Below are 57,671 nucleotides of genomic sequence, written 5' to 3' on the forward strand. Positions count from 1 at the left end.
ACGTTCACCATCACGACAAAAAAAAGACCGCACAATGAATCGATAATCTCGATTCATTGTGCGGATACTTCTTGGGCTAAAATACGTTTGTTCTACCTCTTACTTGCAGCTGATTATGAACACGCCCTTTTACGGATTTGTATTCATGCAGCTTCCATTTATACAAAACTCTTCAAACACAGGGCTCTTTACATTCTCCATTAACAATGGGGTTGCAACATGCTGGAAATTAGAATGATGAATTGTTAGGTTTGTAACGGGAGAACGTTCATAGGCTCGAATCCATAAGCCGTATTTCCCTCCATTACTTTGCAAATTCTTATGAAGACTTTTTTACATAGAGCTTATAAGGTTACTAAGACGAATAGCTATCTTTAATGCTATAATTAGCGTCGGATGCGAAAGAAAAAAGTATCACTACTAGCATTTAAATCATACATAGCCGCTCCACCTTGTTTTCGTATCATTTAAAATAAAGGAATTTTAAAGAGAAAAGTGAATAGTATAAACATGCACTTTATTTACTATCTCTTTTTAATTTTCATATATTCATTGCTTTTAAAGGAGAGGATATCATGCCAGGAGCCACAAGCATGGTCGTAATCGGGATTACTGCCTTAATTGTATTTGGACCAAGTAAATTGCCGGACATAGGACGAGCATTTGGACATTCCCTGCGAGAATTTAAAAATGCAGCAGAAGGAATTATACAAGATGACGACAAAAAAACTCCAGAGGATACCACTAAAGATAAAGAGGAAAAAGCCTAATTTTTATTTAAATGAAAGTTATACAGACTAAAAAAGCCCACTTTTAACGTGCAGTGGGTTTCTTTTTTGATGTATGATAGTAAAAAATAGTAAAGAAAGAGGGTAACTTTTTGTTTAAATCGAAACTGCATTTTTGGACATTAGAACTATTAATGATTGCTTTACTGATTTACATTTGTAAACATATTTCGTTTGTTTTTCTACCAATCGGTGTGTTTATCTCCACTTTGTTTTTTCCTATTCTTGTAGCTGGTTTTCTTTTCTTTTTATTCGAACCAATTGTGTCATTTCTCACAAGAAAAAAAGTGCCAAAAACACTGGCCATTTTACTATTATACGTTGTTTTTATCGGCGTAATTGCTTCTATTGTGGGCGGTGTGGGACCTACCTTATCTAAACAATTAACTGATTTGGCTAAGAATATTCCGTCTTACATTGTAGAAACGAGAGAGTACATAAATGATTTATCTAACTCAAGATGGTTTAACTGGCTGGTTGAACAAAAATATGTGTCGCTCGATCATATTGAAGAGTCACTTTTAAACTACGCGTCTACTTTACCTACGAATCTCACAAACAGTATTTCATCTGTTTTAAGCGTCGTAACAAATATTACACTTACGGTTGTAACCGTTCCTTTCATTCTTTTTTATATGCTCAAAGACAGCCATAAACTTCGTAAAAATACGCTGCGTATGGTTCCTGCTTCTTACCAAAAAGAAACGTTGCGTACAATGAAAGAAACAACAAATACGCTAGCTACTTATATTCAAGGCCAAATGCTCGTTTGTTTGTTTGTCGGTATTAGTACATTCATTGGTTACCTCATCATTGGGTTGCCTTATGCATTAATACTCGCACTAATAGGAGCCCTTACTAATATTATCCCGTACGTCGGCCCCTTTATTGGCGTAGCACCCGCTTTAATCGTAGGTTTATTATACTCTCCTACAAAAGCGATATTAGTAATTATCGTCGTCGTAATCGTTCAACAGCTAGATGGGAACATTATTTCTCCGCTGGTAATTGGAAAGAAATTAAACACTCATCCTTTAACGATTATTATTTTATTGCTTGTTGCGGGTAATATTGCAGGAATACTCGGAATGATCTTAGCGATTCCGGCTTATGCTGTAACAAAAACAATTGTGATAAATATTGTAAGAATGATTCAATTCAGAAACAAATCTATCAAGTTATAAAATGCAAAGGCAATACAATAAAAGGACCTTCTCTTGAAGGTCCTTTTATCATTCCATAGGTTCAGCATTCACACACCATAAGATGATTTCCATCTGGATCTTTAAATATAAACCAGTGATCGTGTTCAATTCCTGTCGTTAGCTCTACTTTTTTCTGTTTCATATACTCATAAGCTTCTTTGATATCGTTTGTATTCAAATGAAAAGCCGGTGTTTTAAAAAGCGTATTTTTTGAATAAGTTTTGCTATCTAATACAATTCCTGTTCCATTCATAGGTATCACATATAAATGATCATATAAAATGTCTCCATCTGCCGGCAAACCTAGCACGTCACAATACCAGTCTCGTGCTTTTTGTATATCTTCTACAGGAATAAAAATCGTGCCTACTTCATTTAATATAGGGTTCATTTATGACCTCCAGGGTATGTTTAGTAGTTTTAGAAAGTATTCTCTTTTAACCGCTGATATCCTTTTATGTTAAATTGCTTGCTATTCATCCAGTAAACTCCGCAGCAGAATTAGCAGTCTTGCGAACAGAGTTATCCTTCTTACATAAGGTACACAGCAAATGTATATACTTCATGACCAAATTTGGATTACGAAAAAAGAAAATAAGAAAATCTCCCCCTTCGCCCCCTTTGCACGTGTATAATGAAAAATAGACTATAGATAGTAGCCGTCTTTTGTTTGTGGCATCGAACTTTCGTGCATTACAATAGATTTAAAGCTACTATCCAACTAAGAATTAAAATGACTAACTTAAGATTAAGGAGGTTAGATGTGTATGGATTATTCATCTTTACTCATACGCGAAGTCATTGATAGAGTATCTAAATTACGCCTCTTATCTGTTTATAACGAAAGTATAAAAGGTGATTTAGAGAGCACCATCCTCCCTCTTTATCAGCAGCACTTTGAAAATAAAGATGTAAACGAAGCGTTGAGGATTTTAAAAAAAGACTTTCTCAATCGTACGAAACGCAGGTGGTTAGATGCTGCTATACGCGACTATGAGCAAAAAAAGCCCAAGAAGAATAAAGAGCTGATTGGGGAATACAGAGCGCTAACAGCTTATTATAAAACAAACGGAAAAGAACTCTTTTGCAAACAGTTTGAAAACATACCGTCTCCGGAAGAAGTCATTAATAAACGAATTGATATCCTACGTGAATGGAGTCAAGAAGATAGCTTCTTCTTAACTGATTATCCTTATATTCATCAAAAAACCAAAACGCAGCGAGAAAAAGCAATCCATACGGATATATCTATTATTATTGGGCTGACTATACTGGACCCTAGCTTCCAAAACGGAAACCATAGTATTATTGAAAGCCCGTTTTCAACTGTAGAGAACCCTTTTTTCTCTAACTCAAGAGCAAAGCTTCTCGTTGAGCAACCCCTATTAGAGAAAGAAGGAAAAGAATATTTCTTAAGTACTTATAACTCTGAAGACGGGACAGATTACGAATTGTTAATAGAAAAAGAATACGCTGAAGAAAATGGAAATAAAATTAGTGATTTAGATCGGTTTGATTATAAAGTGTTTTTAGAGATCATGAGCCAACGCGACGAGTTGTTCGCTACACAAAAAATCATTAATGTAAAGATTGGTGACCTTGTGAAAGCACTTTATAAAACAGACAGTAAGCGCAACTATCAGATGATAGAAGAAAGAATTACAAAAATGAAGCACTACAGCATGTCAAAAGTACAGCATAATAAGACAATTGCCTATGGTATTTTTGACTTTGTGGATATTACTACGATGCCAAACGGAACGCGAATTGCTGAAATTCACGTCAATGAAGTGATATATAGAGACTATATTCAACGCCAAACCGTGCGTATTTACAAAAATAAAGTAGAAAAATTAAGTTTAGACGCCGCTTACCATTTGCTATTCGTTATGCAAAAAGAGCGTCTCATTTGCTATGAAACAAAATCTTCATACAATGTCACAAGAGATTATTTATATTTTTCGACAAGAGTCCGCTTTCGAAAAAGACGCAAAAAAGAAAACCTTGTCGAAATTGAAACAGCCTTAGATGAGCTAGTCGAACAAAAACTAGCTGTCCAATCTTATAAAAGAGTGGGCCAAGTGTTTCAGATTACCTTTATTCCTGTGGGAGAAAGTGAAGTAAAAGACTTATTAGCCGGTGATTACGAATATGCTCCCCTTTCTATCTATCAAAACGTAACAAGTTCTATAGGCTAAAAGAAGAATGCTCTTATGATCTTTATAAGAGCATTCTTTTTATCTGCCTACCATTAGTTACTGCATTTTTTGCTCCACATTTCCGTGCAAAAGTGTTTTTTTGCTCCAATTCTCCATATAAACATACTATTTCCCCTGCTGATATAGTTATTAAACTTCACCTTCCCTATCATTTTGTGAACTTTTTGTGTCTGAAAGAAGTGTTATAACTAATTTTTGCTCCAGGTTCCCGTGCAAAAGTGTCGTTTTTCTTTCTATACTGCATTTACTATAAGTTTGGCTCCAATCTTCCGTGCAAATATGCCACTTTTACATAATTTTTCTTGAGACAGCGACTTTCCCCCTTCGTTTTCTGCGTTTTTTGCTCCAAATCTCCGTGCAAAAGTGTTTTTTGCTCCAGATTTCCGTGCAAACATGCCACTTTTTTAAAAAAGCGCGATTTTTTCTGCAAATGTTCATTTATTCTTTGTAAAAATGTGAACTTTCTGTGTCTAAAAAAGGGCATTTTTTTGTTTTATGTCCCTATTTTCCGTGCAAATGTGTCACTTTGTTGCCCAAATCTTTATTTTTATCATTTTTGCTCCTATTCTCCGTGCAAATATGTCATTTTTACATCAAAATTTTTTTTGAATTTGTCACATTACGTGTATTTCATCCGTCATAATACGACATTTGTCTTAAGAATGCTGTTTTATCAACGTTTATGAAATGTAACGCTATTTTTGCTCCACATCTCCGTGCAAATATGTCACCTTGTAAATAGATGTCTCGTCCCTTGGTATCACTAGTCTTTTTAAAAAATGCACCATTTTTCCGTGCAAATATGTCATTTTACAGCCTATATGACTGTGTCTATACTGTAAAAGATGACGTATATAGTTTTGGAAAGGAGGTAACTACATGAGTATACAAAAGCTGGCACTAAAACGGCACACTCTGATAGCAAACAAGCTGCTGATTGTCATGAGTGGTTTAAATAGAGAGACGAAACGAGACAACAGCTATTACTATGAAAAACATTCATTTGGTCTAGCAAAAAACTTTGTAGACATAAAGTGGACGGGTTCTCTGATGAAGCAAATTTTAGCTTACGTAGCCAAATGTAACAGCCAAGGTCATATTTCAATTATTTCTGAGCAAGAACTGGCTAATACAATCCAATGTTCCGTTCGGACCGTTCAAAATAATAATAAGCTTTTAGAAGACTATGACATCATTCGCTGGGATCGTTTATGGGGAGACTATATTCAAGTTTCTTTAAACAACTATTTAGAGGATTTTTTAGATTTACATATAAAAGAAGCTGCTGATGCTCAAAACATATCATATACTCCGGAAATGCTTGATAAAGATCACAATACATATACTTCAAAAGGTGGTTACACTTCTGTTTCGATGGAAGTGATTTATCAATTGCTGGCTATCAAAAATATTAACATGCTGCGCCTGGCTTTACGTGCTTTGTATGTATACGAATCTGATGTAAACGTAAAGAAAGATTCAGAAGCCCTTTTATCTTACACTGAGGTAAAACACATTCTTCCAAAATACATTGGCTATAAAGCTGCTATTAAAGAAATGGCTAGTAAATTGAGTACAATTTTCCGTATCGATATACTAGAAAAAGATGATTGTGTCAAAACATTATTAGAAGAAAAGCAGCCAAGAAAATCAATTATTGAAAAAATCAAGGATGGTTTTATTTTAAGCTTTAATTTAACTGGTGCTCATGATAGTAAAAAACAAAAAGAAATCGAAAAGATCCGTGGAGAGCATGCATTTGCTCAGTTTAAGAATTTCTTTAAATCTTTTGGTCATTATTCAATTAAAAAAGAAGATATTCATTCCATTGTACATGAGTTTGGTTTAGATATAATCGAAAAATCATTAACGTCCGTTCAGCGTTACTTACAACAAACTTACATAGAAGAAAGTATGGATGCATTTCGCCCTCTTGTGCATGAAATGGAGTCAAACTTCTTTACGTATATCCGCAAAATTGCCAACGGGTATTATCAGGCAAAAATTAACGCTCTATAATACTCTTTTTTGTTATGCCTTTTTTTACTCACCTCTACTTTATTTCCCTCCTATTCTTTCTTTCTCTTTAACTTACTAAAATATATTTGTCTATTAACTATAATAAATCTCTTTAAATGATAATGATTTTCATTTTCGTGAAAAAAATCAACTAAATGAACAAAAAATACAATAAATAAACGTTATTTTCCGATCGATTGCGTAGAAAATATGGCCGTTATAAAAAAATCCTATATTTTTTCGTGAAAATTCTTGTTGTTAACTGCATTTTTTTTGATTCCTTAATACCCCTTAAACTCAGTCAGCAGAAGGCTTTTACCAATATAATTTTTAACAATGTTTATAATCTCTTTAATTTCTTTTTAATCTCTTATAAATGTATAGTAATTTCTTTAAAATAAAGAGCAGCGAATAAATAGCATTTTTTATACAGGGAGACATTGAGCTCCTATACAAATTTTAATCCTAAGCTGGTTTAGTTTAATGACTAGTAAATATAAAAACAGGATTAACAGCTTTTTTTCTCTTCAAATAAAACACACACAAAACCTGGAGATCTGTATTGTGTGTGTTTTATTCAGTAGAGCTATATAGGTTAAGAACTTTTTACATATTTTATGGCAGGTTGTTTCATTAGTTGGAGTTTAAATGATCTCTATCTACCGCTTCCGGCGGTGTTTCCATCCAGCCGTTTTCCATCATAATAGATGCAGCATCATATACAAACCTTGAGATATTTGTCATTGATTTTCCATATAACAGCGCCAAATCATGCCTTCCATTGACGGCTACTGAATTTCCAAAAGCTCTCATTTTCATTGAGAACATATCCATTTTGTGAAACAGCATCAATTTATCCGAAAATGGTGAAAAAGTAGAAGTAGTGACTAAATGATCAAGAAAAGATGGCGCTGGTAAATTAGCTCGGTGAAGCTTTTCGATATAGCGTTCTACCGCATTATTTGTCAGATCTTCACCTTTTACAAATAATGCGCGGATTTTTTCACTTTTAACAACTTGACTAAATGCTAAGATTAAGGCTTTACTTGTCACATTATTCTCGATGTTATCGTACAAATGAGCAATTTCTAATGCATGCAAAGGTCGAACATCTCCTATAAACCCGCTTAAATAATGAGTGTTAGCCATGTTCACTTTTTCTGGTGCAGGAATAATTGGCGGCTTAATAATAAGTCCTTTATCCATTAAGATTGCTTTTATTTGCTCCATCAGTTCCATTGTAGCTTTCATACAATACGTTAAAAATGTCTTTACATCTTCTCTATACACTAGGGGCAGTGCGATACTGTAAATGCTTAGTCCCGCTTTAGCAGCATATTTTAAATAATACACGTAAAATTCATCTTCAAACAGCTTTGGAGCGCCTACGTTCACGTCTTCTTCCGTAAATCCATATGGAATTGGCACATTCTCTTTTGTGAAAATGTCTTTTACGGTACTTTGAAATTCTTCCGTTAGGCCTTTTGCATGCTGTAACAGGTTTTTTATATCGGGATCTTCAACGTGTTCAAGAAAATAACTTAAAATATACGAAGACATGCTGTTGCCCATATAGGTTGCCCAAAGTTTACCCATTTCGGGGGCTGTTAATTTCTCTTTCACGCTTGTTTTTTTTGAACCTATTTTAATTGGTTTGATTGTTTCCATCTATAATCTCCTAATTCAATTTGTTCTTAGGTTGGTCTTTTCTATTTTATCTATTCCTCCACTTTTGTCCTTTGTTTAACGAGTTAACATTATCAGGTGAGATATGCAGGTTTTCAGTGTTTTAATCTAAAGTCGCACCTATTCGCTGTTTGTTTCCGTGCTTAACCTGTACGTTGACCTTCACATTTATTGAGTCTTGTGTTAAAGGAATTGCCCCGTTGCTTTGAACAGCTTTCCATTTGCGCAGTTCTTTTTTGTAAAGAACATGAGAAAGCCTGTAAACATCGCTGTTTATACTTAAGCCTTGCGCGTACGTTTCAATAATTTGTTTCTTAATTTTCTGTTCAGCTTCTTTTTTTATAGTTGATAGTTTTTCGTCCTGCGGCATAACTAAAATCGTTGCTTTTGCCCGAACTTTTATATTAAATGTTAGATTACTACCTTTTATAACAGGTTCAATTTTTACTTTTTTCTTGTCTACCACAAGATCAATATCGGAATGATCAGGCAGCCTTACCCGTAAACCAGCTCGTACAAATTCATCGCTTATCCATCTGAGCCCTTTGATTTTATTCTCAGAAAAAACTCCTTTTAATTCAGATGATGTAATAGCCACTGCTCCGTTTACTTGAATAGCTGTTTCTCTTTTTTGATCCGTTGTTAAATGTTCTTTAGTCTCAACTAAAGGAATGTTTACTTCATGACTTGGTTCGTTAAGATGGATAATGAGCTCTCTTAAATCAACTGGTGGAATAAATGAGTTTTGCTTAAAAATCACTTTAGGATCGCTCAAGCGTGAAAGAGCGTTAGATACTTCGAACATAGGGGTAGCTAACAACGTTTTTTTCAAAGGGCTTTTTGTAGCATACATCCAGATGTTGTATCTCGTTTCCCGATAACGATCTAAAAAATCCACCGCAGATTTGACAGCGCCATGCTTTAACGCATCGTCCGTTAAAACAAGGAAAGCTAAGTGCCCAAAAAAGATTCTGCGCTGGGAAATTTGATAATACCTAAAAATAGCTTCATCAATGGTTTTTCCTGTTGCATAGCCAACTTCTACTTTGACTTGACCAGCGCCAGCACCGCTTGCCTCGGATTTTGCCAGTAAACTTAAATTGATTGTCTGCAGATAGAGAACGTAACGATTATCTTTAAAATCTACCCCCATTCCCTGTGCGTATACCATTTGTTCCGGTTCATTCGTATCCCAGCACCCCGAAAGAAACAATAAAAAAGAGCTCATAACAAGTATAAGTAAGTTCCTTATGGTTCTTTTCACTAACTTCCTCCTTCTTCGCGGGTGGAATCGCTTGGGTTAAGCATACTAGCTCTTGTAGCTTTTTTACTTTCGGGCAGGCGGAAGAGAGATTTTAAAATGTTTTTCGCGTCTAGTCGGGTTGCTAATTCGAAATATGGCACACCAAACGTCCGAATGTTTGTAATATAAATCATGACTAAAAAGATGGAAATAAAAAAGCCAAAAAAACCTAAAATGCTGACACAGATAATACTAAAAAAGCGGATTAGTGAAATGGTTCCTATCAGGGACTGATTTGCTAGCGTAAACGTAGCAATCGTAGAGCCTGCAATAACAACAAGCATGGCGGGACTTGTTAAACCGGCTCTAATGGCTGCATCACCGATAATAAGCCCTCCGATTACACTGAGGGTCTGCCCGACAGAAGTCGGGAGTCTAAACCCTGCCTCTCGAAACAATTCAAATAAAAGAAGCATTAATATTGCCTCAAGAGAGGTAGGAAACGGGACACCTCTTCTTGCTTCAACAATCGTAGCTAATAAGCTGAGCGGAAGCTGATTTTGATGAAAAGCCGTCATTGCAACCCAAAAACTAGGCAAAAAAGCAGCGATAGAAAGCCCGAAGATTCGAAGAATACGCTCAAAAGAGCTGTATAAATATGTATTTTCTTTATCCTCAGATCCTTTTAATAAGTAAAAAAGGTTAATGGGTGTAACATACGCATATGAAGTTCCATCAATTAATATAATGAACCGGCCATTTAAGAGAGATTGAACCGCAAAATCAGGTCTCCCTGTATAAGCGTGGCGAGGAAAAAAACTATACGGATTTTTATTAATGAGCTCTTCTAGCTGTGTTCCGCTGAAAATACCGTCTATATCGATATTCCCTAACTTCTCCATAATCTCGTCAAGTATCTTCTTGTCCGCTACGTCTTCCATGTATAAAATGCTTACTTTTGTTTTTGTTCGTTTTCCAATCTCTAAAGATTTTGTTAACAAGGAAACCGATTTAAGACGCTTACGAATTAAAGCAATATTCACAGGTAAGTCTTCAATAAAATTATCTCTAGGACCCAATATGGTTACTTCATTTTTCGTTTCTTCTGGACTTCTTTGAGGACGGTCAGAAATATCGATAGACACAACAGCGTGTGGTAATCCAAAATCAATGAATAATTTCCCAGAAAAAATTTCTGAAACTGCCTGTTCTTCATTTTGAACGATAGAAACTGAGGGAAGGTTTAATAATTTTATGATCTTGTCTCCTTCTACTTCCCCCTCTAGCTTAGCGCAGCATTCCTCTAATCTTTTAGGGATCATTCCATATAGCATTTCCGTACTCACTAAACCGGTACAATAAATCATAAGCACTCGTTTGTTATAAAAATAAACGGTCTCGAAGTTAATATCGCCGCATTTTCCAAATAAATCTCTTAACGTACGCTCATTGATGATCTGAGAACGAGAAGAACTTTCTTTTAAAAGACTTTCGCTCTCTTGTTTTTTAGAGCTGTAGTCTTTTTGCTTCTTAAAAAATTCCACTTTTACCCCTCCTTGTTTTATGAGAAATTAGAAAGACTATGACTACTAAGAAAAGAGAAAAAGCAACAAACAGCCAGAAAGTAGCCGGTATGATTGTAAAAAATAAAAGATTTGAAAAAGTAAAGTCTGTTATAGGAACCAGCGTGCATACAGTGATAACCACTAAAATGAGTAAAAGAAACCTTTTGTGGCCTTTTTGAAACGGAACTAATTCTTTCATAATAAAAAGAAAGGTCGAAATGCGGATGAAGGTACCCGACAGCCACTGATAAATAGATAAAAAGTCGATATGCTCTATAAACTTTCCAAGTGATGCAATTCCCCATTCTTCATAGGGGGGGAAACGTTGCTTAGAGGCTTCTACAGGACCAAATTCAGTAATTGCCCCAATAAGAGGCCCAATCGTAAGGCCTGTTAAGAGAATTCCTGCCACCGCTAAATGCTTATAGCGTATAGGCTGCGGTACTTTGTGCTGCAAGAAAAGCAGCAGCAGCAGCTCTACCATCCCTGATCCTTGAAATACAATACTTTTAATAACCGGAAAATAGCCATTTTCTAAAACAGGCTGCAATAAAGAATAATCTTTAAATTGAAAGTTTGTAAAAGAAACAAAAAAACCTAATAGTACAATAAAAAATAAAAGAAACACGTTTACAATACTAATCGTTCTCATGCTCGTAGCGGCAAGTAAGCAACAGGTAAAACCAAATAATAAAACGAGTATAATTAAAGGTGTTCGCTGAAGAAAAATAATATTGATCCACGTAATCGTCTCTCGTAAGGTGGCAATTTCCATAATGGTCAAATAAGCGATTATAAGAAAAATAACAACGTTGGTAAATGACTTATTCATATGTTTTTTCATCCATTGAAAAAGATGTTCGCCGTTTGTTTTTTTATTTACATATACGAGTAAAGGAACCCATATGAGTGTTAAAAGACAAGTAAGAAGAACAGTGATCCAAGCATCGCGCCCTGCCGTTTTAATTAATGGAGATATAAGCATCACATGAGTTTTTAAGCCAATAAACGTCATCGAAAGAAGGATCAGCTGAAAAACAGAAATTGAGTCTGACTTATTCATGGTAACTACTCCTTCTCTCTGATAAATTTACTACTGGTAGCTTATCCTAAATTTCTCATAATATAATGGAGAATCATTATTCACAAAATAAAAAAGAGCTGTTTTATACGTGAAGTTTCTCACGGATAAAACAGCTCGGTCTGTTATTCACTTATTTTCACGAAGCCCTATTCTCTGCCCATTATTCAGCGCGTTCAATTACTAGTTAGCTGGACTTCTTTCTTATCTTCCTTTTCTTCTATTCCCGCTTCTTCTATATTCACAAAAGGTTGATCAGCAACGGTCACTAGGTCGCCGCCGCAAACGTGACGAACAACGGTTACGAGCTCTGGAAAATCGGGAAATTTTCCGTATAACGTTTTTAAAGGAAGTGCGCCTTTGCACACCTTACTGTTATGTGGTTCATACCCTTTGAGCGTGTCAAGCAATAATTGTTCTCCCTTTTCAGTCAGTTTGATGTAGGTATTTCTTTTATCATTTTCCCTTTTGGATAAATGAAGGCATCCTTGATTTTCTAATTTTTTCGAAAAATTAAATGCTGTAGAGATATGCATAGCGCCTAAGTTAGCTAACTCTGACATCGAGATTTCTCCCGTGTTGCTAGCCAAACATAAAATATGATGCTCATTTACATTCAGACCATAAGGTTTCACCCATTGCTCCCAATCATCTTCTGCAGCTCGCCAGATGGCTTTACTTACCTGCATTAATTTAAATCCAAACAATGATGCATCTTTTATTGTGTATTCATTTTCTTGTTTCGACATACTATCATTCCTTATTTGTAGGCTATTGTAAGTTAGTTTATTTTTAAAGCGTGTAAAAAACATTTTTATTTCATCTAATTTATCAGTATACCTACAAAATCAGACGAAAAAATACACGTGCAGTTTAATTTCTCAGCTTTATTCCACAATATCTCTGCAATTTTGAAGAAACGTCTACCAACTAAAAAGAGTTGCTTACCTTATTTTTATTTAAAAAAGTAATACATGTCTTTTTAATTACTAATAGGTGATGCAGATTCTAAGTGAGCAAATGCTTGTTCTAAGTCTGCAATTAAATCTTCCGTATCTTCAATTCCTACAGATATGCGAACCAGTCCTTCGGATATTCCAAGAGCTTTACGTTCTTCAAGCGTACATTCTACGTGACTAGTCGTTCTTGCCGGACCGTAAATCGTTTCAACTGCTCCTAAATTACCGGCTTTATTTGCATACGTTAACTTTGGCAGCAAAATTTTAATAGCTTCCATTTCTCCTTTTAACACAAAGCTTAATATTCCGCCAAAGCCTTTCATTTGTTTTTTGGCAATATGATGATAAGGGTGTGTTTCCAATCCAGGATAATAGACGGCTTCAACAGCTTCTTTCTTTTGAAGAAATTTAGCAATTTCCAAAGCACTTCGTTCTTGTTGACGTATACGCAGCTTTAACGTCTTCATTCCTCTTAAAATAAGATACGCTGACATAGGATCCATGGTCGCGCCATTGATCTCACGGTAGTGATACACATGCTGCATTAATTCTTTAGAGCCGCATACTACTCCGCCTAAGGCATCCGCATGTCCGCTTAAAAATTTTGTGGCACTGTGAATGACAAGATCTACTCCTAATTGAAGAGGGTTTTGGTTAATTGGTGTCGCAAACGTATTATCAATAATGACCACTGCCCCTACCGATTTTCCTGCTTTCGCTATTCTTTCAATATCAATAATTTTCATCGTAGGATTTGTAGGAGATTCTAAATACAGCACTTTACATCCTTTATTTACTTCCGCTTCAATTTCTTCATGATTCCCCGTATTACATAAGGTTACATCCACTCCAATGTTAGGAAGAAACTCAGTGAAGATTTTGTTTGTTCCCCCATATGTATCTTTTACCGATACGACTCGGTCTCCGGGTTTTAAAAACGTGTATAATGTGCTGCTAATAGCCGCCATGCCGGAGGAAAATGCGACCGACTCTTCTGCTTCTTCAAGTATCCTTACTTTTTCTTCAAAAGCTTTAACCGTAGGATTACTCATGCGATTATACGTATAGCCTGGTTTGTTTCCTAACGCAACTTCTTGCCATTCGTCTACATCATCATAATTGTAAGCTACGCTGAAGACGACGGGAACTTGAGTGGCATTGTAAGCAAGCGATTCTTTTTCTCCTGCCCATACCGCTTTTGTGCCGTCTTGTACATTTCTAAACTGTTTGTCTGTCATTCACTCATCACCTCTGGTTTTGTTAATTAGATATTGATTAAATTATATATTGTATACAATATACTGTATATAGTACAGAATAATCTGATAATAAAATATGCGTACATTCTTCATTAAATTTAAAAAAGATCGAGATATAACGAAATCAATTCAATCTAACGACGAACAAATAGGATACATGAGCTGAACGCTCGTGACAGGTCAGTTGGTTCCGTGCAAGACTTCGCTTTCCGAAGGCGGCCGCTGAGCCTTCTCGTCGCATACGCTCCTGTGGAGTCTCACCTGTTCCGCTTTTCCCGCAGGAGTTTTCGTCTTGCCCTCCAATCAACTGCTAGAAGGGTCTAAACAAATCGAACGTACGTTCACCCTAAAAAAAACGAACCACTAATCGAAAATCTTGATCAATGGTTCGTTTTTTACTTTTTCTAAATTTAAAACAGCTAGAAACTCTCAGCTTATAAATTGAATTTTTTTAATCTGTTATAAAATGTACTTCTTGGTATATCTAACAGCTTAGCAGCAAGCGACACATTTCCCTGCGTTTTACGTAAAGCATCCATCATCAAGTCTTTTTGAACTTTTTCACGAAATGTGAGTGCGGATAGGGACGTAAAATCGTTTTCTTCTATTTCTTGTGAAGTATCAGAGTGAGAGATGTTCCTCTGACCACCAAGATGTAAAGAACTCAAATAACTCAATATTGTCTCTTTTTCTGTGTCCGCGTTTAGTGAAATTTTCAAGCGTTCAAGTACATTAAATAATTCTCGAATGTTTCCCGGCCACTGGTAATCTATCAATTTATCTACTAGTTCCTTGGGGAAATTCATATTCCAATCATTCGTTTGACAAAAGTACCGCATAAGATGTGGAATATCTTCTTTTCTTTCCCGTAAAGGCGGAACATACACGGGGTACACGTGAAGCCGGTAGTATAAATCTTCTCGAAACTTCCTTTCATTGACAAGTTGGCGAAGATCTCGATGAGTAGCGGTAATAATCCGGATGTCTACCGGAATTTCCTGATTGCTTCCCACAGGCGTGACCTTGCGCTCTTGCAATACTCTTAACAAAGAAACTTGCATAGAATGAGGAAGTTCACCTATTTCATCAAGAAAAATCGTACCATGATTAGCCTGTTCAAACTTCCCTTGATATCCTTGACGCCGTGCTCCTGTAAAGGCTCCTTCCGCATAGCCGAATAATTCACTTTCCATAAGTTCCTTCGGAATGGCACCACAATTAAGAGCAATAAAAGGCCCGTTTTTACGCGAACTGTTTTCATGAATCGTTCTCGCCACTACTTCTTTTCCAGTACCTGTTTCCCCTAAAATATAGACCGTTGTATCCGTAGGAGCCGCCTGCTTTATTTCTTCTAATGTTCGCTGAAAGGATCGGCTTATGCCTGCTTCTCCTTTAAAACAAAATGATTGAGCAGAGATCTGTTTAGTTGTTTGGTTATGAGTCGTTTCTTCTGATAAGTAAACAATCTTTCCAATAGAATGACCGTGTCTTTTTGAAATTACAGGCACTTCCATTACTATACGAAATCCCTGTTTTACAATCGTATTCAACTGCAAGCCTGACCATTTTGGTATACATTCCCGAACGGTTTTACTTGCTCCTACAATCACTTCTTTGTAATTGCAAAGCAGCAAGAGCTGCTTGCTATCGACAAAATTCATAGAAGCATGAACCAAATCTATTTCGTCTTTGTGCATTCGAATGCTTAACTCCCGTTCGATTGTATACGCAATGGACGTAACCATTCCAAGCATATAAGGATGCGCTCTGTTTACGGGACAGGAAATATTAATAATCCCAATTAAATTTCCGTCGTCATTTCGAACAGGCGCCGCCGAACAGCTCCATTGATGCGAAGCAATCGAATAATGTTCTGTACCTGTTATCATAATGGGTTCTTCCGTTTGCAGAGCCGTCCCGATTGCATTTGTTCCTACTTCTTTTTCTGTCCAACAGGCACCTTCCACAAAATTAATTTTTCTTGCTTCATTCAGTGTAAGTCTATTTCCTGTAATAGATAAAATATAGCCTTCTGGGTCAATTAATAGAGCAACCATTCCTAAATCTGCCGCTGATTGTCTGATTCTTTCTAAGTGCGGCAACGCCGTTTCAAGAAATAAAGAGTTCATTTGTTTTCGAGAATGAAAATCTTCGTTTCTTAAAATCGATCTGCCTTTATCTAGGTAAGGGTTAACATCTGCGCTTTTACAGCGGTGCCACGATTTTACAATGATGTCATTTAACCTTGAAGATTCAAGTGCTCCTTCGTTTACAAAACGTTTCCATGTGTTTAAAGAAAGTGTGGATTCCATTTCTTACCTCTCCCCTATAAACTTAATTGAATATAGTAAATCAAGGCTTGTTACTATTATTATAAATCACAAAGAAAACGTTATCATTACCAAAGATAGATTCTTAAACTCACGTTATGTAAAAATTAATAGAAAAACTAGACGAGGATGCAGGAAAATCCCTCTCCCTCTTTCATGATTCCTTCATCCTCTAGTTTACCTTTTTGAATCATTCATTTTTACTTTTCATTCTTAAAGAGCTTAATAACTTGAGCACTTGTATAATCATGAGTGAACGGCCTGACCCGCTGAATGCAAAAGAGCTTCATGAATCGCTTCGGATAATGTAGGATGAGCAGCGATAAAGTCTTCCATTACATCCGTGGTCAACTCCCCGTGCAGCATGATAGTTCCTTGTCCAATTAATTCTGTAGCATGTGCACCTACAATGGAAAGCCCAATAATTTCATTAAACTGCGGTTCTACGATTACTTTCACTTTTCCAACAGAATCATTTGCAATCATCGCTTTGCCGTTTGCCGTAAACGAAAATTCTCCGATACGAACATCACCGTATTTTTCTCGGGCCTGTTTTTCTGTCAAACCGACACTTGCAATTTCAGGATGAGTATAGATGCAGCGTGGTACAGCTCGGTAATTCACGCTCTTATCTTTTCCGTATGCATGCAAAGCAGCAACTGTGCCTTCATGAAAGGCTACATGAGCAAGCTGAATTCCACCGACTACATCTCCACAAGCATAGATATTAGGTATATTCGTTTGCATATGCTCATTAACATCAATTCCTTGTTTTGAAAAATGTATGCCAAGCTTTTCTAAACCTAAACCTAGCACTCTAGGCTTTCTCCCAATTGAAATTAATGCATAGTCAGCCTGCAGTTCATGCAGTTCTTCTTTATGTTTAAATAGAGCCGTTTTATCTTCTGGCTGCATTTCTGTTAGCGAAGCGGATGTATAAATCGTTACGCCTTTTTTCTCTAACTCTTCCTGCAACATAAAGGCGATATCGGCGTCTTCACCAGAAAGCAGCTGATCTGCCGCTTCCACAATCGTTACTTTTGTTCCCAATTGACTGTAAATGCTTGCAAATTCACACCCAATTACCCCTCCTCCTACTATTAAAAGAGATGAAGGGATAGCAGGCAGCGACATCGCTTGTCCACTGTGAATGATCCACTTTCCATCAAACGGAGCAAACGGCAGGCTAGCAGGTTCTGAACCTACAGCAATAATAAACTGTTCAGCCTCTATTTCTTCTACTTGATTTTCATTTCGCACGGCTAGGCGATGATTTGTCAAAAAAGAAGCTTCTCCTTTCATGACTTTAATACTGTTCTTTTTCATCAAATAGCCAATTCCCCTGACCAAGTTTTTAACAATGGTTGTTTTATGATGCTGAACGCCATCCCAGTTAATTTTCACTTGTTCTAAAGGAAGAGTGATGCCGAATTGCTCAGCTTGCTTTATTTTCTCATAGGCTTCCGCGCTTGCTAATAATGACTTTGTTGGCATGCAGCCCTCATTTAAACATGTTCCACCTAAATCTTTTTGTTCGATTAACGTAACTTGTTTTCCTTGCCGGGCGGCAGTGATTGCCGCCACATATCCTGCAGGACCGCCGCCAATGACAACTAAAGGTTTCATGGAATGCACCACCTTTCTATAAGAGTAGTAAAATAGGTTGCTCTAAGTATTGTTTAATAGTTCCAAGGAAATTAGCTGCAGGTGCTCCGTCCAGTACGCGATGATCAAACGTCAGGCTTAAAGGCAGCACGTTTCTTCTTTGTAAATCGTCTCCTATATACATAGGTACATCTTCAGTAGCTCCCACACCAAGGATTCCTGTTTCAGGCGGGTTCAATACAGGTGTAAAATACTCTACTCCGTAAGCACCCAGATTAGTAATAGTGAATGTAGAACCTTGCATGCTATCAGTACTCAACTGACCTTGCCGAGCATCTGCTGCTCGTGTTTTAATCTCTGCAGCTAATTCAACTAACGGCATTTTTTCAGCATGTTGCACAACAGGAACAACTAGCCCATTCTCTAAAGCCACGGCCATTCCAAGATGAACATGATGATAGAGATGAATTTCGTTATCGATATACGCACTGTTCATTTGCTTGTGTTCTTGAAGTGAAAGAACAACAGCGCGAGCAATAAAATCAGTTAGAGAGATTTTCACCTTATGGCGTTGTTGAATCACTTCTTTAATTTCTCGTTGAAGAGACAGCAAATCCGTCACGTCAGCTTTCATATTAATCGTTAATTGAGCACTGTTTAGTAAGCTATTATGCATTCGGCCTGCAATGACTTTCCTCATCCCCGCTACTGGAAGCGTTTCTTTTTTTGTAGCTTTATCTATTTCAACTGGTGGATGACTTGTTTCTGAAGCTTTTTCTGTCAGCACTTTCTCTACATCCGCTTTTGTGATTCTTCCTTTTGGTCCCGTGCCTTTAATCATTTCAATGTCAAGGTTTTCAGATTCTGCTATTTTCCGTGCAATTGGTGAAATGCGCACAGTTTCTTTGCTCTTCTTTGATGAAACTGCGTTTGCTGGTGGCTCTTCTAAAGAGATAGTGGCGGCTACCTCGTTTTTAGGAGCCTGAAGCTCATTTGCTGAACTGCTTTGCTCAGTAAGCTGCTCGTTTGGATTTCCAACATAACAGATAATCGTTCCAGGAGGCACACCTACATCTTCTTGCACAAGGATATCAAGAATCACACCGTCCTGCGGCGCTTCAATTTCCATTTCTATTTTTTCAGAATTAATACTTGCAATCATATCTCCTTTTGAAACGGAGTCTCCCACTTTTTTATTCCATGTCGAAACGGTTCCTTCTTTCATTGCCATACCTAGTTTTGGCATTACAACCTCTGCAGCCATTTGCTTCCTCCTCCTTTCTCTTTACTTACACGCTTAGAAGCGATTTATCTCCTAGCAACTCCGATACAACTTCAATTACTTTTTGCGGTGTTGGCAGATAAATATCTTCTAATGGAGGTGAAAATGGTACAGGTGTATGTGGTGCTGTAATTCGTTTAATAGGTGCATCAAGCATATCAAATCCTTTATCAGCAACTAGCGCAGCAATATCTGTTGCGATGCTACATCTTGGGTTAGCTTCGTCAATAACAATTAATCGATTCGTTTTTTCTACAGAAGAAAGAATCGTCTCTTCGTCAAAAGGTGATAGACTTCGCGGATCGACTACTTCTACGTCAATTCCTTTGTGAGATAATTGATCTGCGGCTGTAAGTGCAGTATTTACTTGTTTGCCAATCGCTACAATAGTTAAATCTGTTCCTTCGCGTTTCACGTCTGCTTTTCCTAATGGAATCGTATAATAGCCTTCAGGAACCTCACCTTTCATGTTGTACAATGTTTTGTCTTCAAAAAAGATAACCGGATCATTGTCTTCAATTGCTGCTAATAATAAACCTTTTGCATCGTAAGGGGTAGAAGGCACCACTACTTTAATGCCAGGAATGCTAGTGAACAAAGCATACAAGCTCTGAGAATGCTGAGCCGCAGCTCTGAATCCAGCTCCATGAGTCGTTCGAATCGTGACGGGCACTTCTGCTTTTCCTCCGAACATGTATCTAAATTTTGCGCCTTGATTCAGCACTTGATCTAAGCAGCAGCCAATAAAGTCATTAAACATTAATTCTGCAACCGGTCTTAACCCCGTAGCTGCCGCTCCCATTGCAGCTCCTATATAAGCTGCTTCTGAAATAGGCGTATCAAGAATTCGTTCACGTCCAAATTCTTGTACAAGTCCCTTTGTCACTCCAAGGACACCGCCCCAAGCCTCATCATCTTGCAGGTGGTCAATTTCCGCTCCGCCAGCTACATCTTCTCCCAGCAGAATCACATTCTCATCTTTTCGCATCGCTAGTTTCATTGCTTCATTGATAGCTTCAGACATACTTAATTTTCTAGTCATTTTCTTTTCCCCCTTTAATTAGTAAGATACATAAACATCTGTTAATAGTTCGGAAGCATCAGGATAATCGCTTGTTTCTGCTAGCTCAACTGCGCGTTTTACTGCTTTTTCTACGTCACTTTCAATATCTCTAAGCTCTTTTTCTGTTACTACTTGTTCTGAAAGCAAATAGTTTTCAAAAAGAGCAATCGCATCTTTTTCCTGAAGGTGTTCTTTCTTTTCACTGCCTGATTTATACGTTTGTGCGTCGCCTTCGAAATGCCCGTAATTTCGATACGTTACACATTCAATTAACGTTGGGCCTTCCCCTCTGCGAGCTCGTTGAATCGCTTCAGCAGCTGCTTCATAAACTGCCATCACGTCTTTTCCATCCACTCGTACGCCTGGAATATTGTAAGATGCGGCACGGTCTGCAATCGTGCTGCAGCTTGAAGCATAAGAAAAGGGAGTTGCTTCTCCGTAGCCATTATTCTCAGCAACAAAAACAACCGGCAGTTTCCAAATGGCTGCTAAGTTAATTCCTTCATGAAACGTTCCTTCATTGCCCGCCCCGTCTCCAAAAAAGCAAACGCTTACATCTTTTGTCTTTTTATACTTAGCAGTTAAAGCAGAACCGCATGCAAGCGGAAATCCTCCTCCTACAATTCCATTTGCTCCTAAAATTCCTTTATCTAAATCCGCAATATGCATAGATCCACCTTTTCCTTTGCCTAACCCGGTTACCTTCCCAAATAGTTCAGCCATCATTCCATCTAAATCGCCGCCTTTAGCAATACAATGACCGTGTCCACGATGAGTGCTCGTAATACTGTCACTGTCATTAAGGTGAGCGCACATTCCAACCGCTATCGCTTCTTCACCTGCATACAGATGAACAAAACCAGGTAGTACCCCTTTTGCAAAAATTTGATGTACTTCATCTTCAAACTTTCGAATTTCTACCATTTTCTGATACATCCAGCTGGCTTTTTCTTTCGTAAGCTTTTCTGTTTTATTTTGAGCAGTTTTCATTATGGTAAGCCTCCTCATTTGATTATCAAACTTCACTTAATTACTCTTGCAAGTACCGTGCCAACATGAAAACCGCTTTATCTTAGCAATCCATTGTTTTATTTGTTCTCACAAAGTTAGACAAAATTGGACACTGTTCCAACTTTGTCTAACTTTGTCCGATATTAGAGGAATCAATTATGCAAACTGAATTTAAGGTGCATAATAAGCGTGTGGGTTGAAAATCACATGAATAATTAGCAAGAAAGCTTTTATGTAAATATGATATAATGCTGAAGGAATCGTCTGCATTTTGAAGAACACCAAAGCTTTTAAAGGAGGTTGGTTAAAGGAAAGCGGATTTTATAGAAGTTTTACCGTAAAGTTGGATGTAAATTAAACGATGAAAGATGAGGTGAAAACCTGGAAAACATCCAAAGTTTGCGTCATCTACACTTCGCGACGTCTAGATGACATATCGCCAGGTTACAGTTATGCACAATGCAATTCAACACATTACAAGTTTTCATGTATACGCAGCCATTATTATATTTATCATTACATATTTTCTGATTATGACTGAAAAGATCAATCGCGCTTCAGCAGCTCTTTTAGGTGCTATATTAATGATTTTGTTAGGTATTGTCGATTTTAATAATGCTATTACCGAACACATTCAGTGGGAAACAATTGTCCTGCTTATGGGTATGATGATTTTAGTCGGCATCACAAACAAAACAGGCGTGTTTCAATACGCAGCCATCAAGTCTGCTAAAATTGCTAAAGGTGATCCGGTTCGAATTCTAGTTATTTTATCGATTTTAACAGGCGTCGGATCAGCTTTTTTAGACAATGTGACAACCGTGTTATTAATTGTTCCGGTTACATTTTCGATTACTACTATTTTAAACATTAATCCTTTTCCGTTTCTTATATCAGAAGTGCTGTTTTCAAATATTGGAGGAACGGCAACTTTAATAGGCGACCCGCCTAATATCATGATTGGGGCAGCGAATCCTCACCTTGATTTTAATGCTTTTTTATTAAATTTAACTCCTGCAGTGCTGATTATCGGTGTTGTTACGCTGGGGATTCTTGTTCTTATCTATCGTAAAAAGTTAAAAGTAGAAGATAGTAAAAAGCAAGAGTTAATGAGTTTAAATGAAAAAGATTATATTCAAGATTCTGTTTTAATGAAAAAATCGTTAACTGTATTAGTATTAACGATTCTAGGTTTTACCCTGCATTCTGTTTTGCACATTGATGCGGCTATGGTAGCCATTACAGGTGCTGCTGTACTACTGGTAATTGGATTAAGAACTCATGATGAAGTAGAAAGCGCATTTGATTCTGTTGAATGGACAACCATTATTTTCTTTGCAGGTTTGTTTGTTCTTGTCGGAGGCTTAATCGATGTAGGCATTATTAAAAAGCTGGCTGCTGGCGCGTTGAACGTTACAGACGGCAATATCGCACTCTCAGCTTATCTCATTTTGTGGATTAGTGGCATTGCCTCAGCTGTTATTGATAACATTCCTTTTGTTGCTACAATGATTCCACTTATTCAAGATATGGCTCATGGAATGGGAATGAGCCCTGATTCTGCTCAAATCAATGTACTATGGTGGTCACTGGCTCTAGGAGCGTGTTTGGGAGGAAACGGTACGTTAATTGGAGCATCTGCCAACGTGATTGTAGCTGGCATGGCTGTAAAAAAAGGACATAAATTTTCGTTTATGGACTTTTTGAAAATTGGAGCTCCAATTATGCTTGTATCTCTTTTGATTTCAACGTTATATATCTTCCTTCGCTATCTTTTATTTCTGTAAGGGAGAGAGATTAAAATCTACACGATCAGTAAAAAAGACTTCTCAGCTGAGAAGTCTTTTTTGCTCTAGATATATGCGCTCAGGCAGCCCAGATGAAGTTGATAATAAAAGCGGCGCTAATGATGTACATAATCCAGTGGATTTCTTTCGCCTTGCCGGCTAACAATTTAACGAACGTATAAGATAAAAAACCTAGCGCTAAGCCTTCGCCGATACTAAACGTTAACGGCATCAAAATAATGGTACAAAAAGCAGGCACAGCATCTGTTATTTCGTCGAGAGGAATGTTTTTAATTTCTGTTAACATGAGAGCTCCAACCATAATTAAAATAGGCGCTGTAGCAAAAGCAGGAATAATGCTGATCAATGGAGTGAACAAAATACTGACTAAAAACAGCATGGCAACAACCAGTGCTTTAAGACCCGTTTTGCCTCCTTCTGCAATTCCCGCAGCGTTTTCTACATACGCGTTCATTGCGGTAGATCCCATAGCAGCACTGGCTACAGTCGCAAGAGAATCTGCCATAAGCGCTTTATCTAACCCTTTAATTTCTCCTTTTTCATCCATTAGTCCAGCTTTTTTAGATAATCCAATCATCGATCCTAAATTATCAAATAGCTCCACAAGCGTAAATGAAAAAATAATAGAGAAAAGACCGTAATGGAGAGCAGATTTAATATCCATTTGTAAAAAAGTTTCTGACATGCTTGGCATTGAAAACGACACAACGCTGCTGATGCTTTTAGGTGCTTCTACTATGCCCAGCGCCATCCCTGCAATTGATATCAGTAAAATACTAATCAAAGCAGCTCCTTTAATTTTTCGAGCAGTTAATACAGTTACCGCGATGAAACCTAATAAAGCAAGTAATGGGCCCGGTTTTGTGAGTTGTCCAAGCGCTACTAAATTTTCTTTGTTGCTTACAATAATTCCAGCTTGCTTAAAACCGATAAAAGCAATAAATAGACCGATTCCAACGGAAATAGCACTTTTTAAAATAGCGGGTATCCCTTCAATAATCTTCTTGCGTAAGCCTGTTATGGTTAAAATAAAAAATACAACCCCTGAAATAAATACGGCTCCTAAACCTGTTTGCCACGTTAACCCTTCACCCAATACCACTGTATACGTAAAAAAAGCGTTTAGCCCCATTCCTGGTGCAACTGCAATAGGCATGTTCGCCCACAATGCAAACAAAAGAGTTGCAAAAACAGTGGCAAAAATTGTTGCCGCAATTGCCGCTTCTTTTGGAATGCCTGCATCTGCTAAAATCGTCGGATTAACAAAGATAATATAGCTCATCGTCACAAAAGTCGTAATTCCCGCAAGAATTTCTGTTTTTACATCTGTTTTACGTTCTGTTAAATGAAACAGCTTATCTACCCATGAAGGATTAGGTGCTGATTTTTTTGTTAGTTCCATATGCTGAGTTTCCATTTTTTCATTCATCGCCACTTGCTTTTCACTCCTTTAATGATCGATTGAATTTTTTTAACTAGTTTTTACAGCCGCTTTATCAACAAGTGTATATTCAGTCATTTCCCCACTCCTTTTTTATGAAAATATGTATAAAAAGAGCCGTGAAAACAGAAGGAAACCCTTCTATCTTCACGGCTCTTTGCTTCTGTAAACAGAAGATAAGCATCCGTCTTTTACGTTTTTTGCAAAACAAACGATTTCATCCAACGTTTTGCCATTTATATAGAGAAGTTATTTAAAGCAAATAACCGTACAAGAATTCTCAGTAGCAGGATCATAATCTCTAAATAAAGAAGTGACCTGGATATCGAATAATAGCTCCACTTTTTGCTTTAGCATTTTTTTATATTTAGTCGACAAAGCCGCATCAAGAGACATCACTAATTCTTTATATTCTTCACTGAGGGCGTCTAGCGCTGGCATTCTTTTTGATTGAGCTAGTATAAGAATTTTATTATCAATAATATCTATTTTTTGAGTATTCACGCCTACATTAAAAATTTCTTGGCTAATTTGAGTATACAAAGTAGCTATCTTCTTTTTAGAGATCGGCTCCATATGCTTCACCTTTTTCATTGTTAAAAATGTAGTTTTATTATGTTGTTTTCACTTGATTAGCGTCTTTTGACCAGCTACCGATAAATTCAGGCTCATTATAGTCAAAGAAATTGGTTAAATTCTCATGGCGGTTATCAATAAAAAGCTGATTGGCGACTTCTGATACGAGCTTCGGTATCGCATATTTCAGCCCTGAAAGAGCGGAAGCAGAAATTCCACAGCTAATTAAAGCAGAATAATTAAAAGCAAAAAGGCCATATACCATTTTTTGACCTTCCCCATTGCGATTTGAAAAAGCAAAGCCATTACTAAGGTAAGGGTGGGCATCCAATACTGGATTGGCAATTTCATGCGGTGCTTTGTAATGATCGCTCCAGCGGGCGATGTGTTTTTCAACAAGACGTAATTCTGGACGAAGAGCCGGATCTGTTAGAAGGCCTGTGCTAATAATTAAATAGTCAAATGTAAAGACTCCCTGAGGAGTTGTTACAACTGCTTTGTCCTGTTTTCCCTCGACATCGAGCCACGGTGCATGTAGGTGCAAATGAAAACCTGGCCATGAGGAAGCGCGTCCAAATGTATCATTCGTAGGCGGCTGATTGTATTCGAAAAAATGAGCCATTACTTCATATTTTTCAGCATCTGACAGAGCATGAAAACGCTCAATCATTCCTGAAGCTTCCATTTGTCTGATTGGATTAATACGCGGAAGTTCTTTTCGTCGAACAAATACATGAGCTTCAGCAACTCCTTCGGAAAGTGCATAGTTGGCATTGTCAAACGCCGAAGCTCCTCCCCCTAAAACAGCTACTTTTTTGTTCTTCAACGTAGTAAAATCAATCGTTTGTGAAGTATGAGAATAAAGATGAGGCGGCAATTTTTCAGAAATCATAGGCGGGACATGCCACTCTCCTCCTCCTTGAATTCCTGTAGCTAGTATAACTTTACGTGCCATCAGTGTAGGACATGCAGCTCCATTTCCTTCAATATGCAAGCGATGAATACCTGTTTCCGTCGGCTCAATTAACGTTAATTTTATTTCATTTGCCACAGGAAGGTTAAGAATACTCCGGTACCAGCGTAAATAATTCATCCAGTCTCCTCTTGGAATTCTGTCAAGAGCTTCCCAGCCCTCTGAGTCAAATTGTGCTTCCCACCACGCTTGAAACGTAAGCGAAGGCATACCTAAATCGATAGATGTTAAGTTTTTGGGCGTTCTCAGCGTAATCATTCGTGCATACGTTTCCCACGGACCTTCTAAACCCGAACGGTTTTCATCAATAATAAGAATATTTGACACGCGTTCTCGCAGCAAGCCAAAAGCCGTTCCTAAACCGCTTTGACCTCCTCCAATAATGATTACATCGTATACGTGTCCACTTTTAGGGATAATTGGCTGTACTTCTGTTGGTTTCCTGAAAGAAAGGTAAGAAAGATCGGTTTCTACTCTTTTATTTAAAGCTTCTAAGCTCATCGTTATCTCTCCTTTCAATAAAGCTTCTCTATGATAAAAAGTTTATTTTTTTACCTAACATAAAATGATAGGTTTTATAACATCATTTGATTTATATTTATATTATCACTTTTGGAATATGATTGTATCTCCATTCTCTCTAAAGTTTTTTTTGCAAATTGTATAAAATCACTAATATAATTTTTTATATCTTATGTATGAAAGCATATTTACATTGTTTAAAAGGAAAAAACCATTACAAAGTTTAGTGAAGAAAGCTTTTCTGACATCAAATTCAAGGAAAACATGTGCGAGTTTGTGACAGTTATTTGTTAATTACGCTCTACTACTTGACTATCGTATTCATCAAATCTATAGTCATAATTAGTAACTCAACAAAGGGAGTCAACGTATGAGAAATTTATTTAAAATAACAGCTATATTTACAACGATTGTTATGTTTATTTTAATGATTGCCGGCAGTCTGGTCACAACCACAGGGTCTGGATTAGGGTGCGGAAACGAGTGGCCACTATGTAACGGGCAGTTAATACCCGAATACGCAGTAGCAACAATGATTGAATATACGCATCGTTTGATTACCGCATTTGCAGGTCTTCTTGTTTTAGCATTTTCTATTTGGGCTTGGATTCGTTATCGCAGAAACCGTGAAGTGAAAATTTTAGCGATCATGAGTATTGCATTTATCGTTATCGAGTCGTTGCTCGGGGCTTCTGCCGTTATCTGGCCTCAGTCAGCTGAGGCGCTAGCCCTGCATTTCGGTCTTTCGCTTATTGCGTTTACCGGTGTATTTTTACTTTCAATATTTGTTATTCAAAAGGACCGTTCGGATCATTTTATTAAAGGAGCCGTTACAGGCAAATTTAGATGGCTCGCATGGTTTACGCTTATATTTACCTACTGCGATATTTATTTAGGTGCATATGTGCGTCACAAAGGTGCAAGCTTAGCGTGTACAAGCTTTCCGGCTTGTTATGGCAACACTCTTATTCCAAAGCTATCAGGAACAACAGGCATTCACTTTGCTCACCGATTTGCTGCTCTTGTGCTGTTTGTTCTTATCATTTGGATTATGGTATCTGCTATCAAACAGTATAAAGAAACTCGCCGTGATATTTACTACGCGTCCATCATTGCAGTTGCTTTAACCTTTGCTCAAATATTTAGCGGTATCTTTGTTGTCATGTCTCGTTTAAATGTCTTTGCTACACTGTCTCACTCGGCATTTATTACAGCATTATTCGCTACGCTTAGCTACATTTGTGTACAAACTTTAAAAGGTAAAAGACGATAAAACAAAAAAACACGTGCAGTTCATAACTGCACGTGTTTTTTGTTTTAAGCTAGTTCTATTCCGCCTGTAATTCCGTAAACTTGAGCTGTTACGTAGCTTGCATCCGTTGAAGCTAAAAATACGTATACATTTGCTAACTCTACCGGCTGACCAGCACGCTGCAAAGGTGTATCTTGTCCAAAGCCTGGAATAGCGTCGCTTGGCTGCCCTCCAGAAATTTGAAGCGGCGTCCAGATAGGTCCTGGAGCAACGGAGTTAACGCGAATACCTTTTGGAGCTAATTGCTTGGCTAGTCCGCGAGTGAATCCGTTAATGGCAAACTTTGTAGCTGCATAATCTAATAAATTAGGACTTGGGCTATAGCCTTGTACAGAACTTGTGGTAATAATAGAAGCACCTGCCGGTAAATAAGGCAGCGCTGCTTTTACGGTCCAATATAAAGAGAATACATTTACTTCAAAGGTTTTGCGCAGCTGATCCGTTTCTAAATCAGCAAGATCTTCTACTGCCTGCTGTTTACCTGCTACGAGCGCTAAAACGTCTAATCCATCTAATTCTTTATAAGCTTTTTCTACTAGCTCCTTGCAAAAAGATTCTTCGCCTACATCACCAGGTATGAGTACTGCTTTTTTGCCTTCTGCCTCAATAAGCTTTTTTACTTCTTCTGCATCAGTTTGCTCTTGTGGCAAGTAATTAAGCGCAACGTCCGCTCCTTCTCTTGCGTAAGCGATAGCTGCTGCTCGGCCAATACCTGAATCTCCACCTGTCACAAGAGCTTTTCTGCCTTTTAATTTACCTGCACCTATGTAACTGTTCTCCCCGCAGTCTGGGATGACGTTCATTTCTTTTTGTACACCAGGCGGTTCTTGATACTGTTTTGGATAGTCTTCATGGAAAAATTGAGTTAATGGATTATTTAACTTTGACATATTCGTCACTCCTTTATAAATCAACCTTAACCAACTAAGGAAAAGTTTTCTATATGCTTGTTCTTCCCCTCTTCTTCTTTCATAAACATGTTTGATGTGCTCTACTATCCTCACCTTTCTTTCTGCCATTCCCCTTCAATCCACAGCTGGATACATGAAAACTACATTCACCATCACAATAAAAAAATCCGAACGAGTCACGTTCTCTCTTGAGAACCTTGACTCCTTGTTCGGATCTTCTTTTAACTAAAATACGTTTATCCCCTCTCTTTAAATAAATGGTGAGAGCTTTGTATTTTGCTGTGCACAACAAGTTTTATTTCTCGTCTGTGCCTGTTACTCTGTTAGCTCTACTTGTAAAGGCTTTGATTGCTCTTCAGCTTCTTTAGGGGTGCGAACGATTAACACATCACATTTGGCATAGCGCAAAATATGCTGAGATACACTTCCGATTAAGATACGCTCTACCGCGTTTAACCCGGTTGCACCGCATACAATTAAATCAACGTGCTTATCGGGAGCAATTTTTTTAGATATTTTTGTTTTAGGAGAACCGTGTTCAATTAAGGTCTCGACTTTCGTTACTCCAGCCTTAATGGCTAGGTTACTATAGTTGGCTAAAAGTTCTTCAGCAAATTTCTCTGCGTCTTGAAAGCGTGTATCCGTATAAAATGCATAAGGTGATGGACTTAACGCCTGTATATCGATAACGTGACAAATTATCAAATGAGCGTTATTTTTTTTCGCACTGTTAACTGCTTTTTTGAACGCCCACTCCGCTTCTACAGAACCGTCTACTGCTACGAGGATGTTACGATAAGCCATATTCATCATAATCTCTCCTTTAACATTCGTTTATAAAGAACTTTCTTTGCTACACTTTTATTGTACTTCTTGCGCAAGCGAAAGTATGTGATTTTTATCACAATTTATAGAAATTAATAAAAAATGGAGCCGCGCACATCGTACACGGCTCCATTTTTATTGAACTTGAGAGTTAAAAGTCATTATCCAAACAGATCCTGCTACAATCGTAATAACAAAAACGATTCCAAGTATTAAAGCCATCACATTATAACGAGGCTTCTCTCCGTCTTTAATATGCATAAAGAAAAACAATTGAACGAAAAATTGAAGCACGGCCATTCCTAGAATGCTAGCTAGTAATATATTTTTAGCAAGTACGTGGTTTAATACCAGCAGCAGAGGAATAACGGTTAAAATAATTGAGAAAATAAATCCGGTTGTATAAGCTTTTAACGACCCGTGGTTCCCCATCTACATCACCCCCATTAAATACACAACCGTGTAAAGGAAGATCCAGACGGCATCAAGAAAATGCCAGTATAAGCTGATAATCGTCACTTTTCGTTTTGTTACAGAGGTAATTCCGTATCGTTTTAACTGGATTGTAATTGAAATCATCCAAATGATGCCAACCGAAACGTGCAGCCCGTGTGTACTAACTAGTGTATAGAAAGCCGTAAAAAATGCGCTTGTGGAAATGGTTGCTCCTTCGTGAACCATAGTTTGAAATTCATGAATTTCAAGGCCAACAAAGCATACACCTAAAAGCAGAGTTACGATTAGCCAGCCAATTAAAGGCTTTATTTTTCCTTTGTGCATGCTTAACACGGCCAATCCGCTTGTAAAGCTGCTCGTTAATAAGATAAACGTTTCAGAAACAAATCCTGGGACTTCAAAAAATTCCTTTCCTGTAAGGCCTCCTGCAGTATGATTAACAAGAACGGCATATGTAGCAAATAATGCTCCAAATAAGATACAGTCCGTTACGAGGAAAAGCCAAAAACCCATAACTTTGATTTCTTCATCATGTTCATGATGATGTTCTTCGTGATGCGCTGTCGCATATGCCATGTTACCCGACCCTCCCTACTGAATCTTCTGTATGTCGAATTTCATCCACGGGAATATAATAGTCCGAGTTGTATTGAAAAGAACGGGCTAGTAAACAACCTCCTACTCCTGTCAAACCGAATATCGCTACCCATACCCAGTGGAACGTTAAGCCAAAACCAGCAATGAACCAGAAAACCGACATGATAAATGGAATACCTGAATTCTTAGGCATATGAATTGGAGAAAAAGCCGCTGTTTCCTTCGCTTTTTTCTTTTTTCTTTCTTCTTTTATCGTCCACCACGCATCTTGCCCCGTTACTGTTGGAATCACTGCAAAATTGTAGTGCGGCGGAGGTGAAGGAATGGACCATTCTAATGTGCGGCCATTCCAAGGATCTCCTGTTACATCTCGTTCTCCGTACTTAATGCCATGAAGAATCTGCCATGCTTGAAAGATAAACCCTATGCCCATAAAGAAGGCTCCCACTGTAGAGATAACGTTCAGTGGGAGCCATCCCATGTCAAAGTCGTACGTATAAATACGGCGCGTCATTCCCATAAACCCTAGTGCATATTGAGGCATGAAGCATACATAAAAACCAATATTCCACGTCCAAAATGCCCATTTGCCAAGACGGTCATTTAGTTTAAAGCCAAACATTTTTGGCCACCAATAGTACAAACCTGCAAAAAAGCCGAATACAACGCCTCCGATTAATACTTGGTGAAAGTGTGCAACTAAAAAATAGCTATTATGATACTGATAGTCTGCGGGAGCTGCTGAAAGCATAACACCGGTTGCTCCTCCTACAACAAAGCACGGGATAAAAGCAATTGTCCATAGCATTGGCTGAGTCATTTGAATACGGCCGCGGAACATCGTAAATAACCAGTTGAACACTTTAACACCCGTTGGAATTCCGATAGCCATCGTCGTAATAGCAAAAAACACATTTACATTAGCACCTGCACCCATCGTAAAGAAATGATGCACCCATGTGAAATACGATAGAACGCTAATAATCATCATTGAAAAAACCATAGATTTATAGCCAAATATCTTCTTTTGAGAAAACGTTGCAACAATTTCAGAAAAAATGCCGAATGCCGGAAGCACAACAATATACACTTCAGGATGTCCCCACATCCAAATTAAGTTAATGTACATCATCGGATTTCCACCGCCGGTCATGGTAAACAAGTGTCCGTCAAAGAAGCGGTCGATAAACAATAAAGCAAGCGTTACGGTTAATACAGGAAACGCGAAAATGATAATAATACAGCTTGCTAGAACAGACCACGTGAATAGCGGCATATGCATAAGTTTCATGCCAGGCGCACGCATTTTTAAAATGGTCATAATAAAATTAATTCCAGAAGCCAAGCTGCCAATACCTGATATTTGAATGCCCCAAATATAAAAATCTTGACCTGGTCCAGGACTGAACTGCATGCCAGAAAGCGGCGGATAACTCAACCACCCTGCATCTGGCGATCCTCCGATTACAAACGACAAATTGAAAAGCATGGCGCCAAAGAAAAATAGCCAAAAGCTTACCGCGTTTAAAAAAGGATAGGCGACATCTCTTGCTCCAATTTGAAGCGGCACAACGATATTAAAGAAAGCAAACATAAGCGGCATTGCCATAAATAGAATCATAATGGTTCCGTGCGTAGTGAAAATTTCATTGTAATGATTAGAATCTAGAAAATGCCACTGGGGAAATGCTAGCTGCATACGCATTAATAATGCATCTACTCCGCCTCGAAACAGCATTAACAATGAAGAAAGCATATACATGATTCCAATTTTTTTATGATCCACCGTTGTGAGCCACTCACGCCATAGCCACTTCCACTTTTTAAGATACGTAAGAACAAAAATAATACCGGCTAGTGTTAACAATATGGCGACGTCGGCTCCGTAAATCATTGGCTCCCCTGTCACAAAAAAATAAGATGAAAAATCTTTTAATTTGTCTAACAACTTAGTTTCCCCCTTCCTGGTGCTCATGCTGTGTATGTGCTTGTTCTTCAGAAGCCACATTCATAGTCTTCATGTCTTCATTTTTCATATGGTGATGCTGACTATAATATTGACCACCGTTTTTAATAACAATTTCTTGAAACAAACCTTTAGGAATGGTAGAGTACGATTTTTCCAAGGAAAGACCTTGTTTGGCAAGATTGTTATAATCAGCTTTTGTTAAAGCTGGTGATGTTTCTTTCACTTGCTTTACCCACTGATTAAATTCTTTTGTCGATGTAGATTTAACTTTAAAGTTCATATGAGCGAACCCTTCACCCGTAAAATTAGCACCCGAACCAAAATATTCTCCCTTGTGATTAGCTTGTAGCCAAAGCCCCATGGCCATTCCCGGCATGGTATATAATTGTCCTCCCAACTCCGGTACCCAAAAGGAATTCATAGGTGCATCTGACGTTAGCACGAATTGAACGGGCACATCTTTTGGAATGTTGACATAGTTCACTGTCGCAATATCTTGATCCGGATATTGAAATAACCATTTCCAATCAAGAGACGTTACTTCAATCGTTAGCGGCTTTACATCTTTTTTCGGCGGATCTACTAATTCATAAGTCGTTTTGGCCGTAGCGAAACCTAAAATGCCGATAATAATAATGGGGATGCCCCACCAAATAAATTCAAGACGCTTGCTATCGTCCCAGTCTGGTCGATACGGAGCCTTGTTTCCAGGCTTATCACGGTAGCGTAAAACGATATACACAAGCAGACCTAAAACAGGAATAACAACAATTGTGCATAAAATTATGGAAAAAATAATTAACTGGTATTCTTTTTGAGCTACCGCCCCCTGCGGATTTAAAATCAAATAACGACTATCACAGCCTGCTAAAAAAATTGTAATGAATACGGAGAGAATGATTAACTTGCCAATATGCATTGATTTTTGCTTTCTCACCTCAGCTCAGGCTCCCTTCCTTTAAATCTCTGTACATAATAATGGTATATAAACGTTCATATTAGAGATGCATCTCAACAGATCAAAAGGCTAAAAACCTCCTAACATATTGAAGTTTGTCATGACATATTGCTTACTCCTAAAAAATTATCATGTTGTATGTTTAAAAGGTGTGATATTTCTCACACTTGAAGCGATTTTTATCTAGTTTAAATGGCTTTACCATAATTTCGTCACATATTTGGTTAAATGTGGTGTGAAATATCTTTCTCCTAGCGCGTAGATTCTGATAAAAGTAAAAAAGCTCTTCCAGTTTTTATTAACTGGAAGAGCTTTTTGGGAGTAATGAAGTATGGAGCTTTATTTCTTACTAGTTTGTTTGCTTTACTTGCTGAAACATCCAATCAATCATTTTCTGATTCCGATACGTTGGAACCCATGAAGCATGGTCATACTTTAATTCTTTAGGATATTCCGTATATAGCGGATGCCCCCCAGATCTTTTGTAAATTCATTGCACCGTTATTTATATTTACGATAAAACACTCCTCATAAAAAAACTATATTTCTATTTTTAAAGAGGCTTATCACTATAGCAATATCCTTTAAAAAAGCTATCCACTTTCTTCATAAAGGTTACATATTAAAAACACCTAAAGATAATTTAGGTGTTTTTGAAAGTTTTATATTCATCTTTCCTCTAAGCAAAAGCTTAATGGTTATATGGCCTTCTTACTCTTTGAAGCCTCTTGTTTTTTTCTCCACATATTTTCCATTTGTTCAAGAGTTCTACCTTTTGTTTCAGGAACAAATTTCCAAACAAATAAAGCAGAAAGTACACTCATTAAACCGTAGAAACCATATGTTAATCCTCCGCTATATTCCATCATCACAGGATACGTAGAGGAAATAAAATAGTTAGCTGCCCATTGAGCAGCTACGGCAATAGCTACAGCACGACCTCTAATTTTATTAGGAAAAATCTCTGAAATGAGCACCCAACAAATTGGCCCCCATGACATCATAAAGGAAGCTGTATAAATAATGATAAATACAAGCGTCCCTATACCAATGATGTTTGAAAAAGCCATGCTTGCTACACCGAACATTCCAATGGCCATTCCGATAGACCCTGTTATTAATAAAGGTTTTCTTCCCAAACGATCAACTGTCAAAATTGCAATTACTGTAAAAATAACATTTACTAATCCCATAATAATGGTTTGCAGCATAGAAGAACCTTTAGCTGCTCCCATGCTTTCAAAAATACGCGGAGCATAATATAGAGCTACATTGATTCCTACAAACTGTTGAAATACAGAAAGCAGTATACCTACAACGATAACTAATTTTCCATATGCCAATAATTTTCCAGACGAAACATTGGTAGAAATTGTTTGTTTAATATCTTCTAAAATTGATTTCGCTTCTGAAGACCCATTAATTTTAGTTAGTATGGCTAAAGCTTTTTGATCTTGATTCTGTATAGCTAAGTAGCGAGGCGTTTCAGGAACTAAAAACAAGAGTGATGCAAAGAGTAAAGCTGGAATAGCTCCTGAAGCAAACATGTATCTCCAACCCACATCATTAATCCATTCTAAGGTTTCCCCATTTGCAATACCCCAATTCACGAAGTAAACGACTAACATTCCAAAAATAATCATAAATTGATTGAATGATACCAATCTGCCGCGAATATCTGCCGGTGCAATTTCTCCTATATAGATGGGACAAATGGCTGATGCTAAGCCAACACCAATCCCACCTATAATGCGGTAGAAGTTAAAAGCTAGTAACAAAGAGAGTGTCGGTTCCCCTTTTGTGAAAAATAAAAACTCAGGATAAGAAGCTCCTAACGCTGAGACTATAAAAAGAATAGCTGCTAGTATAAGTGATTGTTTGCGTCCTAGTTTCGTCGCAAAATAACCAGATACCAATCCTCCAATAATACATCCTATCAAAGCACTTGATACAGTAACACCATGTGCTAAAGATCCTAACCCTAAGCTGTCAATAAGATACACCTTTAATGATTCTTCAGCTCCAGATATTACAGCTGTATCATATCCAAACAGTAACCCTCCGATAGCGGCAACTAAGGTAATAGAAAAAATATATAATGAGTTTCGATTTTGTTTCATGCGTTGTTAAAAGCAGTTAGTTAAAAGTAACAGTAGAAGTTCTATTTCTAACTGAGTTCGCACTTATTTGAATGCGTTTTCAAATTCTTGGAACACAAAAGAAATTTTCGTCGTCTATTTGACTAACTGCTCTTATCCTCCCCTCCAATGTACGTATTTTTCTAGTGAATCAAATCTTACTACAGCATTTTCTATACTTCCTTTTGTGTCAGGTATATCGATATACAACCATAATCAATTGATACAAGCTACTTTCATATGAAGCTCTTTTTTAAAGGAAGATTGCATATTTTGCAACCTATTATTTCCTTTTAAATTCGCCTAGCTTTTTACTTAAGTCGTTTGTTTGAAGGTAGACTTCTTTATATAATTCATAAAGCTGTTTATAGACTTGTACATGTTCTGCATTAGGATAATATGTTTTCGACGAGGTAATAAATACGTTTGCACACTCTTCCAATGAGTTATACCAGCCACAGCCATAAGCTGCTAGCATGGCTGCTCCTAACGCTGGGCCTTGTTCAGTAGACAACTTTACGATTTTTGCATTAAAAACGTCTGCTTGAATTTGAAGCCAATGATCATTTTTTGCTCCTCCGCCAATTGATACAATAGACGTAATTTCCTTTCCGCTTTCTCGAAAGATTTCAATTGATTCACTTAATGAAAACGTAATACCTTCAATAACTGCTCGCGTAAAGTCTCTCTTTTTATGAGAGGCGTCCATTCCTACAAAACTTCCCCGAATCGTAGCATCTGCATGGGGTGTACGTTCCCCAACTAAGTAAGGGGTAAATAAAAGGCCGTTTGATCCGATTGGTACATTTTTTAGGTCAGCCAACAATTCTTCAAACGTGTCGTTTTCCGCGAAATTTTCCTTAAACCAGCTTAAACTGTGACCCGCAGATAGCGTAACGCCCATCGTATAAAAGGCATTTTCTTTTCCATGATTAAAATAATGGACTTTTCCATTAAAGTCTCTATCGCTTCGTTCCTCATAAGAAAGAACAACACCCGATGTCCCAATGCTACATAGTGTTTCCCCTGGCGATAAAATGCCGGCGCCAATTGCACCGCAAGCATTATCAGCTCCACCTGCAAATACTTTTGTTGAAGTAGCTAACCCCGTTTTTTGAGAGAATGATTCACTGATATTGCCTATGCATTCACTAGATTCGACTAGTGGCGGACAAAGGTTAATATTGACTCCTACTAATTGGCAAAGCTCACCATCCCATTTTTTCTTGCTGATGTTTAATAATAATGTACCGGCAGCATCTGAATATTCACTATGAATAAAGCCAGTCATCTTAAAACGCAAATAGTCTTTGGGCAGCATAAATACAGCTGTTTTTTCAAATATCTCCGGTTCATACTCTTTTACCCACAATAACTTAGGAAGAGTAAATCCTTCTAAAGCCTGGTTTTTTGTTATTTCTAAAAGACGTTTTTCTCCAATCACTTTATAGAGATGATGACATTGTTCTGTTGTTCTTGTGTCATTCCACAAAATGGCGTTACGTAATAGGTTATAGTTTTCATCCAGCAGCACAAGGCCATGCATCTGTCCAGAATAACTAATTCCTTCTATATCTTCGGGTTTTATATTGGCGTTAGCAATTAATTCATTTAAAGCACTAGCCGTCTGCTGAACCCATTCTTCTGGATTCTGTTCGCTATACCCTGTTTTTTCATGAAGGAGAGGATAATTCTTAGAAACCACAGCGCAAATTTCGCCTTTCGTATCAACTAACCCCGTTTTTACCGCACTTGTTCCTAGATCAATTCCAATTACATATTTCATCTTAATACCTCCGGGTTTATAAACGAGAGTAGAAATCGCTTCTACTCTCGTTTGTCCTTTAAACTTCCAAAATATATTGATTTAAAATGGCCTTTAATCGTTCTTGTCTTCCTGATTTATTCACAATATTCGGATTTTTAAACGCGTACTGCTCCAGTGTATGGAAGTTAGCTTTTCCTTCCACAATCTCAAGCCCAATTCCCTCTTTAAAGCTGCTGTAGCGCTCGTTGATAACATTTTCGAAAACACGATCTTCTACTAATTTATGTGCTACTTTCAATCCTCGAGCAAACGCATCCATTCCTGCTACATGAGCATAGAGTAAATCGTCTTGTTCAAAAGAACCTCTGCGTACTTTGGCATCAAAGTTTAATCCTCCGCTTCCCAGCCCTCCATTTTGCAGGATTTCATACATTGCTAGCGTCGTAGAATATAAATCCGTCGGGAATTCATCTGTATCCCAGCCTAAAAGAGGGTCACCTTGGTTTGCATCCACTGATCCTAATAAGCCTTGTACTCTAGCTACTCGTAATTCGTGTTCAAATGTATGCCCAGCTAACGTTGCGTGGTTAGCTTCTAGATTAAGTTTGAAGTATTTATCTAATCCGTATTGTCTTAAAAATGAAATAGTTGTTGCTGCATCGGTATCATACTGATGTGTCGTAGGCTCTTTAGGTTTAGGTTCAATTAAAAACTGCCCCGTATATCCAATTTCGGTTGCATAATCTACAGCCATATGCATAAATCTGGCTAAGTTATCTAACTCTAACTGTAAATTTGTGTTAAGCAGTGTTTCATATCCCTCACGGCCGCCCCAGAATACATAATTTTCTGCGCCTAGTTCTTTTGCTGTTTCAAGCCCCTTTTTTACTTGAGCCGCCGCATAAGCAAATACATCTGCATTACAAGAAGTAGCTGCACCATGAACGAATCGGGAATTTGTAAACATATTCGCTGTGTTCCATAATAACTTTACGTTACTTGTTTGCATGTATTCTTTGATCATAGTGACGATAACATCAAGATTTTTATTTGTTTCTTGCAACGTACTGCCCTCAGGAGCAATGTCTCGATCATGAAATGCGAAGAATGGAACATTTAATGTTTCAAAAAGTTGAAAAGCTGCCTCAACTCTCGCTTTTGCTAAATCCATTCCATCATATCTATCCCAAGATCTTTGCATAGTAGCTGCGCCAAAAGGATCCGTACCATCTGCTGTAAACGTGTGCCAGTAAGCAACAGAAAAACGCAGCTGATCTTTCATCGTTTTACCGCCTACTACTTCTTCAGGGTTATAGTATTTAAAAGCTAAAGGATTTTTAGAATCTTTACCTTCATATAAAGTTTTGTTTACGCTTTCAAAAAAATTAATTTTATTAGTACTAGTTTGGACCATTTGTCATTTCCCCCTTTGATTTAAGTGAACAAGTTTATCCATCAACTATCTTATTTGAGTTAGTTTGTTTATCCAATAAACTAACTTTATCTCATCATATACAAAATAAATGTTTATTTCAATGTTTTTTTTAGAAAATTTAGTTATAATATTAGATATGATACTTTTAAATATCTAATTCAACCTTCTAAAAACGCCAACTTAGTTCGATAGATAAACAAAGGAGTGGTTATTATTCAAATTGCAGATCAAGCTTTAGTAAAAAAAATGAATCAAAAATTAATATTAGATGAAATTTTAAAGAACTCCCCTGTCTCCAGGGCAACTCTCTCTGAGATTACAGGATTAAACAAGTCAACTGTCTCCTCCCAAGTAAATACCCTGCTTGAAAAAGATTTTATTTTTGAAATTGGGGCAGGGCAATCTAGAGGCGGCAGAAGACCTGTAATGCTTGTTTTTAACAAGAATGCAGGCTACTCGATTGGTATTGATATAGGAGTCGACTATCTTAACGGAATTCTAACCGACTTAGAAGGAAATATTATTCTCGAGAAGACTTCTGACTTGTCTAGTTCTTCCGCTAGTGAAGTAAAAGAGATTTTATTTGCACTTATTCATGGTTTTGTAACCCATATGCCTGAGTCCCCTTATGGTCTAGTCGGAATAGGAATTTGTGTTCCAGGCCTTGTAGATCGTCATCAGCAAATTATTTTCATGCCTAACTTAAATTGGAATATCAAAGATTTGCAGTTTTTAATTGAGAGTGAGTTTAATGTTCCAGTTTTTGTTGAAAATGAAGCTAATGCAGGAGCATACGGTGAAAAAGTATTTGGTATGACAAAAAACTATGAAAACATCGTTTACATCAGTATTAATGTCGGAATTGGAACTGGACTTGTTATTAACAACGAATTGTATAAAGGTGTTCAGGGTTTTTCTGGGGAAATGGGTCATATGACGATAGATTTTAATGGCCCCAAATGTAGCTGTGGAAATCGAGGCTGTTGGGAATTATATGCTTCTGAAAAAGCGTTACTGGCTTCGCTCTCTAAAGAAGAAAAGAATATTTCTCGAAAAGAGATTGTGGAACGCGCAAATAAAAATGATGTAGAAATGTTAAATGCACTTCAAAACTTTGGCTTTTATATCGGAATTGGATTAACCAATATTCTTAATACATTTGATGTAGAAGCTGTTATCTTGAGAAATCATATAATTGAATCTCATCCCATTGTTTTAAATACGATTAAAAACGAAGTTTCTTCTAGAGTCCATTCTCATTTAGACAATAAATGTGAACTACTGCCTTCTTCGTTAGGAAAAAATGCACCTGCTTTAGGAGCGGTTTCTATCGTTATTGATTCTTTTTTAAGTGTTACCCCTATAAGTTAGTTAAGTGAACGCAAAGGTTAGCAAACTATATCACGTTCGATCCTAAGAATGAAGGAGCTACTTTCGATTAATTGATTTTCTATAAAAGGGAAAGAATTACCCTCTTCTATTAAGAGTGTTATGTCTGTCTCCACCCTCACCTTTTCATCCCATGCAGCCAGTCACCTATCATAACGGCAACTGGCTGTTTATATGTTTTATAGGCAATCTTCTCTTTCTTATATGACGCAGAGCCTTGACTGTTAGTTTAGCTCATGTGCTTTTTAAATTATGAAGAATGTCTTGTCAGAGTAGTTACGACTTCCTTATATTCCTCTAGCTCTTTGGTCTGGGCGAGAGTATTGATTTTCTCTAGCGATAAAAGAGAACTCTGAATAATGAATGTGCGAGGCTCCGTATCATTTTGCAGCAATTCATCCGATATAAACGTAACAAATTCTAGACTTCTCTTTCGTTCCTCTTCATTTGTTAGTTTATTTTCAATCACCCGTTTTAACTTCGCAGTTACACGCGTCAGATCTGTCGAAAAATGACTTTCTGTTTTCTTATTAAATACCGCAGAGTAAACGGAAGGGTTAAATAACTGTTCTTTTTGTTCTGCTACTTCGATTATGATTTCCTCTGTACGCTTCATGCAATAATGGACAATTTGTTCAATAGGTAATGGATAGTCCAGCGCTTTGTTCATTTTAAACATATTGTTAAGCATTCCTTCTAGCAGCACAGCTCCATCAAATAAATAAGGAGAAGTCTTAGATGGAAAAACCTGCTGAAAACGTTCATATATCCAGTTGAATGTTGCAGCTTTTAATTCCTCTATATAATGAAATGTTTTAACTTCATTTAAAACGAGTGTACTTTCAATCATTTCAGGAATTTTGTTTTGCTCTGCAAAGTTCATCATAAAGATCATCTGTTCTTGAAATCCCTTCTGATTATCCTCTCTATATTCAATGGCTACTTTTTCTCTTTGTAGAATAAGTGATTCTTGCAGAGACGAAAGTAATGAAATAAGCAGTTCGCTTTTAGATGAGAAACATTTATAAAATGTTCCTTTTGAAATCCCGCTTCTTTCTAATATATCTTGTACCGAAGTGTCTACGTATCCTTTTTCCATAAAAAGCTGGTGCGTATGCCCTAAAATATCGAGCTGTTTTTGATTCATTTCTGTTACTCCTCTGTTTACAATTTACTTTTTATTTAGTATAACTTATCTGCCTTTTCCTACGTTAATTTTATCCTTTTTCCTTGATAACCAAGTAAAAATAATTATATACTATTAGTACATTTTTATACTAAATGTATAAAAATGTACTAATAGTATAGGTTAATTCGACAAAGTAACTATTTATCTAGCAAGTGACAACTACTGAGCGCTATGTAGTTAGTAAATTCCAAATCTATACCTATTCTGAAGGAGGAATAAGATCATATGAACAAAGAAGTCATTCCCGTTACAGAAATTCCAAAATTTCAATCACGTGCAGAAGAGTTTTTCCCTATCCAATGGTATAAAGAAATGTTGAACAACTCCCCCGTTTATTTTCATGAAGAAACAAACACATGGAATGTATTCCAATACGAACATGTTAAACAAGTCTTGAGCAACTACGAATTTTTTTCAAGCGATGGACAAAGAACCACTATTTTTGTTGGAGATAATAGCAAGAAAAAAAGCACATCTCCAATCACCAACCTTACAAACTTAGATCCTCCTGACCACCGGAAAGCGCGATCTTTGCTTGCTGCCGCCTTTACTCCTCGCAGTTTAAAGAACTGGGAGCCGCGAATCAAACAAATTGCAGCAGGCCTTGTAGAAGCGATACAAAAAAATTCAACTATTAATATTGTTGAAGATTTATCTTCTCCTTTTCCTAGTTTAGTTATAGCAGATTTATTCGGCGTACCGGTAAAAGACCGATATCAGTTCAAAAAGTGGGTAGATATTCTTTTTCAGCCTTATGACCAAGAAAGATTAAAAGAGATTGAACAAGAAAAGCAACGTGCAGGAGCTGAATATTTTCAATATCTCTACCCCATTGTCGTTGAAAAGCGCTCCAACCTTTCTGATGATATTATTTCAGACTTAATTCAAGCTGAAGTTGATGGTGAAACATTCACAGATGAAGAAATTGTACACGCTACCATGCTGCTTCTAGGTGCAGGCGTTGAAACCACAAGCCACGCCATTGCAAATATGTTTTATTCTTTTTTATATGACGACGAGTCGTTATACAGCGAGCTGAGAAACAATAGAGAATTAGCTCCAAAAGCCGTAGAAGAAATGCTTCGATATCGGTTTCATATCTCCAGACGAGATCGCACGGTTAAACAAGATAACGAGCTATTAGGCGTTAAACTAAAAAAAGGAGATGTCGTTATTGCGTGGATGAGTGCGTGTAATATGGATGAACATATGTTTGAAAACCCTTTTTCTGTAGACATTCATCGTCCAACTAATAAAAAGCACTTAACGTTCGGAAACGGACCTCATTTTTGTTTGGGCGCCCCTCTTGCACGACTTGAAATGACAATTATCTTAGAAGCATTTTTAGAGGCCTTTTCTCATATCGAACCATTTGAAGATTTTGAATTAGAACCGCATTTAACAGCTTCAGCTACGGGTCAATCTTTAACATACTTGCCCATGACCGTGTACAGATAAAGTTTATATACATGACAAAAAAGAGAAACGTGAAAGAGATTGGTCTTCTCCCTCACGCTTCTCTTTTTATTATTTCGCTATTTATTGGACTTTTAGTATCTCTGCTAAGTATTTATGTACTACACTTGAAGACCTTTAATACCATTCAAGATTGACAGTAAGCGAAACTTAAATGCCGAGGAGCTCGTTAACGAACTATCAGCTATTGCCTTCTCTTCCTTAATACATCTTCTATAAAATAATGATAGAAATAATTAATAAGAGCAGTGGCAATCGAGATCACAAAAAGTTGAAAACGCGTCATGTTGACCATTTTGTATACCTTTAATTTTTCTGCCAAACCGGTCAAGGGATAAGCAAATAGATAGTCAAATAGGATGTTAATTAACAAATATTTTTTGAAATTCCCATAGGTCAGCTTGAATACCCAAAAATTAGCTATAAAAAACGGTCCAAATATAAAAGAAACGTCGCTTGAAAGTTTAGGGAAAAGAGGTTTCCTCACTTTCCACCATGTAAAGCTTTTAGATAACTCACTGATAAAAGCAATAACTAATGAACTAAATGTCAAAACAGGTAGGTATCTTTTAAAGACAAATTTATCAACTTTTATTATAGACAGCCAAGGCAATAAAAGTACTGCCAAAAGCGTTAACTTTCCTTTCATTATGTACCCAACTCCTGCCGTTACGAAAATGTAAGCTAAATCATATTCTCTTTAGTTTGTGTAATAGGCTCTTTTTTATGTGTTTATTACACTGCGTTCGTTCTTTTATTCGTCTTTTATTACAAGATTTTTTGCTTTCAGGAAATTATTGATTCTCATATTCTGCATGTGCATGGAGAAAATACGGAGGTGAATGTTTAAAAGGAGGAATTAAAAATGACTACAGTACGTGAAGTTATGACTAAAGATGTGAAAGCTTGTGCACCGCACGACCCAGTAACAGCTGCAGCAAAATTAATGCGTGATATTAATTGTGGCTCTGTGCCAGTGTGTCAAGAAAATCGAGTAATGGGAATGATCACAGACCGTGATATCGTGTTAAACTGCGTGGCGGATGGAAAAGATTGCAACACTGTGCATTGCCATGATTGTATGACTAAAGATGTGATTACTTGTTCTCCAGATACGGATATTCATGAATGTGCACGTATGATGGCCGATCATCAAATTCGCCGCATTATTGTAGTGGAGAATAATAATATGGTTGGAATCTGTGCAATCGGTGACCTTGCGACAGTGAACGTATATGTTGATGAAGCCAGCGCAGCATTAAGCGAAATTTCTAATCAAGTTCATTAAGACTTTTTTTTAGCATATAAATCCTTAATGCTTGTACAAAATAACCCTGTCTGCAAGGAGGTGCTAATATGCCAAATTTAAACGATAACAAATTTAAGAAGATTCAGTCTGAGAGTCAAAAGCAAGGAAAGTCTCAAGAAGAATATGCGGCTGAACTTGACGCTAATCGTGCAAAAAGCCAAAAGAAAAAGTAAGAATAAAAAAGGATTACAATCGGCAGAGGCTCGTTTGTAATCCTTTTTATCATTCCGTTTTGTTAAAGGCTGCGATCAGTTATAAATGTATAGTGAGTAGATGCTTCATATTTCTCACCTGGCTTTAATACACAAGAAGGAAAATGCTTATGATGAATAGCGTCTGGTAAACCTTGTGTTTCCAAGCAAACACCGAGGTATTTCTCTGAGTGAACCCCTCTAATTTCAAATTCTTCATCTAGATGATTTCCCGTATAGAGAACAACTGAAGGCTGATCCGTTTTGACTTCTATTTTGCGACCGCTTGCTGGATCAAATAATGACATCTGGTTTTCAGTTTCTGCTTCTAAAAGAAATGGATGATCGTATCCTTTACCAACTAATACATTTTGCGGATGTGTAGATTCCACTCCTTCCTTGAGGCTATGTCCTTCTCTAAAATCAAATGGGGTATCTGTGACACTTATCGTTTCTCCAGTAGGTAAAAGATCATCATTCAGCTCTAAGAATTCGTTACTTTTCAGCTTTAAAACATGATCTAAGACCGTTTCCTTTAGATTTCCGCTTAAATTGAAATACGTATGGTTTGTTAAATTGATAAGAGTGTCTTGATCTGTTGTTCCTTCGTAAGAGATATGAAACTCATTTTTATTAGTCAACGTATACGTAACTTTCACTTCAAGATTGCCAGGGTACCCTTCTTCTCCGTCTTTACTTACATATGTAAATTCAACACCTACGTGATCACTCGCCTCGATTGTTTTTGCATGCCATATTTTGTGGCTAAACCCTTCTGAACCGCCATGCAAATGGTTATTTCCTTCATTTTTCTCTAGACGATAGGTTTCATCATTAAGCTGAAACTCCGCTCCCCCTATACGTCCTGCTACGCGTCCGACCACAGCTCCGAAATAAGGAGAATACTTTTGGTATTCTTCTATTGAATCAAATCCCAAGACAACACTTTCAATCTTCCCTTCAGAATCCGGCATTTCAATATTTGATATCACACATCCATAGTCAAGGCAGGTGATTTTAAGGCCTTCATCATTTAATAAGGTATAAGCATGTACAGCTTGATTGTTTAGTTCGCCGAATTTCTCAAAATTCACTTTCATTTTTAATCAGTCCAATCCTCTTTTTATTCGTAAATTGCTTAACGGACCCTACATGTTATACACATGGGATATGTTCTTATAGTTCCCTCTACAATCCTTCCTGAATCTTCATTATTCTCATTTTATTGTAATCGTGTACATTTCCTAATTCAAGCTTGAATGATAAAGGCTGGCTACTGTTTGTCATTGCTATTTCTTTAGTATTCCTAAGTATTCTTCCCAAGGTCCTACATCTTCTCTGTATCGTTCTGCCATTACTCGAACAATTTGGGCAATATGCGTTAAATCGTGAGCAACCCAAGTCGAGAGCAACTCTCTGACTTTTACTTCCCCAAACTCCGGGTGTTCTCCTCTCACTTCAATATGCTTTTCAGGCTTAATTAACAGCTTTAGTTGTTGTAAATTCTGCATTCTTATCATGTTGAATTCAAGAAGCTTTTCTTCAATAGAACTAGTAGATTCCTTGTGTAAATGAGCATAGCGATCAAATGGAGGGAAAGCTCCTCCTTTTCCTTCTTGAAGGATGAATTTTAGCCTTGGTATCCAATTGTTTTTTTCTGCTTCTATTAAATGTTCTATTACTTCCGAGGTACTCCAAGTTCCTTCTCCTTCATTACATTGCAGCCAACCTGCAGATAGACCCGACAAAAGTTTTTCAAGCGTCTTAGGCGTACGCTCAAGTATTTCAGTCGCTTCTTTTAAATTAAAATTCATGCTCATTCCCCTTTCTCAACGCAATGATGCTGAGCTGTCAGTTATGTGAAAATTCTTGCGATTCTAGTCAATTTTATCACAATTGACTTCTATTAAAGGAAGGAGATAATCTTCTCCTTCCTTTAATGCTTACTAAAACAAAAACAGAACACACGTTTGGTTTTTCTCTAGAAATATGATAAAATATATATAGGCTAAAACGCAGTGAGTATCAGTCTGAATGGGTACTGCTCATTCGTAAAATATATTACTAGATGCTTTTTCATCTTGAGCTTTCCGTGTGAATTGGAGTGAGACAACAGTGAGTAAAAATCAAAAGCGATGGACACAAGAAGAAGATAGATTTCTCATCGAACATTACGGCGTGATGACGCTTCAAAAAATGGGTGAGCATTTACATAGAAGCAAAGAATCAGTTAACAAACGGCTTACTCGATTAAATCTTCGTGCTTCAGATACCGCTTTACGTAAAAAATGGACGCCGAAACAAGATGCTTTTTTACAGCAGAACATCGATACCATGAATAACCGAGAAATGGCAGACTCCTTAGGCAGAAGTCCTTCGTCTATTGCTACGCGCATAAAAGTTTTGGGACTAACACGAAAAACTGCGATGCGAAGATGGACCGTACAAGAAGACGAATATTTGCTAAGGTATTACGGAATAAAACCTCTTTCGCGCATATCAGCGAAATTGCAGCGAAGTGTGCAGGCACTAGAATCGAGGTTAAGTCGTTTAGAGGTGTATGGAGCTAAATCGCACGTAGGGCATATCACAGCGTGTGAGCTAGCAGCCTGCCTCGAAGTAGATGTTCATACAATTTACAAGTGGATTCATAGAGAGAATCTACCGTATAAAATGATCATCGCCAAGACAAGAACATTCATGGGAATTGACATTCAATCTTTTTGGAAGTGGGCTGAACAAAATAAATCGTGCCTTAACTTTTTTAAAATACCTAAAAATACGCTTATTCCAGAACCAGCGTGGGTGAATGAACAAAGAAGGCTAGACTATGTAAAGCGCCCTAAATACGAGCATAAAAAGTGGACAGCAGAAGAAGATGCTAGATTGTGGCGTATGTTTTATCAGGAAAAGCGCAATCAGCGAGAAATTGGACAGCTGCTCGGGCGTTCAAGAAATAGCGTGCAGCGACGCTTAGAGCGTTTACGTAAAAAGAAACTAGCTAGTTAAACGATAAAAAGCTTGGAATAAGCTATGCTTATCCCAAGCTTTTTTTATTGATATGACTTTTGGTTAAGCTTTAACTGCTTTTTCCCAATCTGCTGCAAATTTTTCCATTCCTTGGTCAGTTAACGGGTGTTTTGCTAATTGCTCAATAACAGCGTATGGAATTGTGGCAATATGAGCCCCTGCAAGTGCTACGCGCGTTACATGATCCGGGTGTCTTACAGATGCGGCGATAATTTGAGAGTCGATGTTTTGAACGCGGAATAACTCAGCAATTTTAGATACCAGCTGTACTCCGTCTTCTGAAATGTCATCAAGACGTCCTAAAAATGGAGAAACATACGTCGCTCCAGCACGAGCTGCTAAAAGCGCTTGGTTTACTGTAAAGATTAGGGTTACATTTGTTTTTACGCCTTTTTTTGCAAGGTAGCGCGTCGCTTCCAAGCCAGCTAATGTCATAGGCAGCTTAATCGTAATGTTTTTATCTCCATCGTTAATTTTAATCAGTTCTTCAGCTTGAGCGATCATGTCTTCAGCAGAAAGTGCGTCAGGCGTTACCTCAGCGGAAACGGATTCAACCTCCGGTACCATTTGAAGAATTTCTTCGATGCGGTCTTCAAATCTTACGCCTTCTTTTGCTACTAAAGATGGATTGGTTGTTACACCTGCTAGAACACCAACTTTATATGCTTTCTTAATATCCTCAAGGTTTGCTGTATCAATAAAAAATTTCATCTCACTATTCCTCCTTATTGTTGTACATCAATCTGCATCTCAACTTGCGTGAACTATCGCCTAGCCAATTTGCTGCAGCGCATATAGATTTTCTATAGAAGCGTTTTCAATCTCTTTTGCAGTTAATACCTTTAATTTTTCTAAAAATTGTATGGCGTCCACTCGGTCTTCAATGTCTTCTTCTGTACGAATATTCTCCGTTTTAATCTGATGGATACATTCGTTGATGACTTCTTTATACGCATTCGTTTGGATAAACCATTCTGCTAATAGCGTTTTTGTTGCTTCTCTTTCTTCTTCACTTTTAACTGCAAACAAACTCTCTGTTTCCGTTTCACTCAGCATAAGGCTGCTAAAATCGTGATTCATACAAAGCCAAAAATAACCTTTTTGGCTATCGTAATACTTTCCTTCTCTTAAAAGAAAATACTTGATTCCAAATTTAATTTTGTGAGATTGGCTCTCTGAACTCGGCATATGAATTTCTTTTATTTCTACGCTTTCTGATACATCCAGATATGTTTCTAAACCGTACTTTGTATTCACTACTTTTGCATCCAATATGTCCATCCTCATTCTCCTTTTCTCAAATTCTATTTATTTTTATAAAAACAGAGGTCTGATTTTATGTAATAACGAATCCCATTTTTGTGGATGTTTTTCTTAACCAACCGACATGTTTTACTGTTTACGCTTTCATTATATATCAGATTATTCGAAAAATCATCAAAAACAATCAAATTCATTCAAAAAAAGTCATAAAATCGTAAAAAGTAGTCATAAAAGGTCATCATCTATTAAAAATAGATGAACTTTTATGTTGATTGTGTGCTTCAATGTGTCTTAAGGCAACTATCTCTTCAAAAAAACCGACCTTTATTACATACCCTCTATGCAAAAATATAGCCACTCATTTCACCGTTTTTTCACTTTAACATGATATCCTGTAGTATAATTTTGTTTCACGTGCTAATTCCCATATTTTTTTACTTTTTAAGGTTATTCATTTTTATTAGTGGGAAAGTTACATAAATACAACACGTTATAGGGGGACTTTAACATGGATAAAAGAATTGAAACATTAAAAGAAAAGCTGCCTGATAATCATAAAGAGGTTGCTGTTCTGACCTCTCATATTTTTGATGCGCTTGATAAATTAACAACTGAACATCGCAGATATGTTGATATTTCGGCAGCAGCCAAAATAAAGCCGAATCCGGATGAAGAGAAAGCTTTTTTTGATACCATCTATGAAGTAAAAACACTCATTATGTCAGAGCTCGAAAAAACCGTTGAAGATATCGAGCACAAAGGGGATAAAAACTGGCATAAGAACTATAAAGACGGAATCGAGTGATAGGTAAATAAGACGTTTAAAAGCCTGTGTTTTTTGGAGCACAGGCTTTTTTCCATGAGATTCTCTACATTTTACTGACTCGATTTGGATAGCTCTTGGAATTCAATCATTGAAGATTTAATACCGTTACTTTTTCACGAGTCATGGATTCAATGCTTTTACGAATGCCTTGAGCGCCCATACCGGATCCTTTTACGCCGATAAAAGGAAAATGATCGGGGCCGCGTTCTGTGCGGCCGTTGATTTGAACGGAACCGACTTCCATTTTATTTGCAATTGAGAAGGCTTTATTAATATCTTTTGTAAAAACGCTTGCTTGTAAGCCAAATTCTGATTCGTTTGCGATGTCAATGGCTTCTTGGTCAGAAGCGACGCGGATAATTGGTAACACAGGACCAAATGGTTCTTCCCATGCTACGCGCATAGTATCATTCACGTTATCTAAAAGAGTAGGATAGATAAGGTTGCCTTCACGCTTGTTCCCAGTCACAACTTCTGCACCTTTTCCGAGCGCGTCTGCAATTAAAATTTGAATAAAGTCCGCTGCCTTACTATCAATTAATGGAACGATTGTACATCCATTTTCAGGAGAACCAACTGATAGTTTATGTACTTCTTCTTTTAGGATGTCGACCAGCTCGTTTGCCACTTTTTCATGTACAAGTACACGTTTAATAGCTGTACAGCGCTGACCCGAATAAGAAAATGCTCCGCTTATAATATGTTTTGCTGCCTCCTGCAAATCTGCATCTTCACATACAATCCCCGGGTCTTTTCCTCCAAGTTCTAGTACAAGAGGAATCATGCCTGCCTTTTTAGCTAACTGAGTACCCGTATTTGTTCCTCCGGTAAACGAAATCATGTTAATGCCTTTATGTTCAACCAAGTAATCACCAATTACAGACCCGCGGCCCGTTACGACGTTTACAAGTCCTTGTGGAATACCTGCTTGATCAAGAGCTTCAATCATCTTAATACCGCTGATCGCTCCTTGCGTTGCGGGTTTGAAGATAACTGCATTTCCTGAAATAAGCGCAGGCGCAAGCTTAGCAGCTGACAAATTTACCGGATAATTAAATGGAGGAATCGCAAGTACCACGCCTAAAGGCACGCGTTCAACAATGGCAACTTTAGACTTAGAACCTCCAGGAAAACTATCTCCTTTCATGCTTTCTCCATTCATATGGAGGGCTTCTTCAACTGTATAGCGAATAAAATCAGCTGTGCGCACGACTTCATTCCTTGCATCTTTTAAGCTTTTTCCAACTTCTCTCATAATAATTTCGGCAATTTCACTCTGCATTTTTACCAGCTCATCTGCCCACTTATATAAATATTTGGCACGGTCTTGCAGAGAAGTTTCCGCCCACCCCTTCTGAGCTTTCTGTGCGGCATGTACCGCTTCATCGACTTCTTCTTTTGTGATAGCCTGCACTTTTCCAATCACATCATGACGGTATGGAGAAACAATATCGATCGTCTGCCCTGATTTGCTTTCTTTCCACTCACCATTCAGATAAAAAGAATAAGTTGATACATTTAAAACCGTTGTTGTCATAAAAAGTCCCCCTTAATAAAAGTGAAATTTATTATCAAAATTTTCAGTCTTTTTTACGAATGAAAACTATGTGAATATTTGAGCAAAAAGAATTCTACTTGTATTCATTTCTATAACTTTTATATTCCGTGTAACTCCCTAATCTTATACTGCTTACTTGTTGCCTTTAAAGCAGCAGCTTTTTTCTTTTTAACTTAAAACAAACCCTCGTATAATTTAATGAATATTTCGTATTTTTAATATATATAAATTTCTTTCATTCGTACAATATAAATAAGTTATCTTAATGATTAATAATTTTAATGATTCATGCCCCGAATACGAAGAAATCTTTATGGTTTCCTACTTTTTTAAGTGAAATGTCTGTTTTAAGCTCCCTTGATTGTATTTACTTTGGATGGATATTCAGGCGATGCATACACTCTTTTTATTCTATGTGTTGAGAAAATAAAATAAGGGTATAAAATAAATATAGGAAAATGAAGATGAAAGTAGAATATATATTCTAAAGGGAGGGATTTATTGTGATTGTTACTTTAGGTTTTGTGGCATCAATTATTGCGTTGTTTATGCTTTTTACTAACCGGACGTCCAATATCCCGGAAGAAATAATCCATGAAACAACAAATGCCAATAAAGAAGAGCAGTATATGTATTATATATAAAGCGTCTTAACAGACGCTTTTTTGTTGCGCTTTTTACAAAGTCTATAGCGGTTAGAAACGGCCCTCACCTATCATTTATCTTTATTTGTCAGTGCCTGATAGCCATAAATAGTTAAACAGAAACCAATAAATGAAAAAAAGATATGTTTTTGTTTAAAGTTGACTAACTTAAATAAGTCCAATCCTATGTTAACATGCCTAAATGTAATCTGATTATGCCTATATACAAAAAACAGGGTAAGCTCTGTTACTCCGTCAGTTATTTACAACCGGTGGAACAATCAGAGCGCAGCTTCGAGCAAAACGTTTAAGAGTTAATTCTTTTTAAATGAAAATATCTGAATTCAAAATACGACAGACTTCGACACTATCTATTTGTTACTATATTTTTTAGGTTCTATTTTTAGATTTGAACCGTTTTTACATAAAAAATTCAATAATTTAAACCTTTAAAATGACGTGGCAAGTGGAGGAAACTTAATGTGTTTCAAATGTAGGCTACTGCTGATAAAGATAGAATTTATACGAAAAATGATGATGATGATTGCCCTAGAAGAAGGGTTTACAAGTAGTAATACGATTAAAATCAGTCAGGATCTAGATGTATTGTTAAATCGGTTTGAAGCTACTTGTTAAGAAATGCTGGTTGATAACAGAAAAGGATCTTTCGATAAGATCCTTTTTTACTGTTGGTAGACGATTATTCGTTTCAAGAAAATGAAAGGCAAATGTTATTTAGTAACATATTGTGATCGCTCTTTCATGCTCTATTTAATCATTGTGGGCTTCAAAAAAATCCCACATCATTTTTGAAGCATTAGGACCTTTTGAATCAGTATCTGATCCATTGTCATTTCCACCTGACCATGCATGCCCCATATCCTCTACCATAATTTTTTTCATCCAGATTTTATTTTCTGCATCTACGTAGTCATAAGTTATGTAACTATAATGATTTTCGTTTTCCCTTGAAGTGTAAGAAGCAGCATTTTCATGTAGGTCGATACCGAAATACTTATATGTATAAATCCACTGCTGAATTAATGTAGACGCATTAATTGGATTAACTGTTGTATCTGATTGGCCATGAACCGTAATGATGGGAACAGGCCGTGCGTAAGGTCCCATTTTCTTATAAGCTTCATCACCGTCAAATTCAGGATTTAGAGATCCATATAGCATAACTTCTCCGGCTGTTATGAGGTCTACAGCATACGCATTACTGCCTGCTGAATGAATGCCTACCGCTTTAAATATATCAGGATAAGCAATAGCCATCACATTCGCCATAAAGCCTCCAGCTGACATGCCAGCAAGGTATATATTAGTAGAATCAATCGCATACTTAGTGGTTATGTGATCAATCATATCTTTTATTATGTCTGGCTCTCCATTACCGCGAAACTGGTTATACTCATAAAACCAATTCCAGCACCCGTTGGAATTAGCAAAGTAATTCATTTGGGGATAGAGAACAATAAAACCTTTTTCTTCCGCTAGCTTATTCATTTCCGTACCCGCAGCAAAATCATCTGCGTCTTGTTGACACCCATGAAGCATAACGATTAATGGTACTTTACTTAATCCAGTATATGTACTTGGAACATATACCTTGTAGGTAAAATAATCATCATAATTATACTCTTTCCAAATAGGTTGAAAGAACACGCTCTGTAATTCTATTAAAAGCGTAGAAGCAGTTAAAATTGGATTTGTAAAAAAGGAACATAAAGTATTCACGGAGTTTACCCTCTCTCTATTTCTGATGTATATACTCTCTATTTCGTTATATCACAAAATAATCCTTTTATTATGGCGCTGATCTTTTTTATATGCCTTTAATTATTTTCCTCTTTATGCTTTAATCGTACAAATTCATAATGCAAAACTATAGAAAAAAGAATTCTATAGCAAGAACCGTCACTTAGTGCGTTTAATACAAGTATACGCGCGGAATACTAGAAAAGGACGGGCTATAAAAGCCCGTCCTTTTTTATGTTATCAAACGATTATTTATTTAACCAAAATTAAAAACTGATATTATTTGGCGGTACATTGTCTCCTTTGTCATCTGTCTTGAGCTCGGACTCTATGTATGAATCTTTAGAGGATTCTCCCATACGCCAATAAACAAGAAAGCTGATGGCAATACACCCTGCTACATAGAAGAAGAAAATTGATTCATGGCCAATACTTTTTAGCCATAGTGCGATAAATTCTGCTGTCCCTCCAAATATGGCAACTGTAAGTCCGTACGGTAATCCTACACCAAGAGCTCGAATCTCTGTTGGAAAAAGCTCAGCTTTTACAATTGCGTTAATAGATGTATAACCAGTTACAATGATAAGTCCAACTGTCATTAATAAAAAGGCCATGACTGGGTTATGTGCTTGTTTCATAAAAAGAAACAGCGGTACAGTCAGCAATGTTCCCAAAATACCAAAGCTCATTAACAGAGGTCTGCGTCCAATTTTATCAGATAGCATCCCTGCTATTGGCTGAATAACAACAAATACAAGTAGCGCACAGAAATTAATCCAGCTTACGACTCCTTTATCCAGACCTACACTGTTTACCATAAATTTTTGCAAATATGTTGTATACGTATAAAAAGCGACCGTTCCTCCTAAAGTTAAGCCAATAACGGTTAATACTGCTTTAGGATGCTTCATAAGTGCTTTAATAGTCCCTGCGTTTTCACGGCTTTCAGAGTCCATTTTAGAAAATTGTTCTGACTCATCCATTGTACGGCGCAGCCATAAAACGCTTAGCGCTCCGATAGCTCCAATGACAAAAGGAATACGCCAGCCCCATGAAATCATATCTGCTTCACTGAGAACGTTTTGCAGAATAATTTGAACACCTAATGCTACCAGCTGACCAGCAACAAGCGTTACATACTGAAAGCTTGAATAAAATCCTCTTCGCCCGCTGCTTGCCATTTCAGAAAGATAAGTTGCAGACGTTCCGTATTCTCCCCCTAAGGAGATTCCTTGAAGCAAACGTGCGAGTACTAGAATAATAGGAGATAATAATCCTATCGTACTGTAGCTGGGGGTACAAGCGATAATCAAAGAACCGCTCGCCATAATCGTAATAGATAAGGTAAGCGCAGCACGGCGACCATATCGGTCCGCGTAGCGTCCCATTAATAAACTACCGATTGGACGCATTAAGAAACCGACGGCAAAGATTGCCGCTGTGTTAAGCAGCTGACTTGTTGGATCGCCTTCTGGGAAAAATTGCGATGAAAAATAGACGGCAAAAGCAGAGTAAACGTACCAATCGTACCATTCAATTAAATTCCCAACAGATCCTTTAAAAATATTACTTGTAACACGCCTGTTGTTTGCAGCTTCACTGGTATGAGCCATGAGTGATCCCTCTTTTCTTTGAGTGTTTAATGTTGGTTCTCCTGTAACATGAAGTAGTAAGTAATTTACCAGCAAATCTTTTTTAACAGCTAGATTGTATTGCTTTCTATAAAACCTGTTCAACCAATTATTTATATAATGAGAGCGCTTAAAAAAGGTTGAATAATTCATTTTGATATCACCTATAGATACAAAATAAGCGGGTTTAAAAGCGGCTGCTGTCTATTACATATGTAGTGTTAATCCTCCCTTCTATTTATATATTGTACTATTGATTTATTAGAAAATATAATATTTTCTAATTATTTATACAAAAATTTTACAAAGTTTGGTTTTCTAATTTATATGTGAAACAGAAAAAAACCACGTTCTTTAAGTAAGAACATGGTTAAGAAAATACTCTTTTCAACTTGAGAGTGTAAGCTGCTTACATTTACATAATATGTAGAATAAACATAACTTGTACTAAGCTCTAACCTAAATTTAAGATAATTATCGAATTTTAATCTTATCCTCTAATATATATACAGCCATAGATGTTCTATAATTTTGTTACATTGGCAACCTTAATTTGGCTCATTTGATTTTAAATTCACACAAAAAGCGTTCCACTCCGAGATATTTTTCACCTAAACTTGTTATTTGGAAGCCAAAATTAGAATAAAAGTTTACTGCCTCTTTATCTGTCTCAGCAAAAATAGAATGTATATCATAGTTCTTACAAAGAAAGCTAATCATGCTGCTTCCTATTCCTTTCCCTCTCTCTTTTGGTAAAACAGCTATATGTTTTATAACAGCTTCCTTGGCGTTAAGAAATTTAACTCCTATACAGCTAACTGTGTCTCCATTTACTTCAATACTATATAATTTCCGACTTGGCAAACACGTGTATTTTTTATACTCTCCATCAACCTTCTCTTCTAAAGTTGCATAAGATAACAGCTTTTTTATTGTCGGGTTCACCATAGTTGAAGTGATTTCTTTCATCCTAGCACCTCTTTTCGCTATTATCTTATGAATAATTAGTTTGTTTTTTAGGACCTTGCGAGTTGCTCTTACATGTCGAAGAATAAACTATACAAAGTAATGAATGAGAAGAAATACCCCGAGAACTGGAGCGGCAGCTAACATAAGGTTTATAGAATTTGTTATTCTCCACTTCTTGTCTGCTTTTGATTCTGTGGAAAGGTTAGCTCTCATTCGATCACCGCTTACAGCTGCTCCAGATATGATAAGAGCTAGCCCCACTAATATAATGAAAGCGGTGAAAAGTACTGTTTCTGAATTTACGTTAGCTATTGTACATGCTACTAAAAGTATAAAAGATAAAATGAACCCACCAATAATTGATTTAATCATTTTTGTCCTCCTCCTATCCTTTTTATAAAATTTCCATATATTAACTATATAATATCATTTTTTCTGTCTTTTTACTTTTGTTTTTGTTATTCCAACAGTAATTAAACCAACTAAAAAAGCGAAACGCTTATGTCTAAGTGCGTTTCGCTCAAGGGAACTACATTTTAACTATCTTTTGTGATGTCTGCCGGACGTATACGAATTACTTTTGATAAGTCACTTAGTGGTAGCTGTATCTGATGACCTACACGCCCGCCTGAAAAGTAAATCGTTTCACAGTCTTCTGCCGTAGAGTCAATGAAGGTTGTGAACTGCTTTTTCATCCCGATAGGAGAACACCCTCCGTGAACATATCCTGTCAGAGGCAACAGCTCTTTTTGAGGAATCATTTCTAAGGACTTTTCACCAGCCGCTTTTGCCGCTTTCTTTAAATCAAGCTCCTTTTCAACCGGTACCATGAAGACATAATGTTCTTTTGATTTTCCAACGGTCACAAGTGTCTTGAAGACTTTAGCAAGATCCTCTCCGAGCGAAGTAGCTACCTGTACTCCACTCAGATTTTTAGTTTCATAAGAATAATAATTGTACTCAATTTTTTTCTGATCTAAAATTCGCATTACGTTCGTTTTGTCTGCTTTTTTACCCATAATTATCACCGATACCATCATAACACGTTTTGTTTTCATATCTCCATATATTAGGATAGGTAGGTTAGTAAGGGTTATTCATATCTTTTATATAAAAATGAATCTAATATGCTAAATAATGACTTTTCACTACCCTTGGAACCCGCTGTTTTCACAGGAAAAAAGCCACTAGAGGCACTAGTGACTTTTTTCATTTATGTCTATTCAATTGTTCTACTGTATCAATACGATTGTCTTCCATATCGCTACAACTTTTCACATTAATTATATAGATGACATTTTACTTTATGCTTGCTATCAATCACTGTATCTTCAGGTGTTTCTTTCATGCAGCGGTCAAATGCGAACGGGCATCTTTTATGAAACGCACAGCCTGAAGGTGGATTAAGAGGAGAAGGAATTTCACCTTTAA

General features: G+C 37.1%; 52 protein-coding genes (1 of these 52 cut by a window edge). 14 read left to right on the forward strand and 38 right to left on the reverse strand.

Annotated elements, in window-relative coordinates; all coding sequences use genetic code 11:
• The first annotated feature begins 575 nt into the window (after positions 1 to 575).
• Both ACRPLY_RS04155 and ACRPLY_RS04160 read left to right on the forward strand, forming a co-directional pair.
• Complete coding sequence (locus ACRPLY_RS04155) at positions 576 to 770, forward strand: twin-arginine translocase TatA/TatE family subunit (protein ID WP_047751147.1); 195 nt, start codon at positions 576 to 578, stop codon at positions 768 to 770.
• A gap of 110 nt (positions 771 to 880) precedes the next feature.
• The gene (locus ACRPLY_RS04160) at positions 881 to 1,972 is read left to right on the forward strand and encodes an AI-2E family transporter (RefSeq protein ID WP_432231582.1); all 1,092 of its coding nucleotides are present in this window, start codon (positions 881 to 883) and stop codon (positions 1,970 to 1,972) included.
• 61 nt (positions 1,973 to 2,033) lie between these two features.
• Here ACRPLY_RS04160 and ACRPLY_RS04165 read toward each other — a convergent pair whose 3' ends face one another.
• On the reverse strand, positions 2,034 to 2,384 hold the full coding sequence (locus ACRPLY_RS04165; RefSeq protein WP_028413699.1) for a VOC family protein: 351 nt from the start codon (positions 2,382 to 2,384) through the stop codon (positions 2,034 to 2,036).
• A 376-nt stretch (positions 2,385 to 2,760) separates the two neighbouring features.
• Between ACRPLY_RS04165 and ACRPLY_RS04170 the strand changes: the two genes are divergently transcribed.
• Together ACRPLY_RS04170 and ACRPLY_RS04175 are read left to right on the forward strand one after the other, a co-directional pair.
• The gene (locus ACRPLY_RS04170; RefSeq protein WP_028413700.1) at positions 2,761 to 4,191 is read left to right on the forward strand and encodes a hypothetical protein; all 1,431 of its coding nucleotides are present in this window, start codon (positions 2,761 to 2,763) and stop codon (positions 4,189 to 4,191) included.
• 900 nt (positions 4,192 to 5,091) lie between these two features.
• On the forward strand, positions 5,092 to 6,231 hold the full coding sequence (locus ACRPLY_RS04175; protein WP_421544359.1) for a hypothetical protein: 1,140 nt from the start codon (positions 5,092 to 5,094) through the stop codon (positions 6,229 to 6,231).
• A 633-nt stretch (positions 6,232 to 6,864) separates the two neighbouring features.
• Here ACRPLY_RS04175 and ACRPLY_RS04180 read toward each other — a convergent pair.
• The 12 genes from ACRPLY_RS04180 to ACRPLY_RS04235 form a co-directional block, all read right to left on the reverse strand.
• Positions 6,865 to 7,899, reverse strand: a complete 1,035-nt coding sequence (locus ACRPLY_RS04180) for a DUF3231 family protein (protein ID WP_432231583.1) — start codon at positions 7,897 to 7,899, stop codon at positions 6,865 to 6,867.
• A gap of 121 nt (positions 7,900 to 8,020) precedes the next feature.
• On the reverse strand, positions 8,021 to 9,181 hold the full coding sequence (locus ACRPLY_RS04185) for a Ger(x)C family spore germination protein (protein WP_224357907.1): 1,161 nt from the start codon (positions 9,179 to 9,181) through the stop codon (positions 8,021 to 8,023).
• On the reverse strand, positions 9,181 to 10,704 hold the full coding sequence (locus ACRPLY_RS04190) for a spore germination protein (RefSeq protein WP_432231584.1): 1,524 nt from the start codon (positions 10,702 to 10,704) through the stop codon (positions 9,181 to 9,183). The genes ACRPLY_RS04185 and ACRPLY_RS04190 overlap by 1 nt, the downstream gene beginning before the upstream one ends.
• Entirely contained in the window at positions 10,691 to 11,788 is a 1,098-nt protein-coding gene (locus ACRPLY_RS04195) for a GerAB/ArcD/ProY family transporter (RefSeq protein WP_432231585.1), read from the reverse strand. Before ACRPLY_RS04195 ends, ACRPLY_RS04190 begins: the two co-directional genes overlap by 14 nt.
• A 194-nt stretch (positions 11,789 to 11,982) precedes the next feature.
• A complete protein-coding gene (locus tag ACRPLY_RS04200; protein ID WP_176344192.1) occupies positions 11,983 to 12,555 on the reverse strand; it encodes an HTH-type transcriptional regulator Hpr in 573 nt (190 codons plus the stop codon).
• Positions 12,556 to 12,788: 233 nt separating this feature from the next.
• Entirely contained in the window at positions 12,789 to 14,003 is a 1,215-nt protein-coding gene (locus ACRPLY_RS04205) for a cystathionine gamma-synthase family protein (RefSeq protein WP_432231586.1), read from the reverse strand.
• Positions 14,004 to 14,148: 145 nt separating this feature from the next.
• The gene (locus ACRPLY_RS04210; protein WP_272816163.1) at positions 14,149 to 14,331 is read right to left on the reverse strand and encodes a hypothetical protein; all 183 of its coding nucleotides are present in this window, start codon (positions 14,329 to 14,331) and stop codon (positions 14,149 to 14,151) included.
• 127 nt (positions 14,332 to 14,458) lie between these two features.
• Positions 14,459 to 16,336 (reverse strand): sigma-54-dependent Fis family transcriptional regulator, encoded by a 1,878-nt coding sequence (locus tag ACRPLY_RS04215; RefSeq protein WP_432231587.1) that lies wholly within the window; start codon positions 16,334 to 16,336, stop codon positions 14,459 to 14,461.
• A 264-nt stretch (positions 16,337 to 16,600) separates the two neighbouring features.
• Positions 16,601 to 17,980, reverse strand: a complete 1,380-nt coding sequence (gene lpdA, locus ACRPLY_RS04220; RefSeq protein ID WP_432231588.1) for a dihydrolipoyl dehydrogenase — start codon at positions 17,978 to 17,980, stop codon at positions 16,601 to 16,603.
• A gap of 16 nt (positions 17,981 to 17,996) precedes the next feature.
• On the reverse strand, positions 17,997 to 19,223 hold the full coding sequence (locus tag ACRPLY_RS04225; RefSeq protein WP_243494529.1) for a dihydrolipoamide acetyltransferase family protein: 1,227 nt from the start codon (positions 19,221 to 19,223) through the stop codon (positions 17,997 to 17,999).
• A 25-nt stretch (positions 19,224 to 19,248) separates the two neighbouring features.
• Complete coding sequence (locus ACRPLY_RS04230; RefSeq protein WP_028413711.1) at positions 19,249 to 20,283, reverse strand: alpha-ketoacid dehydrogenase subunit beta; 1,035 nt, start codon at positions 20,281 to 20,283, stop codon at positions 19,249 to 19,251.
• An 18-nt stretch (positions 20,284 to 20,301) separates the two neighbouring features.
• Positions 20,302 to 21,294, reverse strand: coding sequence for a thiamine pyrophosphate-dependent dehydrogenase E1 component subunit alpha (locus ACRPLY_RS04235; protein WP_033578716.1), 993 nt, complete (start codon positions 21,292 to 21,294; stop codon positions 20,302 to 20,304).
• A 473-nt stretch (positions 21,295 to 21,767) separates the two neighbouring features.
• Here ACRPLY_RS04235 and ACRPLY_RS04240 point away from each other — a divergent pair, with 473 nt between their 5' ends.
• Positions 21,768 to 23,102, forward strand: coding sequence for an ArsB/NhaD family transporter (locus ACRPLY_RS04240; RefSeq protein WP_013082773.1), 1,335 nt, complete (start codon positions 21,768 to 21,770; stop codon positions 23,100 to 23,102).
• Positions 23,103 to 23,181: 79 nt separating this feature from the next.
• Here the strand turns inward: ACRPLY_RS04240 and ACRPLY_RS04245 are convergent, their stop codons facing one another.
• The 3 genes from ACRPLY_RS04245 to ACRPLY_RS04255 all read right to left on the reverse strand — a co-directional run bounded on the left by ACRPLY_RS04245 (position 23,182) and on the right by ACRPLY_RS04255 (position 26,614).
• Positions 23,182 to 24,558, reverse strand: coding sequence for an NCS2 family permease (locus ACRPLY_RS04245; RefSeq protein ID WP_432231589.1), 1,377 nt, complete (start codon positions 24,556 to 24,558; stop codon positions 23,182 to 23,184).
• 255 nt (positions 24,559 to 24,813) lie between these two features.
• Positions 24,814 to 25,140 carry a Na-translocating system protein MpsC family protein gene (locus ACRPLY_RS04250; protein ID WP_014460548.1) on the reverse strand — a complete coding sequence of 109 codons (327 nt, stop codon included), beginning with the start codon at positions 25,138 to 25,140 and terminating at the stop codon, positions 24,814 to 24,816.
• 37 nt (positions 25,141 to 25,177) lie between these two features.
• The gene (locus ACRPLY_RS04255; protein ID WP_432231590.1) at positions 25,178 to 26,614 is read right to left on the reverse strand and encodes an NAD(P)-binding domain-containing protein; all 1,437 of its coding nucleotides are present in this window, start codon (positions 26,612 to 26,614) and stop codon (positions 25,178 to 25,180) included.
• Positions 26,615 to 27,005: 391 nt separating this feature from the next.
• Here ACRPLY_RS04255 and ACRPLY_RS04260 point away from each other — a divergent pair, with 391 nt between their 5' ends.
• Positions 27,006 to 27,908: a COX15/CtaA family protein gene (locus ACRPLY_RS04260; protein WP_014460550.1), complete on the forward strand. Its 903-nt coding sequence runs from the start codon at positions 27,006 to 27,008 to the stop codon at positions 27,906 to 27,908.
• A 44-nt stretch (positions 27,909 to 27,952) separates the two neighbouring features.
• On the opposite strand, the gene ACRPLY_RS04265 is transcribed toward ACRPLY_RS04260, so the two are convergent.
• From ACRPLY_RS04265 to xylA, 9 genes are all read right to left on the reverse strand, one after another.
• Positions 27,953 to 28,837, reverse strand: coding sequence for an SDR family oxidoreductase (locus tag ACRPLY_RS04265; RefSeq protein WP_432231591.1), 885 nt, complete (start codon positions 28,835 to 28,837; stop codon positions 27,953 to 27,955).
• A 336-nt stretch (positions 28,838 to 29,173) separates the two neighbouring features.
• Positions 29,174 to 29,668 (reverse strand): universal stress protein, encoded by a 495-nt coding sequence (locus tag ACRPLY_RS04270; protein WP_205664021.1) that lies wholly within the window; start codon positions 29,666 to 29,668, stop codon positions 29,174 to 29,176.
• 150 nt (positions 29,669 to 29,818) lie between these two features.
• Positions 29,819 to 30,115 carry a cytochrome o ubiquinol oxidase subunit IV gene (gene cyoD / locus ACRPLY_RS04275; RefSeq protein WP_205664020.1) on the reverse strand — a complete coding sequence of 99 codons (297 nt, stop codon included), beginning with the start codon at positions 30,113 to 30,115 and terminating at the stop codon, positions 29,819 to 29,821.
• On the reverse strand, positions 30,116 to 30,715 hold the full coding sequence (gene cyoC, locus ACRPLY_RS04280) for a cytochrome o ubiquinol oxidase subunit III (RefSeq protein WP_033578711.1): 600 nt from the start codon (positions 30,713 to 30,715) through the stop codon (positions 30,116 to 30,118).
• A 1-nt stretch (position 30,716) separates the two neighbouring features.
• Positions 30,717 to 32,684 (reverse strand): cytochrome aa3 quinol oxidase subunit I, encoded by a 1,968-nt coding sequence (qoxB, locus tag ACRPLY_RS04285; RefSeq protein WP_432231592.1) that lies wholly within the window; start codon positions 32,682 to 32,684, stop codon positions 30,717 to 30,719.
• A 1-nt stretch (position 32,685) separates the two neighbouring features.
• The gene (locus ACRPLY_RS04290; RefSeq protein WP_034264685.1) at positions 32,686 to 33,624 is read right to left on the reverse strand and encodes a ubiquinol oxidase subunit II; all 939 of its coding nucleotides are present in this window, start codon (positions 33,622 to 33,624) and stop codon (positions 32,686 to 32,688) included.
• A 737-nt stretch (positions 33,625 to 34,361) separates the two neighbouring features.
• Positions 34,362 to 35,783, reverse strand: a complete 1,422-nt coding sequence (gene xylE / locus ACRPLY_RS04295; RefSeq protein WP_034264608.1) for a D-xylose transporter XylE — start codon at positions 35,781 to 35,783, stop codon at positions 34,362 to 34,364.
• A 301-nt stretch (positions 35,784 to 36,084) separates the two neighbouring features.
• Positions 36,085 to 37,587, reverse strand: a complete 1,503-nt coding sequence (xylB, locus tag ACRPLY_RS04300; RefSeq protein ID WP_432231593.1) for a xylulokinase — start codon at positions 37,585 to 37,587, stop codon at positions 36,085 to 36,087.
• 58 nt (positions 37,588 to 37,645) lie between these two features.
• Positions 37,646 to 38,983, reverse strand: a complete 1,338-nt coding sequence (gene xylA / locus ACRPLY_RS04305) for a xylose isomerase (RefSeq protein ID WP_165635848.1) — start codon at positions 38,981 to 38,983, stop codon at positions 37,646 to 37,648.
• A gap of 234 nt (positions 38,984 to 39,217) precedes the next feature.
• On the opposite strand from xylA, the gene xylR reads away from it, so the two are divergent.
• Entirely contained in the window at positions 39,218 to 40,375 is a 1,158-nt protein-coding gene (xylR, locus tag ACRPLY_RS04310) for a transcriptional repressor XylR (RefSeq protein WP_029715012.1), read from the forward strand.
• A 268-nt stretch (positions 40,376 to 40,643) separates the two neighbouring features.
• Here the strand turns inward: xylR and ACRPLY_RS04315 are convergent, their stop codons facing one another.
• On the reverse strand, positions 40,644 to 41,540 hold the full coding sequence (locus ACRPLY_RS04315) for a TetR/AcrR family transcriptional regulator (protein ID WP_432231594.1): 897 nt from the start codon (positions 41,538 to 41,540) through the stop codon (positions 40,644 to 40,646).
• A gap of 267 nt (positions 41,541 to 41,807) precedes the next feature.
• Here ACRPLY_RS04315 and ACRPLY_RS04320 point away from each other — a divergent pair, with 267 nt between their 5' ends.
• A complete protein-coding gene (locus ACRPLY_RS04320) occupies positions 41,808 to 43,040 on the forward strand; it encodes a cytochrome P450 (RefSeq protein ID WP_034264620.1) in 1,233 nt (410 codons plus the stop codon).
• 202 nt (positions 43,041 to 43,242) lie between these two features.
• On the opposite strand, the gene ACRPLY_RS04325 is transcribed toward ACRPLY_RS04320, so the two are convergent.
• Complete coding sequence (locus tag ACRPLY_RS04325; RefSeq protein ID WP_394554969.1) at positions 43,243 to 43,707, reverse strand: hypothetical protein; 465 nt, start codon at positions 43,705 to 43,707, stop codon at positions 43,243 to 43,245.
• A gap of 216 nt (positions 43,708 to 43,923) precedes the next feature.
• Here ACRPLY_RS04325 and ACRPLY_RS04330 point away from each other — a divergent pair, with 216 nt between their 5' ends.
• Positions 43,924 to 44,346, forward strand: a complete 423-nt coding sequence (locus ACRPLY_RS04330) for a CBS domain-containing protein (protein WP_432231595.1) — start codon at positions 43,924 to 43,926, stop codon at positions 44,344 to 44,346.
• 68 nt (positions 44,347 to 44,414) lie between these two features.
• Positions 44,415 to 44,540 carry a hypothetical protein gene (locus tag ACRPLY_RS04335; RefSeq protein WP_013056562.1) on the forward strand — a complete coding sequence of 42 codons (126 nt, stop codon included), beginning with the start codon at positions 44,415 to 44,417 and terminating at the stop codon, positions 44,538 to 44,540.
• A 62-nt stretch (positions 44,541 to 44,602) separates the two neighbouring features.
• Here ACRPLY_RS04335 and ACRPLY_RS04340 read toward each other — a convergent pair whose 3' ends face one another.
• Both ACRPLY_RS04340 and ACRPLY_RS04345 read right to left on the reverse strand, forming a co-directional pair.
• Positions 44,603 to 45,658: an aldose epimerase family protein gene (locus tag ACRPLY_RS04340; protein WP_047751170.1), complete on the reverse strand. Its 1,056-nt coding sequence runs from the start codon at positions 45,656 to 45,658 to the stop codon at positions 44,603 to 44,605.
• A gap of 189 nt (positions 45,659 to 45,847) precedes the next feature.
• Complete coding sequence (locus ACRPLY_RS04345) at positions 45,848 to 46,372, reverse strand: DinB family protein (RefSeq protein ID WP_432231596.1); 525 nt, start codon at positions 46,370 to 46,372, stop codon at positions 45,848 to 45,850.
• Positions 46,373 to 46,673: 301 nt separating this feature from the next.
• Here ACRPLY_RS04345 and ACRPLY_RS04350 point away from each other — a divergent pair, with 301 nt between their 5' ends.
• Positions 46,674 to 47,567 carry a sigma-70 family RNA polymerase sigma factor gene (locus tag ACRPLY_RS04350; protein WP_432231597.1) on the forward strand — a complete coding sequence of 298 codons (894 nt, stop codon included), beginning with the start codon at positions 46,674 to 46,676 and terminating at the stop codon, positions 47,565 to 47,567.
• Positions 47,568 to 47,630: 63 nt separating this feature from the next.
• On the opposite strand, the gene fsa is transcribed toward ACRPLY_RS04350, so the two are convergent.
• Together fsa and ACRPLY_RS04360 are read right to left on the reverse strand one after the other, a co-directional pair.
• The gene (fsa, locus tag ACRPLY_RS04355; RefSeq protein WP_013082751.1) at positions 47,631 to 48,299 is read right to left on the reverse strand and encodes a fructose-6-phosphate aldolase; all 669 of its coding nucleotides are present in this window, start codon (positions 48,297 to 48,299) and stop codon (positions 47,631 to 47,633) included.
• Positions 48,300 to 48,359: 60 nt separating this feature from the next.
• The gene (locus tag ACRPLY_RS04360; RefSeq protein ID WP_034264650.1) at positions 48,360 to 48,869 is read right to left on the reverse strand and encodes a hypothetical protein; all 510 of its coding nucleotides are present in this window, start codon (positions 48,867 to 48,869) and stop codon (positions 48,360 to 48,362) included.
• A 490-nt stretch (positions 48,870 to 49,359) separates the two neighbouring features.
• On the opposite strand from ACRPLY_RS04360, the gene ACRPLY_RS04365 reads away from it, so the two are divergent.
• The gene (locus ACRPLY_RS04365) at positions 49,360 to 49,656 is read left to right on the forward strand and encodes a hypothetical protein (protein ID WP_028413740.1); all 297 of its coding nucleotides are present in this window, start codon (positions 49,360 to 49,362) and stop codon (positions 49,654 to 49,656) included.
• Positions 49,657 to 49,762: 106 nt separating this feature from the next.
• On the opposite strand, the gene ACRPLY_RS04370 is transcribed toward ACRPLY_RS04365, so the two are convergent.
• Complete coding sequence (locus ACRPLY_RS04370) at positions 49,763 to 51,214, reverse strand: NADP-dependent glyceraldehyde-3-phosphate dehydrogenase (RefSeq protein ID WP_432231598.1); 1,452 nt, start codon at positions 51,212 to 51,214, stop codon at positions 49,763 to 49,765.
• A 524-nt stretch (positions 51,215 to 51,738) separates the two neighbouring features.
• On the opposite strand from ACRPLY_RS04370, the gene ACRPLY_RS04375 reads away from it, so the two are divergent.
• Positions 51,739 to 51,879 (forward strand): hypothetical protein, encoded by a 141-nt coding sequence (locus tag ACRPLY_RS04375; RefSeq protein ID WP_165573386.1) that lies wholly within the window; start codon positions 51,739 to 51,741, stop codon positions 51,877 to 51,879.
• Between the two features lie 480 nt (positions 51,880 to 52,359).
• Positions 52,360 to 52,515 (forward strand): aspartyl-phosphate phosphatase Spo0E family protein, encoded by a 156-nt coding sequence (locus tag ACRPLY_RS04380; RefSeq protein WP_016763750.1) that lies wholly within the window; start codon positions 52,360 to 52,362, stop codon positions 52,513 to 52,515.
• 135 nt (positions 52,516 to 52,650) lie between these two features.
• On the opposite strand, the gene ACRPLY_RS04385 is transcribed toward ACRPLY_RS04380, so the two are convergent.
• The 6 genes from ACRPLY_RS04385 to ACRPLY_RS04410 form a co-directional block, all read right to left on the reverse strand.
• On the reverse strand, positions 52,651 to 53,619 hold the full coding sequence (locus ACRPLY_RS04385) for an extracellular catalytic domain type 1 short-chain-length polyhydroxyalkanoate depolymerase (protein ID WP_108674605.1): 969 nt from the start codon (positions 53,617 to 53,619) through the stop codon (positions 52,651 to 52,653).
• 287 nt (positions 53,620 to 53,906) lie between these two features.
• Positions 53,907 to 55,253: an MFS transporter gene (locus tag ACRPLY_RS04390; protein ID WP_014460571.1), complete on the reverse strand. Its 1,347-nt coding sequence runs from the start codon at positions 55,251 to 55,253 to the stop codon at positions 53,907 to 53,909.
• A gap of 576 nt (positions 55,254 to 55,829) precedes the next feature.
• Positions 55,830 to 56,240 carry a GNAT family N-acetyltransferase gene (locus ACRPLY_RS04395; protein WP_432231599.1) on the reverse strand — a complete coding sequence of 137 codons (411 nt, stop codon included), beginning with the start codon at positions 56,238 to 56,240 and terminating at the stop codon, positions 55,830 to 55,832.
• Between the two features lie 87 nt (positions 56,241 to 56,327).
• Positions 56,328 to 56,612, reverse strand: coding sequence for a DUF5316 family protein (locus ACRPLY_RS04400; protein ID WP_028413748.1), 285 nt, complete (start codon positions 56,610 to 56,612; stop codon positions 56,328 to 56,330).
• 164 nt (positions 56,613 to 56,776) lie between these two features.
• Positions 56,777 to 57,259: a Cys-tRNA(Pro) deacylase gene (ybaK, locus tag ACRPLY_RS04405; protein WP_034264724.1), complete on the reverse strand. Its 483-nt coding sequence runs from the start codon at positions 57,257 to 57,259 to the stop codon at positions 56,777 to 56,779.
• Positions 57,260 to 57,519: 260 nt separating this feature from the next.
• A protein-coding gene (locus ACRPLY_RS04410; RefSeq protein WP_432231600.1) for an ABC transporter ATP-binding protein crosses the window boundary here: on the reverse strand, positions 57,520 to 57,671 show its end. It continues 838 nt past the right edge of the window; the window shows 152 of its 990 coding nt (coding positions 839-990); its start codon lies off the right edge, out of view; its stop codon occupies positions 57,520 to 57,522.

It is taken from the genome of Priestia sp. TGN 0903, from assembly GCF_050846855.1.
GTDB lineage: Bacteria > Bacillota > Bacilli > Bacillales > Bacillaceae_H > Priestia > Priestia zanthoxyli.

What these genes read in the sequence shown, in the direction of transcription:
- ybaK (WP_034264724.1), bottom strand. Translation starts at nt 57,259, where the DNA reads ATGGGTAAAAAAGCAGACAAAACGAACGTAATGCGAATTTTAGATCAG.
- xylA (WP_165635848.1), bottom strand. Translation starts at nt 38,983, where the DNA reads ATGGTCCAAACTAGTACTAATAAAATTAATTTTTTTGAAAGCGTAAAC.
- ACRPLY_RS04345 (WP_432231596.1), bottom strand. Translation starts at nt 46,372, where the DNA reads ATGAATTTTAATTTAAAAGAAGCGACTGAAATACTTGAGCGTACGCCT.
- ACRPLY_RS04255 (WP_432231590.1), bottom strand. Translation starts at nt 26,614, where the DNA reads ATGAGCTTAGAAGCTTTAAATAAAAGAGTAGAAACCGATCTTTCTTAC.
- lpdA (WP_432231588.1), bottom strand. Translation starts at nt 17,980, where the DNA reads ATGAAACCTTTAGTTGTCATTGGCGGCGGTCCTGCAGGATATGTGGCG.
- ACRPLY_RS04395 (WP_432231599.1), bottom strand. Translation starts at nt 56,240, where the DNA reads ATGAAAGAAATCACTTCAACTATGGTGAACCCGACAATAAAAAAGCTG.
- cyoC (WP_033578711.1), bottom strand. Translation starts at nt 30,715, where the DNA reads ATGGCATATGCGACAGCGCATCACGAAGAACATCATCATGAACATGAT.
- ACRPLY_RS04290 (WP_034264685.1), bottom strand. Translation starts at nt 33,624, where the DNA reads ATGCATATTGGCAAGTTAATCATTCTCTCCGTATTCATTACAATTTTT.
- ACRPLY_RS04400 (WP_028413748.1), bottom strand. Translation starts at nt 56,612, where the DNA reads ATGATTAAATCAATTATTGGTGGGTTCATTTTATCTTTTATACTTTTA.
- ACRPLY_RS04265 (WP_432231591.1), bottom strand. Translation starts at nt 28,837, where the DNA reads ATGTCAAAGTTAAATAATCCATTAACTCAATTTTTCCATGAAGACTAT.
- ACRPLY_RS04370 (WP_432231598.1), bottom strand. Translation starts at nt 51,214, where the DNA reads ATGACAACAACGGTTTTAAATGTATCAACTTATTCTTTTTATCTGAAT.
- ACRPLY_RS04250 (WP_014460548.1), bottom strand. Translation starts at nt 25,140, where the DNA reads ATGGAGCCGATCTCTAAAAAGAAGATAGCTACTTTGTATACTCAAATT.
- ACRPLY_RS04195 (WP_432231585.1), bottom strand. Translation starts at nt 11,788, where the DNA reads ATGAATAAGTCAGACTCAATTTCTGTTTTTCAGCTGATCCTTCTTTCG.
- ACRPLY_RS04170 (WP_028413700.1), top strand. Translation starts at nt 2,761, where the DNA reads ATGGATTATTCATCTTTACTCATACGCGAAGTCATTGATAGAGTATCT.
- ACRPLY_RS04270 (WP_205664021.1), bottom strand. Translation starts at nt 29,668, where the DNA reads ATGAATATGGCTTATCGTAACATCCTCGTAGCAGTAGACGGTTCTGTA.
- ACRPLY_RS04340 (WP_047751170.1), bottom strand. Translation starts at nt 45,658, where the DNA reads ATGAAAGTGAATTTTGAGAAATTCGGCGAACTAAACAATCAAGCTGTA.
- ACRPLY_RS04225 (WP_243494529.1), bottom strand. Translation starts at nt 19,223, where the DNA reads ATGGCTGCAGAGGTTGTAATGCCAAAACTAGGTATGGCAATGAAAGAA.
- ACRPLY_RS04380 (WP_016763750.1), top strand. Translation starts at nt 52,360, where the DNA reads ATGTGTTTCAAATGTAGGCTACTGCTGATAAAGATAGAATTTATACGA.
- ACRPLY_RS04320 (WP_034264620.1), top strand. Translation starts at nt 41,808, where the DNA reads ATGAACAAAGAAGTCATTCCCGTTACAGAAATTCCAAAATTTCAATCA.
- ACRPLY_RS04180 (WP_432231583.1), bottom strand. Translation starts at nt 7,899, where the DNA reads ATGGAAACAATCAAACCAATTAAAATAGGTTCAAAAAAAACAAGCGTG.
- ACRPLY_RS04360 (WP_034264650.1), bottom strand. Translation starts at nt 48,869, where the DNA reads ATGGACATATTGGATGCAAAAGTAGTGAATACAAAGTACGGTTTAGAA.
- ACRPLY_RS04335 (WP_013056562.1), top strand. Translation starts at nt 44,415, where the DNA reads ATGCCAAATTTAAACGATAACAAATTTAAGAAGATTCAGTCTGAGAGT.
- ACRPLY_RS04230 (WP_028413711.1), bottom strand. Translation starts at nt 20,283, where the DNA reads ATGACTAGAAAATTAAGTATGTCTGAAGCTATCAATGAAGCAATGAAA.
- ACRPLY_RS04175 (WP_421544359.1), top strand. Translation starts at nt 5,092, where the DNA reads ATGAGTATACAAAAGCTGGCACTAAAACGGCACACTCTGATAGCAAAC.
- ACRPLY_RS04155 (WP_047751147.1), top strand. Translation starts at nt 576, where the DNA reads ATGCCAGGAGCCACAAGCATGGTCGTAATCGGGATTACTGCCTTAATT.
- ACRPLY_RS04325 (WP_394554969.1), bottom strand. Translation starts at nt 43,707, where the DNA reads ATGAAAGGAAAGTTAACGCTTTTGGCAGTACTTTTATTGCCTTGGCTG.
- cyoD (WP_205664020.1), bottom strand. Translation starts at nt 30,115, where the DNA reads ATGGGGAACCACGGGTCGTTAAAAGCTTATACAACCGGATTTATTTTC.
- ACRPLY_RS04215 (WP_432231587.1), bottom strand. Translation starts at nt 16,336, where the DNA reads ATGGAATCCACACTTTCTTTAAACACATGGAAACGTTTTGTAAACGAA.
- ACRPLY_RS04165 (WP_028413699.1), bottom strand. Translation starts at nt 2,384, where the DNA reads ATGAACCCTATATTAAATGAAGTAGGCACGATTTTTATTCCTGTAGAA.
- xylE (WP_034264608.1), bottom strand. Translation starts at nt 35,783, where the DNA reads ATGAAACAAAATCGAAACTCATTATATATTTTTTCTATTACCTTAGTT.
- ACRPLY_RS04205 (WP_432231586.1), bottom strand. Translation starts at nt 14,003, where the DNA reads ATGACAGACAAACAGTTTAGAAATGTACAAGACGGCACAAAAGCGGTA.
- ACRPLY_RS04200 (WP_176344192.1), bottom strand. Translation starts at nt 12,555, where the DNA reads ATGTCGAAACAAGAAAATGAATACACAATAAAAGATGCATCATTGTTT.
- fsa (WP_013082751.1), bottom strand. Translation starts at nt 48,299, where the DNA reads ATGAAATTTTTTATTGATACAGCAAACCTTGAGGATATTAAGAAAGCA.
- ACRPLY_RS04365 (WP_028413740.1), top strand. Translation starts at nt 49,360, where the DNA reads ATGGATAAAAGAATTGAAACATTAAAAGAAAAGCTGCCTGATAATCAT.
- ACRPLY_RS04240 (WP_013082773.1), top strand. Translation starts at nt 21,768, where the DNA reads ATGCACAATGCAATTCAACACATTACAAGTTTTCATGTATACGCAGCC.
- ACRPLY_RS04390 (WP_014460571.1), bottom strand. Translation starts at nt 55,253, where the DNA reads ATGGCTCATACCAGTGAAGCTGCAAACAACAGGCGTGTTACAAGTAAT.
- ACRPLY_RS04315 (WP_432231594.1), bottom strand. Translation starts at nt 41,540, where the DNA reads ATGAATCAAAAACAGCTCGATATTTTAGGGCATACGCACCAGCTTTTT.
- ACRPLY_RS04330 (WP_432231595.1), top strand. Translation starts at nt 43,924, where the DNA reads ATGACTACAGTACGTGAAGTTATGACTAAAGATGTGAAAGCTTGTGCA.
- ACRPLY_RS04235 (WP_033578716.1), bottom strand. Translation starts at nt 21,294, where the DNA reads ATGAAAACTGCTCAAAATAAAACAGAAAAGCTTACGAAAGAAAAAGCC.
- ACRPLY_RS04260 (WP_014460550.1), top strand. Translation starts at nt 27,006, where the DNA reads ATGAGAAATTTATTTAAAATAACAGCTATATTTACAACGATTGTTATG.
- xylB (WP_432231593.1), bottom strand. Translation starts at nt 37,587, where the DNA reads ATGAAATATGTAATTGGAATTGATCTAGGAACAAGTGCGGTAAAAACG.